This is a genomic window from Paenibacillus sp. Z3-2, from assembly GCF_054161325.1.
Genome location: NZ_CP096397.1, coordinates 3,343,897 through 3,401,567, shown reverse-complemented (window position 1 = coordinate 3,401,567; position 57,671 = coordinate 3,343,897). Strand labels below are relative to the sequence as shown.

Sequence of the window (57,671 nt, the reverse complement as noted above, 5' to 3'; positions counted from 1 at the left end):
TCTACAATATCAACTCCCATGCCAGCGGTTCGATCATTCAACATGGAGCCTCAGATGTCCAGTGGTTTCCTTCAGGAGTGGCTCTCCTGTTTGCAGCTCCGGATGAAGCAGGCAATACCCAACTATATAAAATCAACCGAGATGGCATGAACAAACAGCAATTAACTCAAAATACTGAGGGTCCTCTCCACAATGTCAGAATATCACCTAACGGAGAGTTTGCCCTATATACTTCCCCAGGAGCCAGCATTTCCTTGATTACAACGGTGAACCTGACAACAGGAGCAAGCTACCAACTTAAAGGTGGACCTCAGGCGAAAAACTATTTCCCCGAATGGTCCCCGGACTCTTCAATCATTGCATACAGTGCCACCGACATCGTGGATAATCAATATGTTTCTTTAATCCAGACTGACAGCCGAGTTGGAGAGCAACAAAAAACATGGGCAGTCTCCACCTGCTTCTCTACCCCTTTAAGTTGGTCGCCGGATGGGAACCGACTCGCTTACTTATCAGGATGTAATAATCAAGAACAAGCAAACGAAATTTGGATTATTGATGTAAGGACACCTAATAACCCGGTCAAAATTGTTGAAGCAAGGTGGATTACAGCTCTAAGTTGGTCCCCACGAGTGCATGATGTTCATCCATATGGATTATATCTCAATCAGGTATACAAGGTATCTTTCTATTATCCGCGAAGCTGGCACAAAGTTACCGAAGAACGATTCGAAGGAGCGGACGGATTTTTTCAGATATCCGCGATCTCTTCTGAGGAAGGAATTCACGAGGTATGCAGAGCGGAAGCTTTTCATATGTTGAAACCCTATGGGGCAAACCCCCGAATTTTCCCTGTTATTATTCAAGCACAAGAAGCCTGTTTCGTATTTCCTTCGGAGGACCAACCCGTGGAAATGAGAAATCAGGCGGCACTTATTGTAAAATATCCTGCTCCTGTTGTGATTCAAGGAAATACGTATTCATATTTCATCTTATGGGCTAATCAAAATCACTTGATTTCACTGGGAAAGACACTTATTTTTATTTAAGGTAAACATTAACCGATATGTAATTATTAATAACTCATACATGAAAAAGAGAGCAAAACGAAATCATCGTTTTGCACCCAGCAGGATTGTGGATATTAGCGAGATGTAAGTAAGTCCTCAGCCATTTTGACCAGATCTTCTTTCCGTAGACTGCTGTCTGAATTATCAGAAATTTCGTACAGCAAAATGATTGGTGATATTGTTGGTCTTAACCACATCAGGGAATGAAGAAGAACCGATCACTTCTTCATGGCCGGCTCTTCTTCATTAAATTTTTATAAGTATCGCGAAATTATGTCTCTTGTGCAATATGTGCGTTATCCGGCGCTTTTTGGTTCATGATCGGAACCATGACCATTGCGCCAAGAAGAAATAATAATCCTGCACCGCCATAGATCGTCCCCAGTGAAAAGGCATCCTTTAACGCGCCAGCAAAAGACATGGAAACGACCATCATGCCAACGAACATCGGATTCAGAACCCCATTCACCCGGCCGACAATCGAAGCCTCTGACCATTTCAGAATCATTGTGCTGATCCCAATATGAATGCAAGGGAAAACAAGTCCATTCAGAAATTGAACGGTCAGGGTGAGCGGAACGCTTGTCGAATACCCTACAATGGCTGTGCAGACTGCGCCTGCGATCATACCTATCGCTAGAAGAATCTGCGGCGGAACCCGCTTGGCGAAGACGGCTACGATTCCGCCACCAATCAGCATAGCTGCACCATTTACCATTAGCAGATATTGCAGGAACTCCTCGCTCCTGCCCAGCCGCTCTGTTACGATAAACAGGTTGAGCGCTTGAGCTACGCCAACAGCGAGTCCCGCGAGAATAAACGCAAGTCCGAGCATCCGCAGTACTTGGCTTTGCCAAACATAGCGGAAGCCTTCAATGAATTCTTTACGGAACTGCCCTTTTACAGCGACGGTTTGAGCTTGCATATTATCCTCTGGCAGACGAATAAGAACGAGTGCGGAGAGCAGAAAAACTACGCCCATGACAGCGATCGATATTTCAAGGCCAAAAGTGCTGTAAACCAAGGTTCCGAGCATAGGACCAAGCACCATGAAGATGGCCATCAGCGATTGGAATAGAGCCATCCCTTGCTGCAGCTGTTCTTCCGGCACATGATACTTAAACAATCGCATGCTTGAAGGTTGAGAGAACTGCGAAAGAATAGCCGAGATGAATGCGACAAGGTAGACGGAGTGCCAAGAACCGTAATGTATGGTCAGAAGTACTACGAATACCGATACCGCGGATAATAAATCGCACCAGATCATCGTTCGCTTCGGCCGCCAGCGGTCGGCAAATGTACCTCCGATGAACGAAAAAACAAAAATTGGCGCGAATTCTGCTACGCTGATTAGCGAAATGGCGTATGGATCATTGTTTGTTCTATCCGCAACGTACAGGAGAATAGCGAAATTACGTACCCAGATGCCAACCTGCAGGAGCACGCTTGATAATAAAATCGTCTGCAGGAACCGATTGCGAAACAGGCTTGGCGCATTAATGCTTTTTTCGTCCCTATTCAATCTTTTCAACCTCCAATTTGTCTATAAAGATGCCCATTTTGAGTAAGATATGACTCTCCTTTCAATTCCTAATTATACGGACTTCATCATCGTTCACCTCCTACTAAAGACTGAAATTTAGAGTCCGGATTGGATCGATATTTTGAATTTTTCACTACGTTCCCGCAAGGCAATATGGAAGTGGATGAAAGATAAGGCAACGGAAAAAGCAATCAAAATGATCAGATTCAAGGATAGTTGCCCCATGGATACCCTTTGCTGTAGGTTGCTAAAGGTATCCAGAAGCCAATACTGGGGAAGAAAATGCGCGAGCTGCTGCATAGTTGCTGGCATTAATTCAAGCGGGAACATACACCCAAACAGCAAGCTGCTAGGTATAAGGATCATATTCTGCATGCCGCACAACCAATACAATCCCGTTTTCAGTTATGCTAAAAACCCTCCATAGTTAGAAAATTAACACCACTATAATTAGAATATTTGTTCTGTTTGTTGTAAATGACTGAACCAGGGATCATTAAACTAACCTGCCCGTTAGCTTAATGTAACAGATAAAATATTCTAATCGACAGTGATACCAAGTTTCTAATCTTTTCAGCAATGGAACTGAGTTCGTGCCTTCAGAAAGCGAATTGTGCTTTTATCTCGCTACATAAGTTCTGTCATGATTATATATAGATAACAATCTAATTCGAAATGACGCAATGTTCTTGTTCTTTTCGGCAATGGAATCAAGTTCTTGTCCTTAGCTTGGGACAAGAACTTGTACCGATTAAATAAAAGGCTAAGGGCGGTTTATTGTTGGATGCTGCTCCATCCTCTTACATCACATTGTCCATAATCATTATCACCCACAGCAACCATCGTACCATCAGATTTCAGTCCGATCGTATGGGCACACCCTGCCGAAATAGCCCTAATTTCGTACCAACCACTTAAATCGCATTGGTGATGTTTATTCAAACCCACAGCAACCATCGTACCGTCAGATTTAAGGCCAACGGTATGATAACTCCCCGCTGCAACTGCTACAATATCGTGCCAGCCGCTTACGTCGCATTCACCTTCATTATTTCGCCCTACAGCCACTACCGTGCCATCCGATCTAAGTCCAACAGTATGAAGATACCCCGCTGAAACAGCCAATATATCGCGCCAGTCGTTTACGTTGCATTGGCGATACTTATTGTTACCAACTGCTGTTACCGTTCCGTCTAATTTTAGCCCGACTGTATGCCAGTCACCCGCTGTGATCGCTACAATATCATGCCAGCTGCTCACGTTGCATTCACCTTCATTATTTCGCCCCACCGCAACCACCGTGCCATCTGATTTAACCCCAACAGTACGGCACCAACCTGCCGCAACTGTTACAATATCGCGCCACTCGCTTACATTGCATTGGTCATGCTTATTCCAACCTACAGCTGTTACAGTACCGTCAGATTTAAGACCAACGGTATGGGCATTACCCGTGTTCATCGCCATATGTACATTACCAGCAACGACTGCGACGATATGGCACCAATCGCTTACCTTACATTGACCGTATTTATTATCACCCACTGCCATTACCGTTCCGTCAGATTTAAGACCAACGGTATGACGACGACCCGCCGCTATGGTATCGTTACGTAATCGTTTCGTCTCTAACACCGTTTCCCTCCGTGAATTGTAGTCCATATTTCACCTTCACAAATTGAGATCCTGCCAGTCCCTACGTTAGCTCAACAGTAAGTCATCCGTCGAAGTCTAGCGTTCGTATCTTTCACTGAAAACAGTCAAGAGGACATTAACATATTATTCTTATTCGATGTTGTATTCTAATACTCCTAGCTGTCAAGATAGCGGAACCACGCGAAGTACTGCCATCCTCGTTTCAGTCGCGTATTGTCAAGCCTACGGCGCATACCACCCGAATACGTAGATGGCTTACGATTGGCGGCGTCGGTTAAGCCGAAACGTCTCATTCAAGTATAGTCCATCAGTTGATCGGCTGCTTTCCTTTTTAAAAGTGATCTCATATCAGTTTTCAAGCCGAAGGGCTGAGTCCACGAGTATCAGTATTTGCTTTTCTCCTGTATGTTTCATTACTCGATAGCCTGCTCTAGCTTCGGTTGCGATTCCTTCTTCATTAGGTACACAGTAGCCTCCTAGTTTACAAGATCCATCATCACGTACGAGTAATTTACCTAATAGTCCCACAGGTACCCATTCTGGTCTTTGAAGACGTGGAATGTACTTTTCTTCAGAGTTCCATTCAGGATTCAACATCGGTTCCTTTTTTATATAAGAAAGTTCAATTATATTTCCTTTATTATCTTTAAAATCTGGTACCTCCACATCATGGTACTGAATTCTACCCCACTCATCTTTTACAAAAAGATTATGCCAACGGAGGTCACTTGAGTCCGCAATAACGGCTGGAGTGGCACTGACTACCCCAATGATGTAATAATCATTAGCATTTGCTTTCCGAATTTTCTCATTTTCTCCCAGTGTAACGAAAAAACCTACATCAATCGGGTTACCATCTTCTGTTTCAAACATCTCTGCATAATCCGCTGCAGCTGGAGACAATAAAACCCCGTCTAAATAGAGATTACCAGTCAATCCTTCGATAACTGCAGAGTTTAAAGTTGGACCCACAGCAAGACCATTTGCTAAATGCCAGGAAAATGGAAAACGTGGGGCCCCATTTTGTCCCATGATATGAGAACCGACATGCACTGCTTGAGTGTTATCTCCTTCTGCATGAGAAGTTAAACCACTTGCAGTTGTTTGGAAACCTTCAGCATGAGAGGCTCTTCCTAATGCAATATTTCCAACTCCCTCTGCGTGTGAAGCCTTACCACTGGCGGTATTTGAAATCCCTTCTGCATGCGAAGCAGTATTACTTGCTGTAGTTAACTGACCTTCATTATGTGAGTCTACTCCGCTAGCCGTTGAACTGTTCCCTTCGGCATGTAAATGCGGTCCAGTAGCCGCTGTAAGATATCCTTCAGCATGAGATGCTACCCCAGAAGCGGTTGTTGATGTTCTGATATCCTTCTGCCTCAGAACATGAACCGTTTGGATTCTGATTACAATTATTAAGCAACTCGTTTCACTCCTTTTTAGCGGTTTGAAAATTTAACACCTGACCTGCTATGTGCCTTCTTGTGTTGTATTTTTCTGAGTTATGTAATAGAAGGAATGCCTGCCATGGGCTAACCTCCTTAAAACTAACTTGTCCGTTAGCTTAATGAAATACGGCAAAATAACGATTAGATATATCCCTAATCGGAAATAGGAACATGTTCTTGTCCATTCCGGCAATCGGGTAGCGTGTCTCCACGCCACAACTCGTTCCTTCCTCATCGATCACTACGTATTCTTGAGCATTTATTACCCGGGTATAATTATCCACTTCCTCCTATACGATCAAAAAAACGTAGATCAGAGTATGTTCTCGTAAATTCCGATAATTACTTTGACTTGCCTCCGGCTTAAATGTTTAGATAAAACAAAAAACCACGCTAGTCGTGGTTTAATACTCAAGGTTTTAAATTTTGTATTATTACTGTCTTAAAAATCGGTTTATATGTTTCAATTAATTCTGAGCGCAGCATTAATTTTAAAAAGTGGGAGGCGCCACTACAGCAATAACTACAGTTTCTCCTTTCCATACATTCTTATAGCTATGCGGCGTCCTAGCATCGAAGTAGATACTATCTCCCTCTTCCAGCGTATATCTGTCATTTCCAAGCACAAACTCCAAGCCTCCCGACTGCACATACAGAAACTCCTCGCCTTCACTGTGTCCTACACCAATATCTCCAGAGGTCGCACCTTCTTCTAGCACGCCCATTAATGGCCCCATCTTGTTATTACTTCCCTCACTAAGGGAATACCACGTAATACGAGAGCCTTCAGAATGCACCAGGGGTTTACGTTCGTTTTTTCTCACAACAACGCTGTGCTCTTTCTCTCCAAATAGATCGGTAAAATTAACGTTCAACGCATTAGCGATCCGTTTGAGCACACTGATGGATGGATTCGCTTTGTCACGTTCTATTTCGCTGAGAAACGATAATGAGATAGAACCTGCTTTTGCCACTTCTTTAAGTGTTAATTTCTTTTGCTTGCGTGTATTTCGGATGACCTCGCCGATCGAATTCATGTTGCATTTCTCCCACATATTCATTTTTCCGCTGTCAGCGAAATTTATATACTGATATTAAGCAAAATAACTAGCAATAGCAAGCATTCTGACATAGGTTCAATTACGGTGTAAAAACGTTGATTTAACAGCATTATTGGACTAAGATTTTAGTAAGGCTGATGTGCAAGTAAGTTCCCGGGATATTTACTTTTTTATATAGGATTTCATTTTCAGCGAAATTCCAACGAAAGCGATGTGGCATATGACGAGGCTACCTAAGATTTACACCGTAGGTGATACTACCGTAACTAGAGTTACTGAAATGATAATTAGTGGCGTTCCACCTGAAGTTTATTTCCCAGGAACATGGGATCCTACTTTTTTGGAAGAAAACCAAGATACCCTCCCCGAGGGCTTGATTGACGAAAATTCTCAACTGATTGTGAGTATCGGCACCTGGGTCGTGAAGACGCCCCATCATACGATTCTTATAGATACTGCTACAGGTAACGATAAAAACCTGCCACTCAATCCGGATCTTGCCAATCTTCAGTTGCCTTATCTCGATCGGCTTCAAGAGGCAGGAGTTACTCCAGAAAAAGTCGATTACGTGTTACTAACCCACTTGCATGTGGATCACGTCGGTTGGAATACCAAGCTCGTTGATGGCAAATGGGTACCGACATTCCCGAATGCCAAATACGTATTCCCGCTTAAAGAGCAAGAGTATTACTCCAGTGGAGCAAGTCATAACAAAGAAAATGAAGCCAACTTCAATGTTTACGAAGAGAGCGTACTTCCTGTCGTAGAGTCTGGTTTGACCGAAACGATCGGCCCAGAAGGCGGAACGTTTCTAGATCTATTTACATTTATTCCGACGCCAGGTCATAGTATTGGACAGATGTCCATTCGTCTTTCATCGGGTGGTGAGGAAGCTCTGTTCGGCGCAGATATCATGCATCATCCATTCCAGGTCTTAAGACCAGATTGGAATTCGATGTATTGTGAATTTGGTGATCAGGCGCGAATCTCACGTCGCTGGGCGCTAGAATACATTGCCGATCGTCCCATTATTTATTTCAGTACGCATTTCCCAGAGAGTTCTGCTGGTTATGTCACCCGAAGCGAAGACGGCTTCAACTGGCGGTTTATATAAGACATCATCTAATTCATCAAAGAGAGGCGAACCCTATCATGTCTAACAACACATTCAATACATCGATCCCCATCGTTTCTGAGAATTTTAAAATAGCTAGCGATACACCGGGGATTGAGTTATCCGTCCTAAATAAACGTCCTGCATCTATGAATGTCTTCACAAATGAAAAAACAATTGTCATGGTTCATGGTGCAACTTATCCAGTAGGCAGCCTGTATGATGTGGAGCTCGACGGCTTTTCCTTCCTAGATTACCTCGCTAGTCACGGCTATGATGTCTATGCAGTAGACGTACGTGGCTATGGCGGATCCATAAGACCACCGGAAATGGAACAGCCTGCTGATCAGAATCCTCCACTTGTCCGTACAGAAACTGGCGTTCGTGATTTCGGATCGGCTGTAGAATTTGTCCTAAAACACCGTAATCTATCCAAGGTCAATATACTTGGGATGTCTTGGGGGGGGACAGTAGCTGGGGCATATACAAGCTTTAACAACAATAAGGTGAACAAGTTAACTCTAATCGCTCCGCAATGGCTGAGCACTAAGCCAATCCCGATTGATACTGGCGGCCCGCTTGGTTCTTATCGCCTTGTGCCCGCAGGTTCTACGAAGGAACGCTGGTTAAGTGCTGCTCCTGAAGGGAAACGTGACGATCTGCTTCCTGAGGGTTGGTTTGAGAAATGGGTTGAAGCCACTCTCGCAACTGATCCTAATACTCAGTCCGTTCACCCTGAACATATTCGCGCTACCAACGGACCGATTCTCGACATCCGAGAGTATTGGACGGTTGGCAAAGCGTTCTATGAACCTAAAGACATCACTGTCCCTGTACTCCTCGTTCATGCGGAATGGGATATTGATGTGCCGTTAGATTTGGCGCAAAACTTCTTTACTTCCTTAACCGGAGCTGCTTATCGGCGTTGGGTGGAAATTGGAGAAGGCACTCATATGGTACTGCTTGAGAAAAATAGAGTTCAAGCGTTCCAAGCTGTTCAATCATTTCTAGACGAGAATTATACACCGGCGGGTCAATAACGTTAATATCGATATCATTCTAAATTTATCCGGTCCGGGTGAACACAAAAAACCATCAATCTTTTCAGACTAACGTTCTATAAACGAGAAAATACCTGCCCCTCTCTAGGGCAGGTATTAAAGGTGAATCGCAAGAATGGTTTACCAACATCAATCACTAAATATTAGTCCAAAAGGCTGTAGATCTGAATGCTCTCCACCTTGGCATCCTTGATATGAAACGACATCACATCCACATAATTGGATGGCTCGTAACGGAAGTCATCCTCCTCATTAGGAGCTCCATCACCAAGCAGTTTCCCCTCAGGGTAGGCGTTCTTGAGTGTATCCAGGCTATCTCCTGCTTTAATGTTTCGCACTGTCGCGTACTTAGGATCTGTCATTTCGATATGAAAGATGGAGTCTCGCTTCCCCTCCGGTATACTGATTGTTTTAATCTCCAGACCAGGATACGTATAAACCTTTTCTGTAAAACCGATTAACGTATCCATGTTTGTTCCATCGTCGGCACTGTACGTATGAGATTTCAGGTTATCCGGTTTGCCCAGCATCTGTTCCATCTGATCTTCATTCGCTGTATCCGAAACCGCAATGGTGTGCTCATTATAGACAAAAGCAAGCTCCTTCAGCACCACATTGCCTTCCTTCTCCATCGAACCTTCCTTAATAGCTTCAGCACTTGGTCCTTCCGAATTTTCTGAAGCAGGCGCAGTAGAATTTGATGCTCCTTCGCCTTTGGCCTGTTCGTCGGGCGTGTTTTTTTCAGCTGAGTTCTGCGCCACTTCTGGCGACTTGGCACCATTGGACTGACAGCCCGTCAGTGCCATCGTTAGTAAAATACTCACCAGGATAACAGCTGTAGCTTTGTTTTTCAATTTCATCATGATCCCTCCATAAATGTGTGATTTCTTCTTATGAAGTGATTATAAAAAAAGCATTTGTTAGTCTAATAACAGAATTGTATCAATCTTGTAACGTTAACTATTTACGCGCGTGTTTACGCACGAGGTAACACAATCGTAACGGTCGTTCCTTCCCCGATTTGACTTTCCATGTCGATATATCCATTAAACCGCTCTACAATCTCTTTGCAAATAGAAAGTCCAAGACCTGAACCGTTCGCTGTGCTTGCATTTTTTGCCCGATAAAAGCGTTCCTGCACTTTCTCCAGCTCATCGCCCGCGATACCGATACCTTGATCACGTATCCGTATAACTACCTCGCTTGGTGTATGTGTAAGCTTCAATTCGATTAGCGATGGACTGCCTGAATATTTGATGGCATTGTCCACAAGGTTGGCGATCGCATGGGACATCAGCATTGGATTCACATTGGCGTGGACTCTCGTCAGAAGCTTGTCTTCCGGTTCCGCTTCCGCTTCCGCCTCCGCCTCCCTGAACATAATCTCGATTCCTTTATCTTTGGCCTTGGCACCCATACTCGTTGCGACTTGTTGAATTAGTTCGTTCATTTCCGTCTTCCGGGCTTCCAGTTCATTAGAACCAGCCTTGTCGAATCGGGATAGCAACAACAGTTCATTAATCAAGCGCGTCAGCCGATCCGATTCCTGCAGCAGATGAGCGTAGATTTTTTGCAGCTCTTTGTTCTCGTTCTCCCCTTCAACCAAGTATTGAGAGAAACCACGAATGGCTGCCAAGGGTGTTTTTAACTCGTGAGATACGTTGGAGACAAATTGTTTCTGGTACTGAATGTAATCATGAAGCTGCCGCCCCATAGAATCCAGCCCATCTGCCAGCATGCCCAGCTCATCCTTCCGGTTTAGATGAACTCTCCGAAACTCCTGTCTAGAGAAACTTTGCGCAGCACCAAGCAACAGCTTAATCGGCTTGGTTGTGTTGCGGGCAATCCACAGACTGGATAACGTAATCAGTACAATAAATCCGCCTGCACCCGCAAACAGGATATAACGGATTTGATCCATAATCGCATAAAAGTAGGAAATGTCCTCCACGAACTCATACACATAAGCGTTTTCGTAATATTGATTCTGAATGGGAGTTGCAAAATAAAGCAGATGATCTTCCGTTACGGTGTAGGCATAACTGCCGCTCAGGGCTTTCTGAATATTCTTTTCAAAAATAAGAGATTTGCCATCATTAATGATGATGCCATCCACAGCCAAGCCCAGCAACTGCTTGGAGCTATCATAGATACGCACTTCCTTGCCTGAAGCTTTCAGCTTCTCCAGAGCAAGTCTGACGATTTCTTTGATCTGCGGCTCTCCTGTCGATGATCTATGCTGTGCCAACACCTCACGGAAGGACAACTCGGACAGATCCGCCTTCCCCATCATCTGTTTTTCAATGGTAATGAAGCTGTAGTAATCGATGGCTTTATTCACCGCAAAAATGATGATGCCAAAGGACAGCACGGAGAAAAATAAATAATTCAGCAGTAACCGGGTTGCATACTTCAGGCCTCGCCACCTCCAAGTTGATAGCCAAATCCATAGATCGTCCTGACATACTTCGGTTCGTCCGCGTTATCCTCCAGCTTCTTCCGTAATCGCATGATGGTCATATCCACACTGCGACTGTCTCCCATAAAGTCATATCCCCATCCGATTTGCAGCAACTCATCCCGGGTAAAGATTTTGTCTGGCCTTTTGAGTAACGTTTCCAGAATTTTAAACTCTTTGGCCGTTAAAGACACGGGGACACCGTTTTTCAGCACCCTTCGGCTTTCCAGATCAAATGTCAGCTCTTCATGAATGATGCGTGTAGATTTCACTACGGTTCCTTCACTTGATTCCTCCTTGCTCTCGTTTCTTCTCAGAATCACCTTGATCCGAGCGAGCAATTCACGATTGTCAAAGGGTTTGGTCATGTAATCTTCCGCCCCTAGCTCTAGTCCGAGCACCTTGTCAATTACCTCATTTTTGGCAGAGAGCATGATCACAGGAACGGCACATTTCCCGGTGATTTCCTTGCACAGGTCATATCCGGAGCAGTCAGGCAGCATCAAGTCAAGCACCACCAGGTCCGGCCCAAAAGCATCCAGCAGCTGCAGGGCTATTTTACCGTTTTCAGCCGTTTGAACGACGTAGTTTTCTCTTCTCAATACGAGCTCAATTAAATCTCGGATTGCGACTTCATCGTCAATGACAAGTATTTTCTTCAATGTGCACCCCTTCTAGCCTTGTTCCCCAGCTAAAAATCATAATTTACCCTCATCTTAGCACAGACCCTTTAGAATCCTCCACCAACTGGAAGATGAGGTATATTCCAATGAGCCCAACATAACTTGTAATAAACCCGAAGAAAGGAGAACATTCCATGGATCTGCTCTGGGTAATCATTGTTGGTGGACTTATTGGCTGATTCGCGGATTTCATATTATTCCAGCCATCGTTGGCTCGAGTATTGCCCTGCTCATCTTCTTCGCTCTGGCACGCGGCGGAGCCTTTCGAAGACGTTAACAAAGAGAGTCGGAAACCAATACGTCGTTCATTAGATATTTTTATAAAGACGCTGCCAGTGCATAAAGGTACAGGATAAACATAAAAGGACCGAAAGCATTCATCGATGGAAGATGAACACTTACGATCCTTTTATGTTTTGTACTGATTTCATCCATTCTTTCAGTGCTTGAATAACCTGATGAAGTTGTTCCTGTCCTGATCGAGATTGATTGAATCCAGATGTTCAATCAGACTTTTTCTGAACATGGCCTCCATTTGGTTACGAAATACCATGCTTCCCTTGCTCTTCAGCATAATCGAGTAGAAAGAAGCATGCTGCTCCAAATATTCAAAAGTGTGAAATAGTGCGGTTTTGGAAGGAAGATGAACCAGGTCATCTCCAGACATACAATGTCGAAGCAACTGGTTAATCTCAGCTGCTATGCATTGCTCGCGCAGATCGTACTTGTCATCGAAATGCAGATACACCGTTCCTCGATTGACATTCGCTTCTGCCGCAATTTGATTAATCGTTATGCTCTCGAATTCCTTTTCTGACATTAGCCTCATAAAAGCATCATTAATCGCTTGCCTTGATTTCTACGGTCGAGACAAACTTGTTAGGTCCAATTCGGTTGACTTCTGCATTAATCGTTCATTTGAATTCCAAAGAAGAAGCTACTGTCATCAACACGACTTCGATCCTTGGTTTTGTACCGTTAGCCGCAACGGCTATATATTCCGCAACGAAGGCAGCGCTTCATACTTATACACTGTCCCAAAGATACATGCTTAAAGACACGGTCTGAACCTCCAAAGATTCATCAAATGTGTTGAACTCTTACTTTACTCTGATTGGTGAGAGCCTCAATCGTTATGCCGTAACGTTGAAACTGTGGATTTAAATTCTGATAGCATCTCTATATAGAATGCAGTTAAGTCATATGAGCATCAAAGCATGGTTTTTGATCTTAATGCAGCCTTAGCGTTTTAATCACTCAAAAGAAATCCAACATGATCATTTAGGTATTTAACTAATCGGTAATGGGAACAAGTTCTTGTCCTTAGCTTGGGACACGAACTTGTTCCAATAAAACAAAAAAAAGCCGATATAATAGCGACTTTAATGGCTATATGTTCTTGTCCTGTCCGTTCTCAAAAGCAGCCGATTACTTTGAACGGCTGCCTTCTTCGTTTCATTAAACTATAGTTTCCCGTTAGTTCAATCATATCAATTCTGAGATAAACATTGGAGTAGCTCCATCCTTTGTATGAAAGCCAAATTTATTATAGAAATCCACTGCATGAGGATAAGAAATTAATACTTTAGTTTTACACCCTTTATATCTATCAAGCATTATATTCATCATTTCCTTACCTATACCCATACTCTGATAACTCGGATTTATAAGCATATAGTGAAAATATACCGTTAAAACACCATCTGACAAAGCATTTATTAAACCGACAAGCTTGCCTCCTTCCCAAGCGGTAACAATTGAATGAGACCCTCCGATTGCTTGTAAGAGCTCGTTTGGATACTTCCCAGACTCCCATTCTACCGAAAGAAATAACTCTTGGAGCGCATCCTGGGCACAACACTTAATTTACCTCAATATACTATTAAAAATAGGTATAGAAAATGGATTAAATCAAGTGGGATTTGTATTTATTCACATTTTGGAGTCTCATCCCATCGTCTCCACCCCTTACAGCAGTTCAAAATGACGTTGAGTCTCAGGTAACTCAGTATTTCCTTTCCACTGATTTGCACCGTATCCCAATTCTAGCACCGCAGCAATGCGCTCGTTACTCAGTACACCAAACATTTCAGTACGGCTCGGGTCGTACATCCAGTCATGCAAGGTACAGCGCACACCCAGACTCTGCTCATGAGCCAGCAAGCGGAAATTCTGAATTAGGCAGCAGACAGCTGCAAAGTCCTCTTCCCGCTTATGTTGATCTGCCTCTTCCTTCACCAAGACCAGAAGATACGCAGGGGCCCGCTCCTGCAATCCGTGCATGATGTCCCCATACCGGTTATCAGCAAAGATAAATCGCCATGGCTCTCGGAGGCCATCATTTGGCGCCCATACGGCATGATTGAGCAATTCAAGGATTAGGTCCTGCGATACCGGTCGTTCCAAAAACTCACTAGGGCCGTCCATATCTCCTTCCAGATCTGACAATTTCATTTTTACATCCTCCTCTTCTATGTAGACTGCCCTCGTAATACGGTCCACTTCTGCTCGGCTGGCGTTCTTTTCCGACTTCTTGGCGCTTTGTCGTAATATCCTATATGAAGAATACCAACAAATCTTTCATCCTCACGTAAGCCAATTCCATTGAAAAAACCTTCATGCTGAATCATGGACTCTGTATCCCACAACATTCCTAACCCTCGTTCCCAGCCCAGCAGTTGGAAGCTCTGCATGACCCCGCAGGCAGCCGCATAATTGCGGTCATTGGTCAGTCGATCCGGGCCGACATTGGACATAACAATGACATGCGCGGGAATATCGGTGAATCTCTTTTTTAAAACCTCCATAAGTTTTCCAGGGATCAGCTTCCCCAGCTTGCTCTGTGACATCTGTTGCATCATGCAGTCCACAAGCCGTCTAGATGATTCAGGAGTTCCGGCATATACCACACGCCACGAGCCATCCTCAACAAATGGTTGAAGCCGTATAGCCTTACGCAGTAATTCAACAACTAACTCCTGGTCCACCGGCGTAGAGTTACATTTACGAATACTCCTGCGCTCCCTGATCAATTCCGCCAGACTCAAATGCTTCACTCTCCTTCGTTCTATCTGGATTCCATATTTATACTGCTGTCTTGAAGAAATTGATGGATTACTTTTAGTTCCGTTTCCGAATATTTGTCGAGAGTACGATAGAAGCGCTCAGCCTCATGTATATGCAGACGTTCATGCAGTTCAAAGATTTTTTTGCCTTGCGGTGACAACCGGAAATAGCTCTCCTTCTTGTTGTCATTCATTTTCGTACGTTTGACGAATCCTTCCTCCAGCAGTTTGTTGCCAATTTTGGTGATACTTGCTTTGGACAAATTCATCACCTCGGCAATACCCGTGTTGTTAATAGGCTCATGCTTTCCTATGCAATCTATCATATGAACCGCGGTCAGATGCTGAGGGATTTTCTCGATGCTTTCTCGCTGGGCGACACTTAGGAAATGCTCGATTTCTGTATCCTTGTGATTCTCATACACATGTAAAAAACGGATAAATTGGTCATGAAGTAACTGTTTTGTTCGATCTTTTGAGATCATCCTTTGATCGCTCCTTATTTACTTGTAAACAAAAATATCATTTGAATAATAGAGTATTTTTAAATAATTTATTATATTTTGTTTACTGGTGAACAATATAACATGAATGATAATGCTTATCAACTATATTCTTTGACATTACACATCACTCTACAATCCCGGACAGAGACCTTCCTTGAACGGAATATCTTTTAACCTACTCGTTAGTTAAACAAAAACAGCCGATCACGCTGATCGGCTGCTTCCTTAAACTTGGGTTATTGGACTAGGTTCTTGGAATTGGCTCGGACAAGAAGCTGTACTGATAAAATAAAAAAGCCGCTACAATGGCGACTTTCAATGGGAGTATGTTCTTGTTTAACAACGATACTAGGGTAAATACAAAAAAAGAAAGACAGTGAAAGCTGCCCCTTCTCCCATAACGACTTACTAATTAAAAACGTAAATGCTAGGTCAGTATCATTCTCTCTACTTAAATTATACCGTTATTTTTTATTTTTTTATAGACTGTTTTTTTTAAAATTCCTACACTATACTGCTAAATACAACCTAAAAAAGAAGAGGTGTATCAGTATGGATGACAAAAAAATGATCGTAGATCAAGGTCCTTTTTTTCATGGTACAAAAGCAAAACTGAAAATTGGTGATTTATTAGAACCACAATTCTTATCAAATTACCAAGAAAAAAATTCTAACCATATATACTTTACTGCAACCTTAAATGCTGCCAAATGGGGTGCTGAATTGGCAAGATCTAATGCAAAAGAAAGGATCTATATTGTAGAACCATTAGGAAATTTTGAAAGTGATCCAAACTTAACTGATAAAAAGTTTCCTGGAAACCCAACACGTTCATATAGATCTAAATCGCCACTTAAAATAATAGCTGAATTAGCTTCATGGGAAAGACACTCCGAAGAAGAGATTAATCACATGATTACATCTTTGAGAAAACTAAGTGAAGAAGGAAAAAATATAATATATGATTAATTTTCAGATCTAATCAGGATTCCAAGAGAGTTCTAGTTTCGCTCAGAGGGAGTCAGGTCTGTATCTCAAGATAAATGTGATTTTTAGTAGGTATACTACTCGTGTTTTCTCTCACTTGATATGGATTAATGTGTGAAAAGATAGTGATTCACGCAGGCTGACATTGTACATCCGATATTTGAAAACACCCAAAAGTCCCTAGAGAGCATTTCTGTTCTGCTTCAATGACTCTATTTTACACAATGAAAAATAAACGATCTATTTTCAGAATTTGCATATTTAAACTCCCAATCGCCATATGTTTCAATTTTCGAAAAACCTATTTGTTTCAGCGACTCATCATACTCTTCTTGGTTTCGGAACCTTAGCTGCATTTTTTCATGAACTAGGACTTTGTCTGTTTTAGTATTTTTTACAATTTCATAAAATGTATAAATATCTCCCTCAAACCCTTCATATTCTGTATAGATTTCTAGAGGATCTCCACTTAGCCTATCTTTAGCTAAGTCAGGAGTCGTGTCCTTCTCCCACTCTTTCCATACTTTTATTAAAGGGTTTCTTGTATCAAAAATAAAGTGACCGCCCATTTTTAGGGAACGAAATACGTCAGAAATTACTTGCTTCCAACTATCATCTGTAAGAAATACCTGTGCAACATTGGCTGTCATAACTACCGCATCATAGGTATTGGTTTGTAAATCCGAACTATCACCTACAATCCATTTTACATTCCCTGAATTATCTTTAATTCTCGCCACTTCAATCGCTTCTTCATTGGGGTCTATAGCTGTAATTTTATAACCGTATTGAACAAGATGAATAGTCCATCTTCCTGTTCCACAGCCTAGGTCAGCTATAAATTCCACTTTTAATCTCATTAACAATGCAAGGAAAAATTCATCGTCTTTTCCCCAATGGTTAATCTGGTCGTATACTAATGGAATCATAAATAATGTCTCCTCACTTTCAATAGCATGTTACTATGGTTTTATAATAAATGGTTCAAAAAATAAGGGTCATAGGGTATGCATTTTTTTTCAATGCATAATGATAATAAAAAACCTCAGCTGGTTAACCGAGCTGAGGTTAATAAATTAACTATTTTTGTTTTTTTCTGTATTTGATTCTATTGACTTCGCTACCTCTAACGTTGTGTTACCTTGGATAGCGACGAGATCACGCCAGTAGCCAGCATAGAAACGATTAAAGCGGCGCTGAGGGCTGTGGAAATTTTCTTCTTGACCATAACCATACCTCCGATATCGTTTACTTAGACTTCACTGATAAATTACAATATCTAACTTTTTTGATGGGTAATCCACCTGGTGATTGTATTATAACGTACTGACAATGATTGTAAAAGGATTTTTTCCCTTATGCCGCTATGTTAGCGACAGAGTCTAAAAAGGCAATTAATTAAAATCTTGCATTAAGTCATCAATGACTGCTTTTACAGTTCTAATCTCTTTAATTGGTGTAAATTCCTGTGCCGACAGTAATATAGCCATCCACTTTGTTACCCTCTAACATTCCGATACGCAGACCACTTGCTCCCCCCATTGCTTTTGCTATATCTTCACGACTGGCACCATTCTCATCTATTTCTACCAGCTTGTTTGATAGTATTGTAGGTAAAGAACGGTACCTCCTTCATCAAATCCAGTGGCAACGTAAATATCGACACCGAATTCTTCTGCGGCTTTTGCATTCTCAATAGTAGGCGTAAGGGGTCTAAAAACAATTTTTATAAAACTTTTTCCTCAATAACGACTTCTAGGATAGGCCATGTGTACGTTAAATCACCACCTACAATTAAAGTCGACCCAAATGGTTATCCGTTAATGCTTTTGTTTTTTGTATTTCAGCTTTCGGCCGTTACTTCGGGTGAACGAGTAACATCAACCTGACTGGCATTCGGTCCTAGAAATCCTATATTTTATCTGTTCTCCTCTTGTTAAACGAATTTTTCTATTATTACTTCGTATATTTATTTTCTGGGTAAGGCAGACCTAAATTCCCCCGAAGTGTGTCGTCCTCGTATTCCTTGCGGAATATGCCTTTATCTTGCAAGATAGGAACAACCCATTGGATAAAGTCCTTAAATCCTGCAGGATGATCTTGTCTAATCAGCAAGATATCCATGACGCCTTCTTGATACCAATGTTCGATTTGTTCGGCAACGTGCTCTGCCGATCCTATCAACCCAGGTTTCGGCATTCGATAACCTTTAGGCATCCATGATTCAATTTCCCTTAGCTTTTCCAGGGCTTCTTTTTCCGTTCTACCAACGATCGGGCTGTGAGAAGGCATCATCAACAGGTCATATGGTGAACGTCCCTGATTTTGCACTTTACGTTTCAGTTCAGCAGTGAATGCCTTGAGATATTCCAAATCATGTCCAGGTGCCATGATAACTTCGGCATGCTGTGCAGCAATATCCATGAATGCGGGGGAAGTTCCTGCTTGAAAGACCACCGGTCTGCCTTGTCTCGATCGACTGATATTTAAGGGTCCCTCTACGGAAAAGTAATTCCCGGTATAATCTAAGGGATGCATTTTACTCGGATCATAAAATATCCCACTTTCCTTATCGCGTATAAAGGCATCGTCTTCATACGAATCCCAGAGGCCTTCAACAATCTCCAAAAACTCTTTTTTCATGGGATAAAGATCTGCTTTTCTTAAATGGGACCGACTGTAATTGGCTAATCCTCCGGGATTCGAGGTGATTGCATTCCACCCTGCTCTGCCCTTGCTAATCTTGTCGAGGGAGGCGATTTGCCTAGCAACCGTAAAGGGATCAGCATATGAAGTCGCTATGGTTGCGGTTAAACCAATGGAATGGGTTACCATACTCAGTGCAGACAAAATCGATACGCCCTCAAACATGCTTAGATAGTGCGGGATCATACCAGGTCCGATATGACTTACGTCTGCCAAAAAGATGAGATCGAACTTTCCCTGTTCAAGTTGTATGGCTTTCTGTACGTAATACTCAATATTTTCACTGGCATCTGCTGGAATAGCGGGGTGTCTCCAACCCGTGTAATTCCAACCCACGCCATCAATAATTCCTCCTAGTTTAAGCTTTCTTTCTTCCATGGTTGAATGCGCTCCTTTTCACGAGTTCACTTATTTCCTTACTTATGATAAATCTAATTCCTTAGCCAATAATTCATGCCCTTTCTTGCGGCTTTCTTGATTAGGGTAGAAGTCTGCAATCATGATTTCATCCACTAAACTTGCTTTCGCAATTTGCCTAAGTTGCTCCGCAACCTGTCCAACACTTCCAATCACAAAGCGATCTTTATTACGTTCTCTAGCCAGCTCTTCATGAGGCGTGTATATGTGATTTTTAGCTTCTTCAGGTGTAGGGAAAGTAAGGTTTTTCGTCCCTGTGCTCATCTGTGCCCACATTAATTCCGCTGGTCCTGCGATATATTTAGCCTCTTCTTCCGTCTCAGCTGTAATAACAATCGTCGCTAACATACTTTGAGGCCCAGTTAAATAGGACGAAGGTTTAAAATTCGAACGGTAGGCTTTTAACATAGGAATAGCCCGTTGCGGTGCCAAATGAGCTGCAAATACAAACCCTAATCCTTTTTCCAAGGCGAAATGTAACCCACCCTCGCTAGATCCTAGCATAAACATATCTGGAACCATTAAATGATCTCCAGGAGGATGGATGTGACTAAACGGGTGGTTTTCTTTAAAGTCACGGGCAAAGAAGGAAAGCAGGTTATCTAATTGCTCTGGAAAATCATTAACCTCCATTAATGCCTGGGATCTTAATAATGCCCACAGGGTTCTACCATCCGTACCTGATGCTCGGCCAATCCCGAGGTCAACACGCCCTGGATACAATCCTTCAAGAAGTGTAAAGTTCTCCATCACTTTCAAGGGACTGTGATTCGGCAACATAACCCCTCCGGAACCTACTCGAATAGTTTTAGTGTGAGCTGCTGCATGCAAGCTCAGCAAGTCTGGTGAAGTACTCATCAAGGTTGTTGTGTTATGGTGTTCTGTAAACCAATACCTGTTGAACCCCTACTGTTCTGCTAATTGAACCATTTCCGTCACATTCTGAAGACTTTCCGCAGCCTCGATTCCGTTATAGATATGAACAAAGTCCAAAATCGAAAGGTGTAGCTCATTTGTTGTACTCACATTAGTTGCTCCTTGCCATCTTAAGTTTATTATTTAGCTTGCTAACTATAAAACCAAAATAAGTTTATTATTCTTTCACAATGTAAGTAAATTAAAATGGTTTTGTTTTGGTTGTTAGCCAATCTTAAGTGTAATCGTTTCGTTTGCAAAGAGGGCAATTTAAATGCACATAGTACATCTTTTTGTACCTATAGATTAGGAGTGATTTGAATGTGGGTTTGCAATGAAGGATTTGAACAAGAATTTATGGATGATAAAAGTGATATGTATGCAATAGCCTTCACCCAGAATGTTCTTTCCGGACGTTGGAAGTATTTTATATTATGGTTTTTAAAAGGTGAAACACGTCGTTATTCAGATATCAAAATATTCCTTGGAAATCTGTCTCAACGTGATGTTTTTCCGGGGTTCCTCCACGAGTGGAGTACTCGTTAACCCAAAAGGGGATGAAGTTTAGGATAAGAAGAGATCGTCTTATATGCAGTTTCTCTGCAGATGGGACTTCTTGTCCCTCGACAATAAATCAAAAAAACCGTTGATCATGTATCAGATCAACGGTTTCAAAAATATACTCTTTTTACAAATGCCTCAACTTTTTATTCTACACATCTTATGCTTGTATGTTGGATTATTGCTCATAACCAGCATTGGATATCTTGTTTATCATTCCAAGAAGGGAAACTAATTTCCTTACTCCTCGTCCCTGCAATCTCCAACCAATGCTCATTTAGTTATTTCAAGCAAGTAAGACATTGATGCCGACATCGATCAATTTGACCTCGTTCAGCAACTGCACCTCAATTTTGGCCCTTGACTTACGTTTATCAATTTTCCGTATCATCGCTTCTTTGCCGAGGAGTGGTCCGGATGTTACTTTGATTTGGTTCCCGCCGAGAATGATATCCGAGTATCCCATTGTTCCGTTGACACCGCATAGCTGGATGAGCCAGTCCATCTGTTCCTTGGGAATCGGAGTGAAAAAATTGGCAGCCTGATCATGCTTGTGAATGCCGCCATTGACCATATACAAAATATACGGCGTTTCTTTGATGTTGTAATATAAATCGTGAATCTGTCCGGTTCGGATAAAAATATAACCTGGGAACAATACTTTGGTGCAATGACGAGTCTTTCCCTGTTTTCGTTCCGGAATCATTCGTTTGGGTACTAGACAACTTAAGTGCTGTAGCGCATAAAATCGATCCATAAAAAGTTTAATTTCTTCTTCTCTTCCACTCTGTACAAAAAAGCTGTACCAGTTCATAGATCCTCCCATGACCTTTTTTATGGACAAATTCAAACCCATTCATTATGTAATATTATAATAAATTACAATTAAGTAAATAAAAAGTGCCTAAGGTCATGGTTCACCCCAGACACTTTTTACGTCTTTTCACCTAACAGATTGATCAGCCTTGAAGCAGAACGGATAAATTTTTCAGCCCGTATACATTGCTGGGGTTGACGTCGACCTCATATTGGGGATGCACTTGAAGCCCCGGATAGGTAGTCAGCATCGCTGTCAGCGCCGCTTTGGCTTCCATTCTGGCCAGATGGGAGCCCATGCAAAAATGGATGCCTTTACCCAGAGCCAAATGGGGGTTATTCTTTCTGCCAAGAATGAACTTATCCCCCTCTTCAAACATGTCCTCATCCCGGTTTGCCGAACCGATCCAATTGACAACATAGTCGCCGGGCTCCAGTACTTTGCCGCCAATCTCTGCGCGTTTGAGCACTTTGCGAATCGCGCGCTGCAACGGAGAGCGGTAGCGTAACATCTCCTCGACAGCCGATGGGATCATTTGCGGATGCTGCGCCAGTTCCTTAACCAGCTCATAGTCATTGAATGTGTAGATGGCGTTGGTGATGAGACTGGTGGTGGTTTCATTTCCTGCGATAAGCAGCATGACACAGCTTGCAGTCAGCGACTCGGAAGACAGCTTCTCTCCATCTTCCTCTGCCTGCGTCAGGTCGGATATGATATCATCGGCTGGATTACGGCGTTTCAGTTCAATGATGTCTTGAAAATAGGCCACAAGCTGTGCACTCGCCTGAGCCTGGAGCTGATAAATGCGCATATATTCTTCGGGCGTATTCTCCTGGGGAGCCAGCGTCAGTGTGTTTGCCCAGTCCCGGAATTGCTCGCGGTCGCTTGTAGGAACACCAAGCAACTCGGAAATAACAATCATCGGCAGCGGGGAGGCAAAGTCCTGCACCATATCTATTTCGATCCGTCCTTCAATCGATTCCATCAGCTCCTGGACAATCATATCAATTCTGGACGCCCAGGAGGACATCGCTTTTGGTGTGAATGCTTTGGCTAACAGCGCGCGGCTGATGGTATGCTTGGGCTGATCCTGAAACATGATCGTATCCTGAATAATCGGTGGAGCAAGTACCTTGTTGGAGAAGTATTCCTTATCCTCAGCAACCCGTTTGACATCCTCGTATTTGAATACACTCCAGACATCCTCTGCTTCGTTATAATGAACCGGATCTTCCTGTCGCATTTTTTTGTACCATGCAAATGGCTCATATTTCTCCGCGTTGGTCTTAAAGCCTGTAACCAAGTTCAAATCGGGGAAACTGCTTCTTTCCTTGATATTCATGCTAATCGCTCTCCTTTATATCCAGATGTGCAGAGGGGATGCAGCCCGTTTGGTCCAAACAGACATTGGAAAGAGCCAGCAGCTGCCGTAAGGTTACAACCAGTTCCTAGTACTGAGTGAACGTTTGTTTCATCACTTTTTCCTCCAGATTAATCCGGTTGAACAGTGTAATGAGATGAAGGATAAACAAAGGCACAAATACAGGCCAGGCTTGAGAAATCAGTGCAAAACCGATAAGCTCGGGAATGATGTTCAGGTAATAATTGGGATGGCGGACCAGCCGGAACAGCGAGCTTTGCACCAGTTTGTGGTCTCTTGCAATGTATAGCTTGTAGGTCCAGAAAGGGCTGAGTTTGCGAATAACATAGATGAGACAGCAAAGGGCAAATACATACACGACAAGACCAATCACGGTCAACGCATTAAACTGCACATCGTAAATAAAGGCGTATACAATGCAGCTCAGATAAATCAGGTTTTGCAGCACAAATAGCACTTTGCTGTTCAGGTTGCCGTACTCTGTGCCGCCTCCTGCAACGATCTTTTTCTCGTTACGCATGGCAATAATAACCGATGGTATACGAATGAGTGAGATTATAATTAACAAAAATCCAATCCACATGGTGATCCGCTCCTTTTTATCGCTTTTTATATTGGCAAGTATGATTACATGCATTTACTCGCCGAAACTTCCTTGCTGGAACTTTATTCGACTTGGTACTAATCAGAGAGTGTCCGGTACCAGTTTCCTCTGATCTTCTGGATGCGTTGGGTTCAGGGAAACGCTGATGACGTTCTGCAAGGTATGGCATTTATTCAGATCTTCCATACCAATATTAGAGGAAATCCGAGCTTGGAGATGATGAAGAAGCTGAAGCGCCAGTACAGAGTCCATTCCGTAATCTTCCAGCGAACGATGCTCGTCCATGTCGTCTGGTGGTATTCCCAGCAGAGCTGCAATAATGTTTCTGACCTCACTATCAACCGAAGGATTCGGGGCTGTTGATCCGATAGCCTCAGCTTTGGCAACGGGTATAGTTTCAATTTCTTCGTTACTTGCTGCTTCGAAGGACTCTTCTATACCAGAACTTTTCACTCCAACCCAGTATTTATCGCGTGCAAACGGATAGGTTGGAAGGGATATCCGCTCAGGACGATCCTCTGTATATAACAGCTCCCACTGGATCGCTACACCCTGCACCCACAGTTCAAGCAATTTATGGTATTTGCGACGTATAATCCATTTTTGCAGCGCTTCGCCGAGTTCTTCATCCTCTCTGAACAGTACTGCCGTCCGTCTGTGAGCAGCAATGGAGCCAATATGGAGCTTGTGACCTTTCGCAGATTCTGATGAACGCTGCGCATGTACGGGATCATCCGAATCCGTCCACAGGTGCGCTTCCTGAACATAGTCGTCCAGCAAGGATTTTAGCTCTGTAATCGATGTGGCTACGAAGCCTGCACGGTATTCCATCGCTTGTCTTCCTGTCTGAAGTGTACAGGCAATGCGGTGCAGATGTTGAGAAGTATCCTCCTCCTCATTGCGGAGCAGGGCAGCCGACAGCTGGATCATCTGTTCCCTTAGCCGCTCCTTGCTTTTGGCCGACAGGACGATTGCAACAGGAGCCAACTTGGATTCAGAAACGGTCATCTCTTCATGCTGTGGTGGTGGTATATATTCCTCCAGAATAACGTGGGCATTGGAACCCCCAAAACCAAAAGAGCTTACTCCTGCCCTACGAGGGATTTCGCTGCCATTGCCGTCTTTGAGTCTCTCCCATTCCTGCGTCTGCCTGACAATGTAGAACGGGCTGTGCTCAAGCTGGATATACGGACTGAGCTGCTCTGCATGCAGGCTTGGAACAAGCTTGCGGTGTTTCATCTGCAATAACACCTTAATTATTCCAGCAATGCCAGAAGCAAGCTCCAGATGACCGATATTTGTTTTGACAGAGCCGATGCCACAGTATGCGGTTGACTGGCCTGGATTGGAAGAATGCCCTGTGGGCGACAAGTCTGCTCTTGTCTCCTGAAATGCTGTCTTGAGCGCATTGATCTCGATTGGATCACCAAGCGGTGTGCCTGTGCCATGCGCTTCAATATAATTTATGGTGTAGGGATCAATTCCCGCCCGAGCATACACGGAATTCAGCAGCGCTGTTTGTGCCTTAGGGTTGGGAGCAGTAAGTGAGCCTGCCTTTCCGCCGTGATTTTCCCCGCTACCGCGGATCAAGCCGTATATGTGGTCATGGTCGCGCTGAGCATCACTCAATTTCTTCAGAAAAATCATTCCAACCCCTTCGCCACGGCCGTAACCGCTTGCCTCGCTTGAAAAGGTTTTGCAGCGCCCGTCCGCGCTAAGCATGCCCGCTTTGGTCAGACTGATATGAGCATCCACGGACAGGATCGTATTTACACCCCCGGCTACAGCCGTCTCGCAATCCCCATTTCGAATGGCTTGAACGGCCCGATGAATGGCGACCAGGGAGCTGGAGCAGGATGTTTCGACAGGCTGGCTAGGACCGTGTATGTTCAGTGTGTAGCTCATCCGATTAGGGCCGACCGAAGGAACGGTGGCTGTGACGGAGTATGCCTCGACCGCTTCATTCGACTGGGCCAGTATGACATTATATCCGCTGCTGCCTGTGCCAATGAACAGTCCCATGGCCGACCCTGACAGGTCTGACGGTGCATAACCTGCATCTTCAATTACTTTCCACACATGCATCATCAGCAAGCGCTGTTGCGGGTCCATGTGAATGGCTTCCTTGGGCGAAATGCCAAAAAACAGTGGATCGAACTCACTGATTCCGCTCATAAATCCCGCATGTTTTACGTTGGTTTTGCCATTCTCTGTAAGCGGATCTCCCATGTAATCCTGCCAGCGCCAACGTTCCTCCGGAATCTCCGAAATGCAGTCTTTGCCATTAAGCAGATTGTGCCAAAATTGCTCCGCGTTATCGGCCATTGGAAACTTGGCGCTAATGCCCACAATGGCTATCGGTTCGGCGGAAGACAGCTGGTCTGAACTAGAATCAAGCTTGCTGCTTGTACCTGCATTGGAACGGGCAGATGCGTGTTTTTCCTCTTCTGAAGCAGTTGAATGCAATGAAGTTTGCAGCGGTTTATGTGAAACAGCATTTAGCGATTCGGGTTGAGGGGCCGTTCTGGCGGCAAAAAGCTGTGTCCACTTATCGGTATGATTTTGCAGCAAATGAACTGCCAACTCGCGAATAGTGGCATGCTCAAAAAAGATGGCGGGTGTCAAACCCAATCCATGGTCGCGGTTCAACCGATCCGCAAGCTCTGTGAACAGAATGGAATCGAAACCGTATTCTGCCCATTCCGAATCACTGTCCAGATCGTAGATACTGACTTTTAACAGGGAAGACACCGTTTGGGATAATAAGGATAGAACCTGTTCTTCCCCCTGATTTTTCTGAAACGAAGGCGTCATTGCAGATCCCGTAACAGGGTTGGATGCTTCATTTATATGCTGAACGATGTCCGCGCCTTCAACTTCAGAAGAGGATGTTTCCGCACGGTTCAATTGCAAGCCCTTTTCCCTCGTTGTCTCTCCAAGTGATTGATCTTCAGCCTGAATCCAGTAACGATTTCTGGCAAAAGGATACGTTGGTACACGAACAATAGTCGGCTTCTTCTGAAGATCATCATATAAGGCCGTCCAGTCTATCGCCTGTCCCTGCTCCCACAATGCAGCCCATTGATGAGGCCTCTCCAACAAAGGACGTTCTTTCACCGAAAGCATTTCATAAGGTGTTTCACTGAAATGTTGTTGTAATGATGACTGGCCTTTCAGGTACTGATCGATCTGTTCCACCAGTTCACTGTGGCTGCTGCCCGTCCAAGCAACCCTGTATTTCATGTCCGTTCTTCCAACCTGAAACGTGTAGGCGATGTCTATTAGGCGCTCAGACAGACCACCGTTCTCCAAATAAAGAAGAACCTGGCGAGCGTATTCGATCAATCTTTCCTGTGTTCTGGCCGAGATCGGAAGAACCACTTCACCATTCCTTGAAACTTCCGCTCCATTGGAATCCGCATCTAATGCAGAACGATCTGTCCATGAGGCTGTAACTGGAATATATTCCTCCACGATCAGGTGTGCATTGCTTCCGCTTGCGCCAAAAGAGCTCAACCCGGCACGAACAGGCCACTCCGCGTAGCGCCCATTCTGTTGTCCATGACGGCGCTCCCAGCGCTGGGTCGTCCGCTGCACGTGGAAGCAGGTGTTCTCAAACGGAATTAGCGGGTTCAGCTCCTCAGCATGCAGCGAAGGAAACAACTCCCTGTGCTTGATTTGCAGGATAAGCTTGGTTAGCCCGGCGATGCCTGCTGCTGCCTCCAGATGTCCAATGTTGGACTTCAGGGAACCGACAGCACAGCTTCGGCCCGGATTGCTGCTGTTTCGAAAGGCTCGCTCCAGCCCCTGAATTTCAATGGGATCACCCAGTGAAGTTCCGGTTCCATGGGCTTCTATATATCCAATGGTTCCTGGTTCGACGCCTGCTGCCGCGAGTGCATCTGCAACGACTTCCGATTGGGCCACTGGATCTGGCACTGTCGTTCCGGACGTTTTGCCAGCATGATTCAGAGCCGAGCCCTTAATAACGCCATAGACCGGATAACCTTGCTTGCGGGCTTCAGCCACCGTTGTGAGCAGGACAGCGCCTACCCCTTCGCTTGGTACATAGCCGTCCCCATCCTTGCCAAAGCTGCGACATTTTCCGTCCGATGACAGAAACTTGGCCTGTTTCAGAAATACATACTTATGGGGATGGGTGACCAGATTCACACCTCCTGCTATGGCATACTGGCTCTGTCCATGTCGAATGCTCTCGCAGGCCAAATGTATCGCTGTCAATGAGGATGAGCACATGCTGTCTACAGCGATGGATGGACCATGGAAATTCAGGTGGTAAGAAACCAGATTGGCGATGGCTGAAGCGTTGCTGCCCATGGCCGTAGGAGTGCCTTGTTGCGTCATGGCTGCGCCAAGCAGTTCATAATGGTTCCAGAACACGCCAGCAAATACACCGACATTCCGCTTGGCTGCTGATGCATCAAGATGCTTGTCACGTTCAATAGCAAAGCCAGCATCCTCACAAGCTGTCCAGGCCGCCTGCAAGAACAGACGTGCCTGTGGGTCCATCCTCTCGGCTTGAAGCGGCGAAATTTGGAAGAAGGCCGGGTCAAAGTCATCGATCATGTCCAGAAATCCGCCAGCCGGGTAATATTCAGAAGCGGAATACGGAAGATGCAGCTCCGTCCAGCGTTCATCCGGCATGGGCGTGATACAATCCCGTCCCTCTTTCAAAATCCGGGCCAATTCGTCCATGTTGTTTGCTGAGGGATACCTTCCCGCCATGCCAATGACAGCAATATCTTCCGGATCTGATGGCGGCGGCAAATGAATGGCCATGTCGTCTCCCATAGCGGACTGAATCCGGGATTTGTTGCCATATACAAGAACGACCTGCGAAACATTCTGAGCAATAATCCGATCGACAAGCTCCATCCCCTCAGCCAGTGGCAGCGGCATTGAACCTGAGGACGTATACATGCTGCTGCGAATATGATCATTCACTTGCATGCCGCCATCTGCCCATAGCGGCCAGTTAATCGTAAACTGGCGTGGAATTGCCCCTTGTGTTCCACCTCTCTCCTGATGATTCAACAAAAGTCTGTCCATGCAGCTGTTGGCCACAGCATAATCAGCCTGCCCTTTGTTGCCTACAATGGCTGACAGGGAGGAAAACGCAACCGTGAACTCTGGCCTAAGATCATTTAAGGCCTGCTCCAGATTCCAGAGTCCATCCATTTTGGGCTTCAACACCTGCTCCAGGTCGGACAAAGGCTTTTGCAGCATCAACTGGTCTTTGGCAGTTCCTGCACAGTGAAACACCCCCGTGATTCCGCTATACTGATCCCGAATCTGCAGTACAGCCTGCTCCAGCTCGGCCTGAACGGTTGTATCGGCCTGAATATATATGGCTTCTGCACCGTTGATGCGCAGCGGATTCAGTTTGCTCTGAATGTTTTCATTCAGCGGAGAACGCCCGACAAGAACCAGCTTGCATTTGCATCGGCGGGAAAGATGAACGGCCAGCGCATACCCCAGCCCGCCCATGCCGCCGGTAATAAGGTAGACTCCGCCAGGTTTATAGGACTTTTCCGTAGAGACCCCTGGAACAGGTATCTCCACCAGCTTGCGAACATGCCGCTGAAGGGAGTCTCCTTTGTACCATATGGAGACAGCGGACCCTGACGAGATGTTTTCGGCTTCGAGTCGAAGTCGACGAATCAACGTCTCATCTATGGAGCTTTCATGCAGATCCATTCTGATTAATTGAGCCCCTAAGGCTGGAAGCTCCATCGCGGCCGTCTTTACCAGCCCTTCAAATCCGTGAATGTATCCTCCCGTGTCACGGAAATCCGACAGCACTTGAAGAACGATTCGTCTGCCCGCATTCGGGTGAATTGCTTTTGCCTGGATCATTCCGTATAACGCGGTTACCTTCTGGCGGTACAGATCAGCGTCCATGGACGAATGATCAGGCAATTGATGAACCTCGTATATATCAGGCTGAAGCTCCATCTTGGCAGCGAGAGCCGGATAGTCGCCATAGAGAACAACTATCCGGTACGGGGTGTGTTCGGACTGAAGCTCTTTTCCATCCGCTATCGTGTGTCGGGCAGATTCAGCCGCATGGATATCCCGGGTTTCAATCCATTTGGGCTCATAACACACAGGCTCTCCATTTTCTTCGATTTCTCTTGCTGCTGGTATTTCCGAATGCGTTGCAGGTTGTTCATCAGTCGAATGACTTCTTTGGGACGGAAGCGTATTCAAGTTCACACTTTCCGACACCGCTGCTGCCTCATTCCAGGCGTCGGAACAATGTGTATGCAGGTATTCGGTCAATGCCTGCACGGAAGAGTGCTCAAACAGCAGCGTTGGATAAAGCGCCATGTTCACCCGGTTTTCCAGCCGTTTCACCAGCTCAAGCAAATGCATGGAATCTAGCCCCTGCTCATAGAAGCCTGCCCGCTCATCCACTGCCTCAGGTAAAATGTGCAGCATGCGTGCGATTTCAGCTTTCACATAAGCCGAAATCGTGGTTCGGATCTGATCTTGGGAGCCCGCAGACATTACAGTTGTCTTTGCCCATTCGGAACTTTCAGCTATTGCCGTTTCAGAAGCTGGCTTGTCGTTGTGTCCAGTTGTCATCGTATTTGTCAGCCCGGTAATGGATGCGGCATGGCGAACTCGCTTTGCCTTCAAATGCACAAATTCCGCAAGCAATCTGCCCTCCCGATCCGTAACAACAATGCTGCGGGAGATGATATCCCCACCGGAAAGATCACTTGGTGTTTGTTCGGTAAACGTGCGAATCTCGGCTGGAAAACGGTCGTATATAACAAATCGTTCAATCATGAACGGAATGTATGGCGGAACTTCTGCATCCAGCCCGCCGACATTCCCCAGGCGGAAGGACGACCCGGCAAAGGTCGCCCCGTCCAGCAGGGCCACATGAGCGTGGAACTTGTCCAGATACTGCTCGGCCAGGCTGCTCAGCCGGATATCCATCCACTCCATTTGGTCTTGTCTGTAGACATCTCCGTGGTTTTTCATAAAGGAAAAATGCTGAATATCGGCCTGTCGGGCGAGCTGATAGATCTGATCCATATCCCACGTCTGAAGCCCGTCTGTGTCCTTGGAAGGTAACAGGTGTGTATGCTGTACAGGTTGTACTGCTCTATTCCCACTGAGCATATACAGCTTGCATTCCATATTTAGTACATCAGATGAAGGCGGCTCACCGTCTTTTGGTACTTTGCGGCTATGGACGGTGACCTGACCCTCATTCATCTTCATGGACAATGTCAACCTGATATCCACATCAAAATCCGTCGAAGTGACAATCGGCTGTGTAAACACGATATCCCGAAGTTCAATGGAGGTTGTCCGCAGATGGCTTCCACTCAGTCGGTACACCATATCCAGCAGCACCACACCCGGAAGGGTGCAGACGCCGTGAACACGATGATCTCTCACGAAATAGTCGCTGTGGCGCAATCGCTGTAAAAATGATTCGGTTGCAGGCAATATCATGATCCGCGTCACTCCCTTCTCATAGCTTGATGAAATCAAAAAAGCTCGAATGCTCCGAATGCTCCGGTAGTTTTTGCATCGACGATGCAGCTGAAACAATGGACGATGCCTCCACCGGTTCCATTGTCTTGACGGGTGGCCAGCAATACTTGCGTTGAAAAGGTGAATCAGGGAAACGAAGCGGCAGGCTCACCATGCGCTCGACAGGAATGCCTTCATTGCTGACAATGACGTGTGCGTTGTTGCCTCCAAGTCCGAATGCACTAATGCCTGCCCGCAGTATGTCGCTTGGACCACTTCCCCACGGCTGGTGCTGCTGCACGATATAAAAAGGAGATTCCCCGAACTGGAACCGCGGATTGGGCTGGTCGCAGTGAATCGTCGGCGGAAGCTCGCGGTGAGCAAGCGAGAGCAGCACCTTGATCAGGCTGGCAATGCCCGATGCGCTCAGCAGATGCCCGATATTGCTTTTGACACTGCCTACGCCGCAAAACTGGCGCTGATTTGTATATTTTGCAAAAACACCTGTCAAAGCCTTAAGTTCGATGGGATCACCGATTAGTGTCCCTGTTCCATGTGTCTCGATATAGCTGATGGTGGAAGGATGAATGCCTGCATTTGAAATCGCTTTTTCCAGTAATTCCTGCTGGGCTTCCGGGTTAGGTGTGGTAATGCCCATCGTTTGACCATCGTTATTGATGGAAGTACCATCGATGACTCCATAGATCTCGTCCCGATCGGCGATGGCTGTTGACAGCGGTTTAAGTAATACAACGCCGCAACCTTCACCCAGCCCGATGCCGTTTGCGTCCGCACTGAACGTTTTGCAACGAGAATCCGGGGATAATACGCTGGCAGCTCCAAGCATCTCGTAGGGCGCATCATCAAGCAGAATGTCCACACCGCCTGCAAAAGCGAGATCGCATTCCCCATCCAGCAGACTTCGTACAGCAAGATGAACTGCGGTAAGTGAACTGGAACAAGCGGTATCCACCACCATGTTGGGACCTTTCAGATTATAATAATGGGACAGATGTGCAGCGATAAAGTTTTGGCCGATGCCAACGATTGTATCTTTGGTGCTGCCGCCCAGCTTGGACGAAAAGTTGCTCGCTCTGGAGCCAACAAATACGCCGGTCTGCGAATTCCACAAACGTTCCCGGCTGTATCCTGCGTCTGCGGCCGCCTCCACGCTCACTTCCAGCAGTTGGCGCTGGAGCGGATCGAGCTGTTCTGCCAGCGTATCCGTAATTCGGAAAAATTCGGGATCAAATTGTTCAATGTCCCGAATGAATGCCCCAATGCGCTTGCTGGAAGCGGAAGTCCTATTGGTGCTGCTGCCTGTCAACCTCAAGCGTTCCGCCGGGAGCTCGGTCATGCTATCTTTACCCTTTTGCAGATTGGACCAGAATTGCGCCGGATTCTCGGCATCAGGAAAATGACAGGCGACGCCAACAATCGCGATTTTATCCCGTTTCTTGGTTTGTTCCAGCTCCACTGGTTTTCCTTGTGCTTCATCCACAGGATCATTCAGTTCGTTCAGTCCGGTGCGACCCTCCATATCTGGTTTAGCATGTTGCACAGGAGTGTAAGTCATTGAACGAACATCGGAAGGTGTTCCAGTCGAATTTTTCGCCAACTTGGAGTTGGGTGCCATCAACAGGTCAGCCAAAGATTCGGGATAGACTCGAACCAGATGTTTTGCTAATTGGCGCAGTGTTGGATGTTCAAGCAGCAGCGAAGGGTCTGTAGCAACATGCTGCAGCTCTCGGTCCATGACCGTCAGAACCTGGACAAGCAGGATCGAATCCATTCCGTAGTGCTGAAAAGGAGTATCTTCATCCAGCCGGGATTCATCCAATCTCAGTTCTTTCGCCATCAAAGCCTTGAGCCACTCCAGTGTCCTGTTCTCCAGCTCCTCCGTGAAGCTTGCAGTCATCCGCTCCACCGGGCGCGGAATTAACGGGATGAATACCTGCTGTGCTTCACTTAACGATGCCTCTGCCTGTTGCTCCGCTTGTTGTTCTCTCTTGAGAACAGGTTCCGATGCAACTACAGCTGGCAGAATAACAGGTCCCCTGTTTTCCCGAATAATCCGATCCAGCCATAACATTCCTTCCGCATCGGTGATGCTGAGAAGGCCACTCTGGCGATATGCCTCGCCAGTGACAGCACCGAAGCCGGATTCCTGCCAGCTTGGCCACTGGATGCTGATGACCGGGAATGAAGAGATGGCTTTTTCCCGGGCTGCGGCTTCGGCGAAATAGTCCATATAGGCGTTAGCCATCGCATAATCGCTCTGCCCTGCACCCAGCGAAGGCATCGCTGAGGATACGGAGGAAAACAGCACAAAGAAGCGCAGTGGCTCATGCCTGAACGCATGAAACAACGCATGTACCCCGCTTGTTTTTGGATCAAGCACCCGCTGCATGGCATCCGCCTGCTTGCGAATAAAAGCCGGATTGGCAGTATCCACGTTGCCAGCACAATGAATAACCCCTCCAACAGGCCCCATTGAGCGCTTAACTCTCGCCAGTTCTACCTGAATGGCGTTCTCGTTCGTAAGAGGAATATCCGTAACAAGCACCTCGGCCCCCAGTTGTTCGAGTTCCAACAGGGATCTGATTTTGGCGCCCGTCGCAGTGTCATGGCTTGCATATGCGTCCCATTCCTCCCGCTGTGGAATAGCTTCCCGTCCAGTCAGCAACAGCCGCTTCACGTTGTGATGCTTCACGAAATGGCGGGCACATGCCATTCCAAGGCCGCGGGTACCTCCGGTAATCCACAACACCTGATTGGCTTCCAGAATCGGTCGTTCCGGATCGATTGGAGATTCCGTAACATCTTTGTTCATACCCGCCCCAAAAGGCATCTCACGCATATAGGAACGCCAGCGTTTACCATCACGGTAGCATATCTCCGGTTCCCGATCTGTTTGCCGGAACTCTGTTGTAATGCATTCGATCGTTGCTTCTTCCGATGCCGACGGATCGACATCCAGATGTCTGGATTGGATGCTTCGGTATTCAGCTTGCAGCATGCGGAATAGACCCGCACGAGAGGCGTGGGCCAGATTCATTTTGGAATTGCGGAACGACTCCAAGCCACAGGTCACCAATAGCAGCAGCATCCCCTCATGACCATGAACTTCTATGATGTCTTGCACAAGCTGCAACCATCCCGGTCGGATCTGTTCTTCGCAGGTATCATCAACAGTGGTTTGCCTCATGCATGCTGTCAGATCAATCAAACCTGTCAGTCCATGCTTCAAACGTTCCTCATCTTGGAGCCAATGGCGTCCCGGATCATCCAACTGTTCTTCATTCAAAACCACCGTATGTTTAAAATGTTCTGTTAATCTCGCAGCAAGGGCTGCTGAATCCCGATTGGCAAGGATCAGAATCTTTCCAACAGGGTTGCTTTCATCAGAGATGGATGCAATGTCCGCAAGCTGCCAGTCTTTGTGATAACTAGTCATTTGGCGCTCCGGTGCTGCTTTTTGAATTCCAGCAGATACAGCAGAGTTGAGGTCATCCACATGTTCAGGGATTACGACTTCCTCCGGCAATTCAAACCAGCAGCGCTCACGCTCAAACGGATAGCCAGGCAGACTAACTCGACGAGGCTGTCCTGTGGAATATAGAACACTCCAGTCCGCTTTGATGCCTTTCACCCACAAATCCAGCACTTTTCCGTAAAGTCCTTCATTTAACCAACGGCTCACCACTTCGCCAAAATGCTCATCCATGGCAATTGCTGCCTGCACAGCCTGATAGGATTTGACTTTTCCAAGGTATATTCCGTCTACCGCCTCGTTCATGTTCTCATTTCCCAGGAAAAGTTGAAGCCGTTCCTTCAACTCCTGAACGGATCGCACTACGAATCCGAGGCGCTCTTCCATCTCCTGTCTTCCGGTCTGAAGCGTAAATGCCAAGCGCTCCAGCAAACGTTCCGGTTCTTCCTCTGCTCCAGCGGTGAGATGCTTCTCATCCACAGCAGTGAGCAAACGTCTAGCTCGTTCCCTGAGAGCGGATGAGGTTCGCGCCGAGAGCACAATGATGACAGATCCTCCTCTTGTTGCTTCGTTGAAGGTCACCCCCTCATGTGGACGGTAATCTGCTTCCTCAATGATCAGGTGGGCATTGGAACCACCCGCACCAAATGAAGACAAGCCCGCCCTGCGCGGTATCTGGACCCGCTTGCCGTTTTCCATCCGCTGCAACGGCTTCCACGCTTCAGCATCCCGCTGTACACGAAACGGGGTATGCGCAAAGTCGATATGCGGATTGGCCGGGTCTGAATGCAGAGAGGGCGCCAGTTGCCCATGTTTCAGCTGAAGCAAAATTTTGGTCAGTCCGGCAATACCCGCCGCGCTTTCGGCGTGGCCGATATTGGACTTTACCGACCCGAGAGCGCAAAACTGCTGCTGGTCCGTGGATTCTGCAAAAGCTTTGCTTAGGCCGGCAACCTCAATCGGATCTCCAAGCGATGTGCCTGTCCCGTGAGCCTCCACATAGGTAATGGTTTCGGCGGAGATGTCCGCCTCAGCAATGGCTCTCCCTATGACACATGACTGTGCCGCCGGATTGGGCACGGTATATCCATTCGTTTTTCCGCCGTGATTCAGTGCACTGCCTTTAATAACCCCGTAGATATGATCTCCGTCTTCGATTGCCTTGTTGAGCGGCTTGAGAATGACTGCTCCGACACCCTCTCCAGGAACATAGCCGTCCCCTTGTGCACCAAAGCTTTTGCATCGGCCTTCGCTTGAAAGGAAGCCACCTTGGTTCAGTAAAATATACTTGTTTGGATGAATCGATACGTTGACACCACCCGCCACCGCCACCTCGCATTCCTTTAATACAAGACTCTGGCAGGCTAGATGAATCGCAGTCAAGGAAGAGGAACACATCGTATCAACAGCCATGCTCGGCCCATTAAAATTGCAATAATACGATATTCGGTTGGCGATGGATGCCGGATTGCCACTTAAAGCGATGGAGGAATCTCCCTTGGCCTGAGCCTGGGCGGCGTACAGCTGGTATTCCTCGTACATGACTCCGACGTACACGCCAACCCTGTTTCCCCAAGTATCTCCGGTTGCAGAAGCCAAACCCTCCGGTGTATACCCTGCATCCTCAATCGCTTCATACGCCGTTTCCAGGAACAGCCGCTCCTGCGGATCCATCATCTGCGCTTCTCTGGGCGAGATATGGAAAAACAAGGGATCAAAACGATCCACGCCCTGGAGGAAGCCTCCCCACTTGCTGCCAGGCTTCGGTGAGTTAGGGTCCGTATGGTGCATATGTAGCCTGTAATCCCAGCGATCCAAAGGAATTTCAGTAACACTATCCCTGCCCTTCATCAAGTTTTCCCAAAATTGTTCCAGGTCGTCTGCCTCGGGATAACGCCCAGACAGCCCAATAATGGCGATATCCTTGGCAAGTGAGTGCACATGAACATCTGCTGGCCCCGAGGGGCGCTGAGCTGGACGCTGAAATGCACGAAATGGAGGGTGCGGCAGCCCCGATTGAGCAGTTTTAACCGAACGTTCCTTACGTTCTTCATATGCCAGCGTAGGAACGGAAATCAGGCGATTGACGGTATCGCGGTGGGCCTTGATCAGATACCCTCTCAACTCTTTGAGGGTCTGATATTCAAAAAGCAGTGTTTTGGACAACGGCCCGAAAGTACCCTCGAGCTGATCCGTCAATTGAGTAATGCTAATCGAGTCTATACCATACTCTTCCAGTCGAGCGTGGCTTACAATTTGATCTGCGGGCACTTTGAGTACCGCGGACAAGGCCTTTTTCAGAAAAGTATCCAATTCTTCCGCCAGTATATTGTCTGCTGCTGTGGTCTGCGCGTGCTTCGTCGAACGATCCGTTGGCAGGCTGGTTTGACTTGAACGCGGTAATAGTTCGCCCTCAGGAACTAACGGTGCTGATGGGAAAGCGTTCGGGTATCGCTGGCTCAGAAATGCGGAAGCAGATTGCAGCGTTGGATATTCCACGAATAGAACATGACTCAGATCCAGCCCACATCGCTCGTTCAACCTTTGGGCCAAGAGCGTTAATTGAGGCTGGTCCAGCCCGCATTCAAGCCAATCCGCTTCGCGGCTAATCTCATCTGGCCCAACACCAAGCAGTTCCGCAGCCAATTCTTGCAACACAGACATGGCACCTGCTTCTGAAACGAATGGGGTATCCCGCGTTGCACGGTTCATATTCCAACGTGTCTCCAGGCTGGAAATCAGCTTCGGAATGTCCCCTTGTACCCCAATGATTTCACATTCTGTGGACTGAAAAGCTCTGTACAGAATCGTAATACCTGCTTCAAGAGCTAGTGGACGCATTCCCGTATTTTCCCATAAGCCCTTCTCTTCGAAAGGGCTTAAATGCATGCCGCCATCTTTCCATAACGGCCAGTGGATGGCCAGGGTCCTTCCTTGCCGTTTTCCGGCCAGCATTAATTGATGACGATACTGTGCATAGCTGCCCATATACGCGTTGGCTGCAGCGTAATCGCATTGGCCCGGATTTCCATATACACCCGACATGGAGGAGAACAGAATAAAAAAGTCCAACTTCATCGCCCGGGTTGCTTCATCCAGATGAAAGGTGCCAGCAACTTTCGGAGCTAACACCTTCTCCATTTCGGCTTTTGTTTTGTTCAAAATGTACTGATCTCCCGTTAAACCTGCACTATGGATGATTCCATCCAGACGGCCGAAGCTATGCTGAATATAAGCAACAAGCTCCGATGTATCTTTTTCCTTGGATATATCTCCTTGGCGATAGATGATCGTGGTACCATTTGTTTTCAAGGATTCCCACGCTTGCTCCTGATTCGCTGATATGTCTGATCTGCCCGTCAAAACCAACGTGGCGTTGACGACCTTAGAGGCAATCTCACGGGCAAAAATATGGCCCAGACCACCTGCACCTCCTGTAATAAGGTACACCCCGCCATTCTTCCAAGGCATGACATCCGTCTCAGCAGGCAGATGGAGGGCTTTCCAGTGAAGCACTTGTCGTTGTGTGTCTTGGTAGCCGATACATACATCCTCAGACTCCCGATTGAGCTTGATTAGTTCGACAGCACGCTTGGTATTACGCGGTTCTCGAGGCCAGCTCTTCGATTCTGAATATCCCTCTTCCATATCTTCAATGAACTGAACGTGAATCCGGGGATTTTCCAGTGCCGCCGTTCGCAGCAACCCTGTTAATCCGCTATACAGCTGAAAATGATCTTCACGGCTGTACAGCAGCTGAATAAGCACATTCTCAGCGTTGGATGGACTGCTCACCAGTTGTTGAAGTACGTGGAGTACCTGGGTTGAAGCGTACGTAAAACGTTTGGAGCTTGCGCCAACGTTGTCAATATCAGCAATCTTTTCAGATCCAAGCGCTACGACCTCGGTTGGTATTTGCTCCCGCTTCAGTCTTTCCTTTATTTCCTCCGCCAGTTCGGCCCAAGGTTCAGCTAGCATTACGATATGCCTGTCATACGGATGGCCCCACTCATTTCGGGCGTCGGCGGTTCCTTCCCAACGAGGTACCAACATGGCCGTTGCCCGCCCATACGGTTCAGCCCCCGGGACTGTACCGTTGTTCAAGGCTCTGCAACTTAGTCCTTGAATAAGAACACATGGAACCCCTGTACTGGAGAACAAATCAATATCCAGTTTAGGCATGGCATCTGCAGCGGATAAAGCGGAATCAGAGCTGAAACGCACATGAACCCACATTTCTTCAGTGCAGGAGCCCAGAACTTGAAGTTCATCCATGGCATATGGAATGGGCAGCATGGAAATTGCGTTTTCCAGCTCTTTGCCCTCATTGTCCTCCATCCACAGCCCGATAGCGGATTGCAAAGCCCCGTCCAGGATGGCGGGATGCAGTACATAGGATTGCATTTCATGCTTCAGAATAGAAGGCAGACGAATCTGTCCTAACACCTCGCCTGCTCCCACGTGTAACTCAACCAACATCCGATGGGCGAGTCCATAGTTGAGACCACCTTGTTTGTAAATTTGGTAGCATTGATCCGCAGTAAATCGTCTGGTGTTGCAGCGTGCCTTTATCTCGGCTGGATCAATCGCCATGGCTGCGACAAGCTCGGGTTCCAGTGAAACGATGCTGGCATAACCGCTGCTGTGCACCCTATTTTCGCCCGATCCATCCGCAGACATCTCACTATACATTTCATATTGAATAGGCTGATCCTCCAATGAGGCATGTAACCGAATATGCAGAGGCACCGGAGTCTCCCTGACAATAAGAGGACGCATCCACACATGGTTTTTCAGGGTAACAGCGACATTCTCTCCTTGTTGTTCGCCTAGAGCATCGCTGACTGCAGCGTGCGCCATTTCAAGGTAGGCCGCACCGGGTAGAATCCGCTCTTGTCCGATTCGATGATCATTCAGGTAAAATTCCTGGCCGGTCAGAACCGTCACGTATTTTTGCTCCGACAAGTTGGACTTATTCTCATGAAGCAGTGGATGAATAAATGGAATATGACCGGAGTATCCGTTATGGGAAGAATCCCCATTCATTTTGAACTCCACAGAAGGTTCACTAGGTACCCAATACCGTTCTTTGGCAAATGGATACGTAGGCAGGCTGATCTTGCAGTGCCTGAATCCGTTATGGAGCAAGTTCCAGTCCACATTTAGGCCTTTCACCCAAAACTCCAGCAATTTTCCGAACTTGCGTTTGGTAATCCAGTTCATGAGGGTATGGCTCATGTCTGCATCGGTTGACAGTATGGATAGCGGCTGTTGTGCATCACCTGCATATCCCACATACATGTCGTCCATATCCTGATCCCCCGAACAGTAGCTTTCCAGTTTCGACCTTAGTTCCTGTAGCGAACCTGTCACGATGCCAAGGCGCATGTTCATCATCTCACGTCCGGTTTGCAGCGTGTAAGCGATGGTCGCCAATTGTTCCTCTTGATATCGATTGGATCGCAGAGCCGTTAACATGCGTTCACACAATTCACGAAGCTGCTCTTCATTCCGGGCCGACAATACGATAAGCGCCTGCTGTTTAGCTGGTTTATCCTGCTCAGCCGACAACATATCTGACTGCTCGGGACAATACTCCTGCACAATGATATGGGCATTGGAACCCCCGGCACCAAATGAGGAAATTCCCGCAATCCGCGGGACTTCTCGTGTAGAGTTTCCTGAATCAATCGTTATTCTGTCCCAGTCACTTAATTGCTTCTGCACTGTAAAAGGCGTCTTGTCGAACTGAATGTGTGGATTAGGCGGGTCCGCATGAATGGAAGGAACCAGCTGCCGATGCTGCATCTGCAAAAGGACCTTAGTCAGGCCTGCAATGCCTGCTGCACTTTCGCAATGACCAATATTCGATTTGGCTGAGCCAATGGCACATTTGCTGTCCGCTGCTTTCCCTTTCCTAAATGCCTGGGTTAACCCTGTAATTTCGATGGGATCTCCCAGTGAGGTGCCTGTCCCATGAGCTTCGATATAGCTGATGTCCGTAATGTCGATTCCTGCCTCCGCGACAGCTGTTTTAATAACCTCCGCCTGTCTGGCAGGATTGGGAACCGTATAACCGTTCGTTTTGCCCCCGTGGTTAACGGCAGTTCCTTTTATGACGCCATAGATATGATCGCCGTCGGCTATGGCACGGCTTAAAGGTTTGAGCATCACAGCCCCTACACCTTCTCCGGGGACGTAACCGTCACCGCCTTCACCGAAGCTTTCGCAGCGACCTTTTGAAGACAGGAATTGCCCCTGTGTTAACATCACATATTTATTGGGGTGAACAGATACATTGACACCTCCGGCGATTGCGGTTAGGCATTCTTTTTTACTCAGACTCTGACAGGCCAGATGAATGGCTGTGAGTGACGAGGAACACATAGTATCTATCACCATGCTGGGCCCATGAAAATTACAAAAGTACGAGACACGATTGGCAATGGAAGCCGGATTACCGTTTAGTGCAAATGGATCTCTACCCGCAATCCTGGCTTCAGCGCCATACAGCTGATACTCCTGATACATGACTCCTGCGAACACACCGACATTCCCCATCTGATCCGGGGGGGCATCTGGACCTGCGGCCTGTTCGCGGGTATATCCAGCATCCTGAAGCGTCTCGTACACACATTCAAGAAACAGTCGCTCCTGTGGATCAATTCGTTCAGCTTCCTTCGGAGAAATCTGAAAAAAGAGTGGATCAAAACGATCCACTCCATCCAAAAATCCACCCCATTTTCCAGAATGTTTTCCTTTCCTGCCATTCATCTCGGTATGAATCCGGTAATCCCATCGATCTTCCGGTATTTCGGTGATGCAGTCCTTCCCAAGTTTCAGGTTCTCCCAGAACTGTTCCAGATTACTAGACTTCGGATATCGTCCAGACATGCCAATGATGGCAATGTCCAGCGATTTGCTATGGTCATGCTCTTTGCTGATCGATTCTCCGCCTTTGCTTCTCGCTGCTGGAATTTTTCTCCGCGAGCCAGCAGACGGCTGCCGCTTATTGAACGAATTCAGACTTTCAGACTTCCGAATTGTGCTGGAATCAAGCTCAGAAGTGCGGAATTGTATGTCTGAATTGCTTTTCGCCTGCCCCCCTGTGAGTTGCTCCAGTCTTTCCCGGTGATGGCTCATGAAATACTCGGCAAGCTCCGCTATATTTTGGTATTCATAGAACAATGTCTTGGACAGCGGACCAAATTGCTGTTCCAATTGATCCGTCAATTTCATTACCATCACGGAATCAATGCCATAGTTCTCCAGAGGCGCATGTGCGTCGATCTGCCGTTCCGGCAGCATAAGGATAGAGGACAATATTTTTTTGACATAACGAATGGCTTTTTCGTTGATATCGTCCTCTCTCTCTTCATGGAGCGTCTCTTTCAAGCTCGACTCCTGTTCTCCAGATTCGGACAACAGCCTTTGCAGCTGCTCTGCTGCCTGCTGATCGCTGAGCTTTCCTTGCTGAATCTTTCGATACAATGTGGACAGTTGGTCTTCCAAAGCGATCACCTCCTTAAAGAAAAACGTCAATCGATATCATTGCTGAAAAAGTCAATCCGCATTTCGCGAAAGTCTTTAAAACCGGCTAGAAGCAAGCAATACAAGTGCAACTACTTGAGATGCATTAGCTGATCAAGGGTACATTCGCCGCTGCGAATTTTCTCTACAAGGTGGAGGTAATTCTCGTCATCGGAATGGCTGTATTCTTTACTAGTATTCATAATCGGTGCTTTTCCGGTAACACCCATGAAGCTTCGCATTTGATCAGCCTCCCCCTGTATGACGACTACAGGTGACCTTCTCTCTAGCAATATCTGCTGGAGAGATCGCATCGCATTTGCACGCTCCAGTGGAGCCGTTCCTGATATTCGCTCCATGTTCTGTCTCGCATGATCATTCATATACATACCGCCCTCTTCCCACAAGGGCCAATTAATGGCAAGTGTAAACCCGTGACGTTCTCCCTGCTGAACACGTTCATTGCGGTATTCGGAATATTCGTCCATAAACGCATTCGCTGCCGCATAATCGGCCTGACCCACATTGCCATGCACCCCGGCAAGCGAGGAAAACAATACAAAAAAGTCCAGCTTGAAATACTGGCTTGCTTCATCCAAATGAACCGTTCCAGCGACTTTTGGAGCCAGTACTTCCTCGATGTCATCAAGCTCCTTTCGGATCATATAACTGTCGCGAAATAAGCCTGCATTATGAATAATTCCATGCAATCCGCCGTGATTTCGGCTGATTTCCATCATCAGTTCATCTACAGCTTCCCTCTTCGAGACATCCGAACGCCGATAGATGACCTCTGCCCCCATCTGTTCCAGCAACGCCATTCGCTGGCGATCTGATTCATCCGGTTCCGAGCGCCCCGTAAGGATGAGTACGGGATGTTCCGCCTGCTCGGCGATATGCTCCGCTATGATAGATCCGATTGCTCCCAGACCGCCTGTAATCAGATACACGCCTCGATCTTTCCAAGGCAGCTCGACAAAGGATGAATGAGAAGAACCGAGCTCTTTCCACAATACTGTATATCTTTTATCGTTCTGATAGCGGATATGTGTGTCGCCAGCGCTTTGACTGCTTTCCGTTAGGATCTGCATAACTCGTTTGGTACTCTGAAGATCATCTGCTTCAATGATTTGAATGATGATTTTCGGATTTTCCAATTCAGCCGTTTTCAGCAAGGCAGATAATCCTCCGAATAATTTGTACTGTGCCCGCTTGGAAACCAACAGTTGAATGAGTACAGCACCTTCCGGTCTAGCTTTGAGCAACTGTTGCACATAACGATAGGCTTTCTTAACAGCAAACAAGTATTGCTCATCCATCAAGCCGGAATGAGCAACCCGATCCGCTGGGTCTGGCCCAAGGGATACATACTGCACATTCGGAAGTTTGGCAGCCATGACGTGTTCCTGCTCTGTCCAGGGGCCAGATAACATGACGATATGACGACTGTATACCACCTCAGGCACAACTACAGCTTCCTGTTCCTTCCACTCTTTTGCAAACATCAGTGTTTGTGATTCGGTTGGAGATGATGTTTTCCCCATGTGAATCTCTCCCTTCAATGGTTTGCTGGTGAAGCCCTCGAATTGCACACATACATTTCCATCTTCATCACACAAGTCGATGTCCAGCTTTTGCAGCGAATAAGATGGCTTATGTCCGTTACTGTAACGAATATAAGCCCACATGTGGGCTGTACAAGGACGGTGGAAAACGGCCCGCTCCAGTGCAAAAGGAAGCAGCGGACTTGGACTTGTTTGCAGTCTGTGATCATCAGGCATCGAATGTGCAAGCAGCAATCCAATGGCTGACTGCAAAGCCGCATCTGCCATGGACGGATGCAGGACGAAGTCACGAGCGGAGTCCCTCACCCGGGCAGGCAGAGCGAGCTTGGCCAGCACCGCGTTTTCTCCCGTATAAACCGTTTCGATCCCTTGCATGGCTGTGCCATAGTGCAGTCCCATCTGTTCAAAAGCCTGATAGCATTCATCCGCTGTCCACGGTTTGATGCACCTGTTTCGTATATCTGCCAGATTCAGCCTTAAGTCTTGAGTCTCGGTTTTCAGCAAAGCCAAACCCTGACTGTGCAGCAACTCGACTGACGCATCTTGGGTGTATACTTCGTAGTGGATGTCTCCCTGCTCTTCCGTATACAAACGCACATGAACGTCGGTGGCCTGAGCGGCGATTACCACGGGTCTGCCCCAGATGATATTTTCCAGGACAATCACCTCGGACACGGAATCAACATGTTCTACAGAGCGTTTCACAGCCTCGCGAGCCATTTCCAAATAGGCTACTCCCGGAAGTACCCGGTAGGTTCCGACCTGATGATCTGACAGGAAAAATTCATCACCGCTGAACCGTGAGGTGAAGCGCTGCTCCGATAACAGGGATGTATTATGGTGAAGCATCGGATGAAGCACAATGGTATTGCGGGAATCTGCCTCGGTGGTACTAGCAACATGCAGCATTCCTTTGGCGTCAGGCAGCCAATATTTTTCCCGCTCAAACGGATAGGTGGGCAGACTCATTTTGCCTGGCGTTATTGGACCATACATTTGCTTCCAGTCCAGCTTCGCGCCATTCACCCATAATTCCAGCAATCGATCCACGTTAACTTGCATCATGGCCTGTCTGACATCTTCAGAAGGAGGTTTGTTCGCTTCTTGCTCGGTGTCTAAAGGAGTATACGAGGTTCGATTAACCCGTCCTCTGTACATCCACGGAATGGCTTGCTTTAACTTTTCGGTTTGAATGGTAACCAGTCTAGCGATCAGTTCATGTATTGTGCTTGCTGTAAAAGCCAAACGTTCTTCCATTGCCTCTCTGCCGGTTTGAAGTGTATAGGCCAGCTTATCTAGCACCTGATCATCCAATGTTCGGCGGCTAATGTATAGTAGAAGTTTCTCCGCCACAGCAACCAGCCTTTCTTCATTTTGGGCAGACAAAACGATCATTACCGGTTGCTCCGAGTTACGTTCTTTCCTGCCAGAAGAGCTTTCTATCACAGGAAAAGAATGTTGAGCAGGAGCAGGAATATATTCTTCAACGATTACATGTGCGTTTGCGCCCCCAGCGCCAAATGAGGATACACCAGCAATGCGCGGTATTTCCCGTATCTGTCCGTCCACCTCAACCATCGGTCTTAACCAATCGCTCGCCTTCTGCTGTACGATAAACGGCGTGTTCTTGAAGTCAATTTCTCTGTTCAGCTCTTCGGCATGCAGACTGGGTGCAATCTGACCATGTTTCAACTGAAGGATAATCTTGGTGAGTCCGCCAATTCCGGCCGCCGATTCCATATGTCCAACGTTGCTTTTCAGTGAGCCGATGGAGCAGTATCCTTTATCCTGCGTATCCTGGCGGAACGCACGGGCAAGTCCAGCCATTTCAATCGGATCTCCCAGGCTTGTCCCGGTTCCATGAGCTTCAATATAGCTGATCCAGCGGGCATCAATGCCTGCCTTGTTGATCGTCTCCCGAATCAGGTCTCCCTGGGCTGCAGGATTGGGAACCATATAGCCATTCGTTTTGCCGCCATGGTTAATGTGGGTTCCGCGAATGACCGCATGGATCTGATCGCCATCTTCAACCGCTTTGGACAGCTGTTTCAGGATAACCACCCCCACGCCTTCCCCGGGTACAAAACCGTCCGCCTCCTGAGCGAAGCTTTTGCATTTACCGTCAGCTGCCAGCATCTGCTGGGCACACAAGGCAACATAGCTTGAAGGATGCAGATACAGGTTCACCCCGCCTGCAATCGCTGCCTCACATTCACCGCGGCGAATGCTTTCACATGCTTCATGGATAGCCGTGAGTGAAGAGGAGCACATCGTATCCACCGGCATGCTGGGCCCATGGAGGTTCAGCAAATAGGAAACCCGGTTTGCGACCGAACTGAACGAGGTCTGCGGGAACCATACACTCCCTTCATTCCATAGTGGCGGGCCGTAGAGGTTGAAGCCGCTTTTGGTAATGCCCGCAAAGACCCCCACTTTTCCATTGTACTGTCGATCCATCTGTTCCCTTGTATAGCCCGAGTCTTCAAGCGCTTCCCATACGGTTTGCAAAAAGAGCCTTTCCTGCGGGTCCATGTTCATGACCTCTCGGGGAGAGAGCTGGAAGAACAGCGGATCAAAATCGGCGTATCCTTCAATGAAGCCGCCCCATTTGCTGTAGCTTTTGCCTTTGCGCGCGGCTTCCTTGCGATCCGGTTCATAGAATCCTTCAAGTGACCAGCGTTCTTCCGGAATTTCCGTGATGCAGTCCTTGCCTGCAATCAGGTTGTCCCAAAATTGCTCCAGATTATCTGCCTGCGGATATTTGCCGCTTATGCCAATAATGGCAATCGGTTCATTGGCAGCCAAGTTAAGAGATGCCGTCATGGGTACATTTTTTGCCGGATCTAAAACAGGCTCCTGCATCGTCATTTCCACTGCCAAAACGGTTGGCTGAATAAGGGATTCGCGCGTTTGTTCCGGCTCTTTTTCAGGCAGATTCGGTAGAGCCGCCGCCAACAGCTCCACTCTGTGCTGTTTCATAAAATAATGAATTAATGATGCAAGTGTTTTGTGCTCAAAAAACAGCGTGGTGTTCACGCCGCCAAAATGTTTGCGCAACTGATTCGTGAGTTGAACAATGAGAATGGAGTCGATGCCGTAAGCCTCCAACGGTTCGGACTCATCGATATGTTCAGGTGACATCCGAATAACCTCTCCGACCAGACGTTTGAAAAATGTCAGGCTGGCCTGCCACATCTGATCGGAATCAAGTTCTGACTCCGACTGTTGTTCTATCTGCATTTTTTCCTTGTTCATGAGCGATATGTTTTCAGAAGAAATCTGCTTATGATTCGACCTGGCCTCCGCAGGAGGTATGGCCATGGATATATACCCGTCACTGAAGGCGGTGATGATTTGCTGCCCAAGACTCTCACCTGGTTCGGCTGGCATCATTGCCTGTCCAAACCCGGTCTCTTGTAGCGTCTTCTGCCATTGCTGTTTGCCAAGAACAGGGGAGCCCCCGATACGGATATCATCATCTTCATACAGCCACCAGCCTTCCAGCAAACCAAATGTCAGGTGGCTAAACAGCGAGCTGTGGGTCAATTCATTCAGCAGAAGCAGGCCGTTTTGTTTTAACAGATAGTGTACGTGACCCAAGGTGCGTCTGATGTTCCGGGTAGCATGAAGAACATTGGCTGCGATGACCAGATCATAACTCCCCAGATCATAGGATTGTTCGGCAGGAGGTTTTTCGATATCCAGCATGGTGCAGTTCAGATAAGGATGATTCTCCCCATAGATCTTTTCTCCATGCAGCAGAAATGCTCTTGAGATGTCGGTGTATGCATACTCCGCAATAGAGGCGGCAAAGGGTTTTATCCGCTCAAGCACCTTTTCCGTCGTTCCTCCTGTCCCGGCACCGATTTCAAGAATACGCAAGCTGGCCTGTGGATTGGATTCAAGCCGCTCGGCAAGGTACGCTGCGGCGGTATCGGCCAGTATTCCGTTGAAATAGTCTGCTGCTGAATTATGCTTGTAAATATTCTGCACCATATCCATCGCTCCGTCGGGGAACATGATATTAGTGGCAGCCAGTTCTCCTCTGACAATCTCCGGCAGGCTGCGTATCATCTGGTCGACTAACTTAACCTGTGGCGCAAAATCCGGGTCCAGCAGCCAGTGCTTCATACGCTGGTCCCATGCCGACCACATCGAGTCAGAAGCAAGAGACTCATCCGACAACGTATACTGTTCTAAGCGCTTTCTGCTTTCCTTCATCCAGCGATCATAGATGGCAATAGGACGGTTTGCCGAATCAGCTGAGGCCATCTGCTGCAACTGAATCGACAGCAGTCCGGCCAGCATGGATTCGAATTCATCGTTAAAGGCGGTCCACTTTTGTTGAAGCGGCTTCACGTTGAGCTGTTGCCCAGAAATTCGATTCCTGAGCTGATGGCGTCCTACTTGCTTCGCTTCAGGCGCTACCATAAACATACGATCAGACGCTGTGCCTTCCACTGCCCCTGGCTTGTCCGTCTGAATGAACGCCAGCTGATGCTTGCCGCCTGCCATCAGCAGTTCCAACGCCCGCATGGCATCCTCAGGATGTATGGAGCCAATTCCCGACTGATTCAGTCTTTGCTTGAAAGCGGCAGGCACCTGACTGGCGATGCCGGTCTCAGCCCAGTAACCCCAATTCATCACTTTTACAGGGAATTTCCAGGATTGTGCTGCAGCACTCATGCCATCGATAAAGGCACATCCGGCGGCATATCCGGCTTGTCCAGCTGGTGTGGTGAACGAGCTCATGGAAGAGAAAAACAGCATGAAATCCAGAGGCTCCTGTCCAAAAATGTTCATCATGTTCATACTGGCATCCAGCTTGGAAGACAATACATTGCGGAAATAATCTGGAGTCATCTGAGACAGACTTTGATCCATCAGACCTACGGCAGCATGCACGACCCCGTGAATGGCTGGGGCCAATGATCTGATCTGGCGGTATGCCTCCTGCAAGCTATGCTTGTCGGCTGCATCCGCAGAAATATACAGCGGTTCGGTTCCCAATTCACCAAGGCGTCTGCATAGCTCTCCGATCCGTGCATCGACCGCTCTTCGGCCAATCCAGATAAGCCGCGCCTGATAGCGCCGAATCAGATATTCACTCCATGCTTCCCCAATGCCGCCCGCACCGCCAATAACGACGTAGACGCCATTTTTTCTGAATGCTTCATGCGAGTCACCCATAGAGCAGACGTTCACAAGTATACTTTCATACCCTTTTCCATTCCGCCAGGCGCGCGTATTCCCATCCCATATCCCTGGAAAATGGCGTTCGGGATGCGCTCCGATGTCATGGACATCATCCACATCCAGATGGCAGACCCTCCAATCCGGCATTTCTTTGGCGAGGGAACCTGCCAGTCCGCTAATTCCGGCGTGCGCAGGATAGATGGCTTCTCCAGCCAATACGTTGCAGGCCCTCTCCGTTATGATGGTCAGATCGAGTCTGCGTGCGTCGTAGCCCAGATTCATCAAGACTTTAATGAGGAGAAATGTCTGAAACAATCCCTGGTTCTGCTCATTTATCACTTCCACAGCATGCTCCGGTCCGTGAACGATGCTTGAGGGCGGCACAATCCAGACCAGACGTCTGATTACGCCATGGCGCTTTAGCTCGAGTTCTAGTTTTGTTTCTAGTGCATCCCCTTCAACCGCAACAGGTCGCAGGTCGGGATGCCATTGCTGAATAACGTCCTGCTGCCTCGACGTCCCACCTACGATAATCCCCGAACCACCGAAAGACATGGACATAGGTTGGGTTACATCGGGATTGGTCGATACTTCTCTCCAACTTGGCGCATAAGTCATCGCTCCCGAGAGTGGAATCTGTGTCAGTGTCTGCTTCTCCGAGGTGGCGTAAGCTATGGTTTCATACGGTATTGGCTTCGCAAATGTATTGTACTCTTCCTGAATAACGCCGGATGGTTCCCCAGGGTACGGTCTGTGCAAAATCGTCAGCCCTATGAATTGCAGGACTATTTTTCCCTGGTCGTCACATAGATCGATCTGCACTTTGCTAGCCGTTCCGGAAGAATCCTGTTCCGGCAAAAGACGCACCCATGCCCAGACGGAATCCGGGCAGTCTCGATAGATTACAGCCTGATCCAAGGAAAAAGGTGTAACTCCCCCTTCCTTGAATTGCGGCAATCCGATGCATGCCTGTATAGCTGAATCCACCAGAGCCGGATGCAGACCGTACTCCTCAGCCGTGGATGCAAGAGATGGCGGCAGTTTCAATTGTGCGATGACTTGCCCCTCTCCAATATGAAGACGCTGAATCCCCTGATGACCCGGTCCATAAAACAGGCCGGACTGCTCAAAGAAACGGTAACATTCAGCAGCCATCATCGTTTGTTTTCCGTATTGCAACAGTAAGGATTCCAGATCGATCGTTGGATAGGAAGCTGCTTGACGAGTGGACGTCGAAATCGTTCCTATATGATGTACATTTCGTTTGGATGGTTCGGATTGTACGGTTCTCTGGTTGTTTTCCCCGCTGGTTATTTCATAACGGATCTCACCTGTGTCCAGCGGAGTCAATCCCAATTGCGCCTGGAGCCTGCTCGGTGTGACTGAATGCAGTTCCATCCCCAGCGGCACAGTCCAGTAGATGTCGCGAAAAACAATAACCCTGTCCTGCCGGGATGTATCTGTCGGAATAACCTGTTCCAGCGCTGCCCTGGCCATTTCGAGGCAGGCGGCCCCTGGCATGATTTTACGATTGTGAATGACATGATCGTTCAGAAAAAATTCCTGTCCGCTCCACTCCGAACTGAAACGAATCCCTTGCAGATCCGATGTATTTCGCTGGAGAAGCGGGTGAAGATAAGATGTCGGTACAGGTTGTCCCGATTTTTGCTCTTTCTGTTCAGGCACCCAATAACGTTTTGTGGCAAACGGATACGTGGGCAGACTGATTCGCTGGGGTGTTCTTCCCATGTAACCTTCAGACCACGGAACCTCAAGCCCCTTCGCCCAAAGATCCAGCAGCTGTCCATACTTGCGTTTGCGGACCCAGCTTTTTACCGTTTCCTGCATATCTGCATCCTCTGCCAGTGCAGCGATGGAGGCTCTGTGGGACTTTATTTTGCCTCGATAGATGTTGTCAGCCTTCTGTGGATCATGAATATAAGCGTCCAGCCGGTCTTCTATTTCAGCAATGGAAGTTGCCACCAAAGCCAGTCGCTCTTCCATCGCCGCACGCCCTGTCTGAAGTGTGTACGCGAGCTGAGGCAGATGACGATCCTCATATCGTCCCGATTGCAACACCGCCAGCAATTGCCGAGCCTGTTCCTGAAGTCTTTCTTCGGTTTTGGCTGACAGTACGATGCATACCGAAGTAGCTTTGTTCATTGAGTCCCCGTGAGCTGGATGAAGGGTCCTATCAGAATTGGCTACCGATTCAACCGGAATATACTCTTCAAGCAGCACGTGTGCGTTTACGCCTCCGAATCCGAAGGAACTCACTCCTGCACGTCTTGGTAGCGTTCTGCCAGCAGAGTCATCGAGCGCTTCCCATGCTTTATTTTCATCGACGATGTAAAAAGGACTTCCTTCCAATTGAATGTAAGGGTTAGGTCTCTCATAATGAACTGTCTTCACGAGCGTTTTGTACTTCATTTGCAGCAGTACCTTAATGACCCCGGCAATGCCCGCAGCAAGTTCCAGATGTCCAATGTTGGTTTTGATGGAACCCAGTCCGCAGGAGGATGAGGTTGTCAGATTGGGTTCCGCAGTTGCAAGAGTCTCCTGAAACGCGATCTTCAAGCCATTAATTTCAATGGGATCACCAAGAGGCGTGCCTGTTCCGTGAGCCTCAATGTATCCTATGGTAGAAGGGTGCACGCCAGCCTTTGAATATGCGGATTTAATTAAGTCGGCCTGTGCTCGCGGATTCGGTGCGGTGAGCGATGCAGCCCGTCCACCATGATTTTCATCCGTAGCACGAATCAGGCCATATATGTGGTCACCTGCTTGCTCAGCGGCCCGTAACCCTTTCAAAAAGATCATGCCAACGCCTTCTCCGCGTACATATCCGTTAACCTCATCGGAGAACGTTTTACAACGTCCATCTGGACTCAGCATACCCGCTTTATTGAAACTGATATGATAGTCCGGGTCCAGAATGGTATTAACTCCACCCACGATAGCAGTATCACAGTCTCCATTTCGTATCGCCTGAACAGCCCTATGAAGTGCCACCAGCGAACTGGAGCATGCCGTCTCCACGGGTTCACTTGGACCGTGTACATTCAGGAAAAAGCTCATTCGGTTAGGACCTACGGAAGCCACATGGCCTGTGGAAGTATATCCTTCGATTACGGTATCCGCCTGTGCCAACAGACGATGATACCCGCTGCTCGCAGTGCCAACAAAAATGCCCATTCGTGAACCGGACAAGCTTGGTGGTGCATAACCCGCATCTTCAATTGCTTTCCAGGCATACATCATCAAAAGCCGCTGCTGCGGGTCCATCAATTCCGCTTCACGCGGGGAAATGCCAAAGAAGCCAGGATCAAATTCGGCGACACCCTCCATAAATCCGCCCCATTTGATGTTGGTTTTGTTATGAGCCTGATCGGGATCTCCGTAATAGGCTCTCCAGTCCCACCGATCTGGTGGAATTTCTGAGATGCAATCCCGTCCCTGAAGCAGGTTATCCCATAATGCATCAATGTCCTTCGCCATCGGAAAACGGCCGCTCATGCCAATAATGGCGATGGGTTCCGGTGCCTTATGATTTTGATGATCGGATTCAGGCAGGCTGGATTCTCGATGGCGTTCGGAGGAGGATACTGAACCTCCCATTTGTTCTTTCTGCTCAGAGGAATCTTCCGTTTCCTTCGGAAATGGATATGGGTTACGGATCGAAAGCGAATCAGCCTGTTCCACCTGTCCGAGCAGATTAGAGGAGACACCTTCTGTTTCATTCTCCTGTGATGAGTCATCAGCATGCAGTCCCACGGTGTCAATGTGCTTCTCAGGCAAAAGTGTATCCCACTGTTTCGGATAGGCTCCGACAAGATGTCCTGTTAAAGACCTTAAGGTGGAGTGCTCAAAGAAAACAGTAGGTGTAAGTTTAAGCGCATAGTGCTCATTAAGAATACCGGCGAAATCGGTAAACGAAATGGAATCGAATCCATATTCGCCAAATTCGACATCTGGAAAGATGTCGGTCCGGTTTACCTGCAGCAACTCTGACATATGATCCGTTAAAGCGTCTTGGACTCTGGAAACGAGCAGCCGTTTTCGCTCATCTTCTGTCGGCCATGTTCGTTTTTGCGACTCAGGAATGTCGCTTGGGACGGCAACAGACGTCATGGATTGTGAAGGAGCTGTTGACACGTTCCATATCGACGGCTGATCCACCAAACCTGCGGAATCAGACATCACACCTGACAGAAATACGTCCGGTTCACCGTAAAAAGCCAGCACTTGGGATGAACCGCTGTTCATGGCCATATGCAGCAGTTTGATTCCGATCGAGGTGTCCATCGGGCGCATTCCCCATTGGCGGCGAATTTTCTGTTCCGCTGCTACCCCTGGTTGCATGCGTCCTTCCCTCCAGAGCGGCCAGTTGATTGCGAGCGTTTTGCCGCTACGCTGTCCGTTCCGAACCAGCACATCTCGGTATGTGGCGTAGGCATCCATAAAAGCATTCGCACAGGCGTAATCCGCTTGACCCGGATTGCCGGTCACAGCAGCGAGCGAAGAGAACAGGACAAAAAAATCGAGCGCCATGTGGGCGGTCGATTCATCGATCCATATCGTGCCGTCCACTTTGGGAGCTAGGACGGATCGGAGTTCTTTTGAATCTTTGAGCCGTAAGCCACGATCTTTCACGACACCTGCCGCATGAATAATGCCGTTCAGTTCACCGTAATCAGACTGAATTTCCTGTACCAGTCTCTGAACTGCTTCACGGGAAGTGATGTCCGCTTTCCTATAAACTACGTGATTTCCGTTCAACTGAAGCTGTTGAAGATGGGCCTGCTGCTCGGCGTTTGGAGTCGAACGGCCGTTTAACAGAATCGTGGCATTCCTGATCTGACTGACAAGCGTACGTGTCAAAGCTAATCCGATTCCGCCGATGCCTCCGGTTATCAGATATACTCCACCGTCTTTCCAGGACAATGAATTGCCAGCGGAGTGAGCAGACAGCTCATGCCAGACTCTTGTCTGCCTGATGCCGGAAGCCGGATAGCGGGCAATTACGTTTTCTGAATGACGGCTCTCAGAAGCCATTTTATCGATCAGTTCTCCTGTTTGTATGGAGGAGTGCAGCTGAATGAGCTGACATGTCAACTGTCGATGCTCTCTAGAAGCCGTCAATAGCATTCCGCCAAGACCATTGAGCAGTCCGCCCTGTCCCTCTTCCTCGAAAGGAATAACGAGCTGAATAAGTGTGCTTCCGGTTTCCGTGTTCACCATTTGTCTAATTTCTTCGAGCAGGTGTGCAGCTGATTCAGTAAAAAAGCTTGCAAGCGGGTGCAGCAATGCAATATTTTGCTCAAATCGCTCAGCGGATGCAAATGTGTCCGTTGCCAGTCGTTCGCAGCGAGCATGAGGAAACGCATCACGCAATGAAGATAGCTGCCCTGTAAAATGATCCGAAATCAAGATCAGATGACTGTTGTACTTAGCGGTTGATTGGTCGGACGAGATCTCAAGCGGCTTCCATTCCGGCGCCATTAGAATCGGCCTCACGTTTTCTTCCTTCTGTGTATCGAAATCTTTCTCCAGAACACGCGGCGTGAATCCGGTCATGCGTATACGTACCACTCCGTCCATGTCGCACAGATCTACATCCAGCTTGTGAATTTTGCTGTCCCGGCTGTTTCCTGAACTGTACGCGGCAACCGCCCACATCTCCGCTGTGCAGGGGCCCAGAATATCCAACTGCTCTAGCGCGAACGGCAGCGCAGGCCTGCCGGAGGCAGCCTGGTCCGTCACAATGCCGAGCAGATATCCGATGGTGACCTGAAGTGCCGAGTCCATCAAGCTGGGATGAAGAATATATTCTTCACCCGAAGCGGTCAGGGATTGCGGGAGTGACAAGTGTGCTATGACACGATCCTGCCCAACATATACGGACTGTATCCCGCGTAAGCCCGGCCCAAGGACGATGCCAGTTTGAGCGGAGACAGCGTAGAATGCTTCGGCATGGATCGGGCTGGGTATGCAGGCTGCAAGTTCGGTTTGAATATCCCGTTCCATCTGAACCGGAAGCTTGGCAAGCATGACTTGGCCCTGACTGTATACCTGTGTATGTTGATCGCTTTCCTTCCCCTGCTCTTGACAAATTTCAAAGTGCATCGTTTCGTCTCCCTCTGTCTGCTCGACAGGACGAAAACGGATGGCATAGGACGCTGATGTTTCATTCAGAATTAACGGGGCAGACCAGATCACGTTTCTCAAGCGAATCATCCTCGAATCCGAGAAATCACCCCATGCCGTATCTGCTGCAAAGCATACCCACTCCAAATGAGCTACACCCGGAAGCACCTTCATCCCCTTCACCAAGTGATCCTTGAAAAAGAATTCCTGACCGCTGAAAGTGGACGAATATTGCAATTGCTTTACACTGGATGTGTTTCTGTGAACAAGTGGATGCAGCACTGTTCCAAAAGCCTGTTTGGCACTCGACGGCTGTTTAACCCGCTGAGTATCTTCACGTGCCGGTACCCAGTAATCGTCCCCTGCAAAGGGGTAAGTCGGGAGCGGGATACGCTGTGCAGAGATTGGAAACAGCTTGTCGAAAGAAAGATCGTAGCCTTGGACATACATTTCGCAGAGGGCTGACAAATGCTCCAGATAAACAGAGGAATCCTCCGTTTCCCGGCATTGCCGTATACATTCGGCGGCGTATCGCTTCAACGAGGCGTTGCCGCGTAGTTCGTTTCGATTAACGAATCCGCTGGTTACTGAACTGCTCTCCCCTTTTGCAAGCCACTCACTCAACTGATCTGCAAGTTGCTCCCCGTTGCGGGCAATGCAGATCATCCGATGGGCCAAGTGAGGTCTGCCTGTAAGTAAGGTATAACTCATGTGCAGACTTCCCGCCGCGGAGTTTTCCTTCGCATAGGACACAAGCTGCTCAGCTTGCTGACGTAATTGTTCCGCAGTACGGGCTGACAGTGCAATCAGATATCCGGGCCGCAGGTCGGAGCTGGCAGCCGGACGCGGGGGTGCCTCTTCAATGACCATATGGGCATTGGTTCCGCTGAATCCAAATGAACTGATCGCGGCCCTTCTCCTCTGGCCTTTTTCGGTGTCCCATGGCTTGGTCTCCGTATTGACATAAAAAGGGCTGTCGCCAAACGCAATGTTGGGATTAGCTTTTTCCATATGCAGCGAAGCTGGAATGTGCTTGTGACGCAAGGAAAGCAAAACCTTGATCAATCCGGCAATGCCCGCTGCGGTTGCCAGATGCCCGATATTGGTTTTGATGGAGCCCAGCGCACAGTATTGCTTCTGATCCGTATATGACGAAAATGCGTTAGTGAGCGCCTGGAACTCGATCGGGTCCCCGAGCCGGGTTCCGGTTCCATGCGCCTCTACCAGCTGAATGCTGGCCGGATCGATACCGAAGCGATCATAAACCTGTTTCTCCAGAGCAGTCTGCGATTTCGCGCTTGGTGCAGTGATTCCGTTGGTCGTACCATCCTGATTGATGCCTGTTCCGCGAATTACGCCATGTATGTGATCTCCATCACGTACAGCATCACTGAGTCGTTTCAGCAGAACCGCTCCAGCTCCTTCTCCTGGCACAAAACCGTCTGCCCGTTCATCAAACGTATGACATCGCCCGGTGGTTGATAACATGCCGGCACGGTTGGCATCCATATAGAACTGGGGAGTCGATTGAATAAACACCCCGCCCGCAAGCGCCATTTCTGTTTCCCTCGCCCACAGTGACTGACACGCCAGATGAATCGCCACCAACGAGCTGGAGCAGGCGGTATCTACCGCAATGGCAGGACCTTTCAAATCGAGATAATAGGCAATCCTGGCTGGAATGATGGACCCGGCTTTCCCCCAGAACGACTGAGCCGGAGGCTGTTCACCCACCAGCTGTCCATAATCCATTTCCGTACAGCCTACGTATACGCCGCATTTACGACCCTGCATCGAGACGCCGGCATAACCGGCATCCTCGAACGTTCTCCAGGCTTCCTCCAGAAAAATCCGTTGCTGAGGGTCCATGTAGGCCGCTTCTTGCCCGGAAATGTTAAAAAAGAGTGGATCAAACGCTTGAATGTTATCCAAAAAGCTGCCCTGGTCGCAAAAGGAAACATCCGCTCCATAATGCTTGGCAAGATTCCAGCGCTGTTCGCGTTGGATCAGGTCATCTCCCTTTTCGAGATGCTCCCACAATTCCGCTACGTCGCGCGAACCCGCAAATCGGCCGCTCATGCCAATGATCGCCACCGGCTCATACGTTGTCAGCTCTTCGCTTTTGTTTCCTTCACTTTCAATCCGGACTCGGGTGGTGACATCAGCTGAATC

26 protein-coding genes and 6 pseudogenes (2 of these 32 only partly in view) are annotated in these 57,671 nt (G+C 47.5%); 6 read left to right on the top strand and 26 right to left on the bottom strand.

Annotation, left to right across the window (positions count from 1 at the left end):
* A protein-coding gene (locus M1D71_RS15140) for a TolB family protein (protein WP_458122629.1) crosses the window boundary here: on the top strand, positions 1–1,049 show its 3' portion. The gene continues 313 nt to the left of window position 1, outside the view; 1,049 of the gene's 1,362 nt are visible here — the last part of the coding sequence; its start codon lies beyond the left edge, outside the window; its stop codon occupies positions 1,047–1,049.
* A 292-nt stretch (positions 1,050–1,341) separates the two neighbouring features.
* On the opposite strand, the gene M1D71_RS15135 is transcribed toward M1D71_RS15140, so the two are convergent.
* The 7 genes and pseudogenes from M1D71_RS15135 to M1D71_RS15105 all read right to left on the bottom strand — a co-directional run bounded on the left by M1D71_RS15135 (position 1,342) and on the right by M1D71_RS15105 (position 6,754).
* On the bottom strand, positions 1,342–2,592 hold the full coding sequence (locus M1D71_RS15135; RefSeq protein WP_458122628.1) for an MFS transporter: 1,251 nt from the start codon (positions 2,590–2,592) through the stop codon (positions 1,342–1,344).
* 117 nt (positions 2,593–2,709) lie between these two features.
* On the bottom strand, positions 2,710–2,988 hold the full coding sequence (locus M1D71_RS15130) for a hypothetical protein (protein ID WP_458122627.1): 279 nt from the start codon (positions 2,986–2,988) through the stop codon (positions 2,710–2,712).
* Positions 2,989–3,387: 399 nt separating this feature from the next.
* The gene (locus M1D71_RS15125) at positions 3,388–4,275 is read right to left on the bottom strand and encodes an RCC1 domain-containing protein (RefSeq protein ID WP_458122626.1); all 888 of its coding nucleotides are present in this window, start codon (positions 4,273–4,275) and stop codon (positions 3,388–3,390) included.
* Between the two features lie 209 nt (positions 4,276–4,484).
* Positions 4,485–4,562: pseudogene (locus M1D71_RS15120) on the bottom strand (ABC transporter ATP-binding protein); the annotation flags it as partial.
* 55 nt (positions 4,563–4,617) lie between these two features.
* Entirely contained in the window at positions 4,618–5,322 is a 705-nt protein-coding gene (locus M1D71_RS15115) for a peptidase G2 autoproteolytic cleavage domain-containing protein (RefSeq protein WP_458122625.1), read from the bottom strand.
* 511 nt (positions 5,323–5,833) lie between these two features.
* Positions 5,834–6,001: a hypothetical protein gene (locus M1D71_RS15110; RefSeq protein ID WP_458122624.1), complete on the bottom strand. Its 168-nt coding sequence runs from the start codon at positions 5,999–6,001 to the stop codon at positions 5,834–5,836.
* A 207-nt stretch (positions 6,002–6,208) separates the two neighbouring features.
* The gene (locus tag M1D71_RS15105) at positions 6,209–6,754 is read right to left on the bottom strand and encodes a helix-turn-helix domain-containing protein (RefSeq protein ID WP_458122623.1); all 546 of its coding nucleotides are present in this window, start codon (positions 6,752–6,754) and stop codon (positions 6,209–6,211) included.
* 364 nt (positions 6,755–7,118) lie between these two features.
* Between M1D71_RS15105 and M1D71_RS15100 the strand changes: the two genes are divergently transcribed.
* A complete protein-coding gene (locus tag M1D71_RS15100) occupies positions 7,119–7,892 on the top strand; it encodes an MBL fold metallo-hydrolase (RefSeq protein ID WP_458122622.1) in 774 nt (257 codons plus the stop codon).
* 38 nt (positions 7,893–7,930) lie between these two features.
* Positions 7,931–8,932, top strand: a complete 1,002-nt coding sequence (locus M1D71_RS15095) for an alpha/beta hydrolase (RefSeq protein WP_458122621.1) — start codon at positions 7,931–7,933, stop codon at positions 8,930–8,932.
* A 164-nt stretch (positions 8,933–9,096) separates the two neighbouring features.
* Here M1D71_RS15095 and M1D71_RS15090 read toward each other — a convergent pair whose 3' ends face one another.
* The 4 genes and pseudogenes from M1D71_RS15090 to M1D71_RS15075 form a co-directional block, all read right to left on the bottom strand.
* Entirely contained in the window at positions 9,097–9,816 is a 720-nt protein-coding gene (locus M1D71_RS15090; RefSeq protein WP_458122620.1) for a hypothetical protein, read from the bottom strand.
* 113 nt (positions 9,817–9,929) lie between these two features.
* Positions 9,930–11,294, bottom strand: coding sequence for a sensor histidine kinase (locus M1D71_RS15085; RefSeq protein WP_458122619.1), 1,365 nt, complete (start codon positions 11,292–11,294; stop codon positions 9,930–9,932).
* Between the two features lie 71 nt (positions 11,295–11,365).
* Positions 11,366–12,073 (bottom strand): response regulator transcription factor, encoded by a 708-nt coding sequence (locus M1D71_RS15080; protein ID WP_458122618.1) that lies wholly within the window; start codon positions 12,071–12,073, stop codon positions 11,366–11,368.
* 478 nt (positions 12,074–12,551) lie between these two features.
* Positions 12,552–12,923: pseudogene (locus M1D71_RS15075) on the bottom strand (TetR/AcrR family transcriptional regulator); the annotation flags it as partial.
* A gap of 23 nt (positions 12,924–12,946) precedes the next feature.
* Between M1D71_RS15075 and M1D71_RS15070 the strand changes: the two are divergent.
* Positions 12,947–13,156: pseudogene (locus M1D71_RS15070) on the top strand (SDR family NAD(P)-dependent oxidoreductase); the annotation flags it as partial.
* A gap of 423 nt (positions 13,157–13,579) precedes the next feature.
* Here M1D71_RS15070 and M1D71_RS15065 read toward each other — a convergent pair.
* The 4 genes from M1D71_RS15065 to M1D71_RS15050 all read right to left on the bottom strand — a co-directional run bounded on the left by M1D71_RS15065 (position 13,580) and on the right by M1D71_RS15050 (position 15,644).
* Positions 13,580–13,870: a GNAT family N-acetyltransferase gene (locus M1D71_RS15065; protein ID WP_458127259.1), complete on the bottom strand. Its 291-nt coding sequence runs from the start codon at positions 13,868–13,870 to the stop codon at positions 13,580–13,582.
* Positions 13,871–14,062: 192 nt separating this feature from the next.
* On the bottom strand, positions 14,063–14,548 hold the full coding sequence (locus tag M1D71_RS15060) for a nitroreductase family protein (protein ID WP_458122617.1): 486 nt from the start codon (positions 14,546–14,548) through the stop codon (positions 14,063–14,065).
* 17 nt (positions 14,549–14,565) lie between these two features.
* Positions 14,566–15,150: a nitroreductase family protein gene (locus M1D71_RS15055; RefSeq protein ID WP_458122616.1), complete on the bottom strand. Its 585-nt coding sequence runs from the start codon at positions 15,148–15,150 to the stop codon at positions 14,566–14,568.
* 11 nt (positions 15,151–15,161) lie between these two features.
* Positions 15,162–15,644 (bottom strand): MarR family transcriptional regulator, encoded by a 483-nt coding sequence (locus M1D71_RS15050; RefSeq protein ID WP_458122615.1) that lies wholly within the window; start codon positions 15,642–15,644, stop codon positions 15,162–15,164.
* A gap of 573 nt (positions 15,645–16,217) precedes the next feature.
* Here M1D71_RS15050 and arr point away from each other — a divergent pair.
* Complete coding sequence (arr, locus tag M1D71_RS15045; RefSeq protein ID WP_458122614.1) at positions 16,218–16,634, top strand: NAD(+)--rifampin ADP-ribosyltransferase; 417 nt, start codon at positions 16,218–16,220, stop codon at positions 16,632–16,634.
* Between the two features lie 230 nt (positions 16,635–16,864).
* On the opposite strand, the gene M1D71_RS15040 is transcribed toward arr, so the two are convergent.
* From M1D71_RS15040 to M1D71_RS15030, 3 genes are all read right to left on the bottom strand, one after another.
* Positions 16,865–17,581, bottom strand: a complete 717-nt coding sequence (locus M1D71_RS15040) for a class I SAM-dependent methyltransferase (RefSeq protein ID WP_458122613.1) — start codon at positions 17,579–17,581, stop codon at positions 16,865–16,867.
* 1,027 nt (positions 17,582–18,608) lie between these two features.
* On the bottom strand, positions 18,609–19,736 hold the full coding sequence (locus M1D71_RS15035) for an NtaA/DmoA family FMN-dependent monooxygenase (RefSeq protein WP_458122612.1): 1,128 nt from the start codon (positions 19,734–19,736) through the stop codon (positions 18,609–18,611).
* 42 nt (positions 19,737–19,778) lie between these two features.
* Positions 19,779–20,633 (bottom strand): MsnO8 family LLM class oxidoreductase, encoded by an 855-nt coding sequence (locus tag M1D71_RS15030; protein ID WP_458122611.1) that lies wholly within the window; start codon positions 20,631–20,633, stop codon positions 19,779–19,781.
* 378 nt (positions 20,634–21,011) lie between these two features.
* On the opposite strand from M1D71_RS15030, the gene M1D71_RS15025 reads away from it, so the two are divergent.
* Positions 21,012–21,236, top strand: coding sequence for a winged helix-turn-helix transcriptional regulator (locus tag M1D71_RS15025; protein WP_458122610.1), 225 nt, complete (start codon positions 21,012–21,014; stop codon positions 21,234–21,236).
* Between the two features lie 301 nt (positions 21,237–21,537).
* Here the strand turns inward: M1D71_RS15025 and loaP are convergent, their stop codons facing one another.
* The 8 genes and pseudogenes from loaP to M1D71_RS14985 all read right to left on the bottom strand — a co-directional run.
* A complete protein-coding gene (loaP, locus tag M1D71_RS15020; protein WP_458122609.1) occupies positions 21,538–22,065 on the bottom strand; it encodes an antiterminator LoaP in 528 nt (175 codons plus the stop codon).
* A gap of 145 nt (positions 22,066–22,210) precedes the next feature.
* Positions 22,211–23,410: a cytochrome P450 gene (locus tag M1D71_RS15015; protein WP_458122608.1), complete on the bottom strand. Its 1,200-nt coding sequence runs from the start codon at positions 23,408–23,410 to the stop codon at positions 22,211–22,213.
* Between the two features lie 106 nt (positions 23,411–23,516).
* Positions 23,517–24,032, bottom strand: a complete 516-nt coding sequence (locus M1D71_RS15010) for an isoprenylcysteine carboxylmethyltransferase family protein (RefSeq protein WP_458122607.1) — start codon at positions 24,030–24,032, stop codon at positions 23,517–23,519.
* A 102-nt stretch (positions 24,033–24,134) separates the two neighbouring features.
* Positions 24,135–24,326: pseudogene (locus M1D71_RS15005) on the bottom strand (phosphopantetheine-binding protein); the annotation flags it as partial.
* 489 nt (positions 24,327–24,815) lie between these two features.
* Positions 24,816–26,456, bottom strand: a pseudogene (locus M1D71_RS15000) (type I polyketide synthase); the annotation flags it as partial.
* A gap of 228 nt (positions 26,457–26,684) precedes the next feature.
* A pseudogene (locus M1D71_RS14995) lies at positions 26,685–31,547 on the bottom strand (SDR family NAD(P)-dependent oxidoreductase); the annotation flags it as partial.
* Between the two features lie 19 nt (positions 31,548–31,566).
* A complete protein-coding gene (locus tag M1D71_RS14990; RefSeq protein WP_458122606.1) occupies positions 31,567–42,573 on the bottom strand; it encodes an SDR family NAD(P)-dependent oxidoreductase in 11,007 nt (3,668 codons plus the stop codon).
* Between the two features lie 110 nt (positions 42,574–42,683).
* Positions 42,684–57,671 carry the 3' portion of an SDR family NAD(P)-dependent oxidoreductase gene (locus M1D71_RS14985; RefSeq protein WP_458122605.1) on the bottom strand. 2,682 nt of this gene lie beyond the right edge of the window, so the window shows 14,988 of its 17,670 coding nt (coding positions 2,683–17,670); the start codon falls outside the window, past its right edge; it ends in the stop codon at positions 42,684–42,686.

Bases quoted from the DNA above. Each gene is read 5' to 3' on its own strand.
- M1D71_RS15130 (WP_458122627.1), bottom strand. From the start codon at position 2,988: ATGCAGAATATGATCCTTATACCTAGCAGCTTGCTGTTTGGGTGTATG.
- M1D71_RS15125 (WP_458122626.1), bottom strand. From the start codon at position 4,275: ATGGACTACAATTCACGGAGGGAAACGGTGTTAGAGACGAAACGATTA.
- M1D71_RS15105 (WP_458122623.1), bottom strand. From the start codon at position 6,754: ATGAATTCGATCGGCGAGGTCATCCGAAATACACGCAAGCAAAAGAAA.
- M1D71_RS15095 (WP_458122621.1), top strand. From the start codon at position 7,931: ATGTCTAACAACACATTCAATACATCGATCCCCATCGTTTCTGAGAAT.
- M1D71_RS15090 (WP_458122620.1), bottom strand. From the start codon at position 9,816: ATGATGAAATTGAAAAACAAAGCTACAGCTGTTATCCTGGTGAGTATT.
- M1D71_RS15060 (WP_458122617.1), bottom strand. From the start codon at position 14,548: ATGAAATTGTCAGATCTGGAAGGAGATATGGACGGCCCTAGTGAGTTT.
- M1D71_RS15050 (WP_458122615.1), bottom strand. From the start codon at position 15,644: ATGATCTCAAAAGATCGAACAAAACAGTTACTTCATGACCAATTTATC.
- arr (WP_458122614.1), top strand. From the start codon at position 16,218: ATGGATGACAAAAAAATGATCGTAGATCAAGGTCCTTTTTTTCATGGT.
- M1D71_RS15040 (WP_458122613.1), bottom strand. From the start codon at position 17,581: ATGATTCCATTAGTATACGACCAGATTAACCATTGGGGAAAAGACGAT.
- M1D71_RS15035 (WP_458122612.1), bottom strand. From the start codon at position 19,736: ATGGAAGAAAGAAAGCTTAAACTAGGAGGAATTATTGATGGCGTGGGT.
- M1D71_RS15030 (WP_458122611.1), bottom strand. From the start codon at position 20,633: ATGAGTACTTCACCAGACTTGCTGAGCTTGCATGCAGCAGCTCACACT.
- M1D71_RS15025 (WP_458122610.1), top strand. From the start codon at position 21,012: ATGTGGGTTTGCAATGAAGGATTTGAACAAGAATTTATGGATGATAAA.
- loaP (WP_458122609.1), bottom strand. From the start codon at position 22,065: ATGAACTGGTACAGCTTTTTTGTACAGAGTGGAAGAGAAGAAGAAATT.
- M1D71_RS15015 (WP_458122608.1), bottom strand. From the start codon at position 23,410: ATGAATATCAAGGAAAGAAGCAGTTTCCCCGATTTGAACTTGGTTACA.
- M1D71_RS15010 (WP_458122607.1), bottom strand. From the start codon at position 24,032: ATGTGGATTGGATTTTTGTTAATTATAATCTCACTCATTCGTATACCA.